This is a genomic window from Paraburkholderia sp. SIMBA_030 (genome assembly GCF_046535245.1).
Lineage (GTDB): Bacteria > Pseudomonadota > Gammaproteobacteria > Burkholderiales > Burkholderiaceae > Paraburkholderia.
On the sequence record NZ_JAWRXB010000033.1, the window covers coordinates 1 to 57,671 of the forward strand.

The window sequence follows — 57,671 nt, forward strand, 5'->3', positions numbered from 1 at the left end:
TGGTGGGCGCTGACCGGCCTGCTGGTGACGACCTTCGCGTTCCTCGGCGTGAACATGTTCCTGTCGGGGCTGCATAGCTACGGCAAGCTGTAAAAAGCGTAGCGCGGCACTTGCCGCGCCGCTCGCCCTACGCACTCACAAAGGTCTAGTCGCTGGCCGTAAGCAACCGCCGATAGCGGGAGAGTACGCGCGGAACATATTGGCGTGTTTCGGGCAAGGACGGAATGCGATAGCCGGCTCGAATGACCGCATTCTCTCCGGCGTTGTATGCAGCCAGCGCGAGTTCCATGTCGTCCTTGAAGAGATCGAGCAGAAAGCGCAGATAGCGCGCGCCCGCCAGCACGTTGTCGCGCGGATTGAACATGTTGCCACCGGAAAAGCGCCGCGCCGTGTCGGGCATCAACTGCATGAGTCCCTGCGCTCCTTTGTCCGATACCGCGTTCGGGTTGTAGCTGGATTCGACGTCGATCACCGCTCGCAGCAGTTCCGGCTGGACGCGAAACGTACGGCTTGCTTCGTCGATCACATCCGCGAAACGTGCGATATCGATGGCGGCGCTGAACGCGGCATTGGTCCGCTTCGCGCCGCGTGCTGCCGGCGGATCGCCAGCCACGATGACGGTCAATCCCACCTTGCCGGGCGCGTTGGTCAGGACGATCGAGCCGTTGCTGTCGACCGCGCCGAATATGTCCGCCTGCGCGACGCCGGCCGACGTCATGCCAAGCGCCATCGATACGGCTCGTATCGCGTTCATCGACAGGAAAGAAGGGCGCCTGCGCATGTTCGGTATCCCCCTGCGTTGCCATTGTGGTTCGCGCAAAAGGACGTCGGCAATGGGGCACTCTCCTCCTTTTCAACGCGCCGCCTGGGGGATTTCACCTTGTGTGCAGAAACGTTACATCTGTAATGGATCGTAACGGTGTCAGGATTATGCGGTGTTCGCAAGCCGCTTCAAAGAAAGAAAATAATTCCGATGTAAACGGTGGTCAATAGCAGGCGCTGTTAATTATTTGCCGATTTAGGCGAGAAGCGTACTCCTTCGTATTATTACCAATGTTAGATTCGGTCCGAAAATTATCATTTTTGAAACGTTTTGTGCCGGAATTGCCATTCCATTTTACTTTTGGCAGTGCACAACAACGCTGGATGCGGGCCGCAGGCAGGTGGCGCGAACCTTGCGAAATAAGGGTGTGCGGGCGATTAGGCAGTATTATCACATGAATATGTAAGGTTAAAGAAATAAATATACAAGGAATTAGAAAGAAATAATTGAAAGAAGAATATTGGTCTGTCAAATGGCAGCCTTCCGGTTGAGCACTCAACCGGCCATGTCGCACGAGGAGTGGGGATCGTGAATATCAAATATCGCGTACTGGTTGTCGAAGATCACGATCTGCTGCGCAACGGATTGTGTTCCATGCTTTCGGCGCAAGGCGATTACGACGTGGTCGGCGAGGCGAGGGACGGCAAGGAAGCCTGCCATCTCGCGATGACGCTCAACCCCGATCTGATCCTGATGGATCTGTCGATGCGCGGCATGAACGGCATTGACGCCAGCGCGGCGATCAAGCGCCGCTCGCCGCTCGTGCATATCGTCGCGCTCACCGTCCACCAGAACGAAGAGTACGTGCGAGAAGCGCTTCGTGCGGGCGTCGACGGCTACGTGCTGAAAGACGTTTCGTTCGATGAACTGATCGTTGCGATGCGCGCGGTGATGCAGGGGAAAAAGCATCTGAGCGCCGACGTCTACGGCTACATGGTCGACTCGTTCATTACCGGGCACGAAGCAGTGGCGCCGAAGAAGGCCTGGGACGTCCTGACGGCGCGCGAGCGCAGCGTGCTGAAGCTGATTGCCGAAGGGCGCACCAACCGGCAGGTCGGCCAGTATCTGAACCTCAGCCCGAAGACGATCGAGAAGTATCGCGCCAGCGTCATGCACAAGCTCGCTATCGAGAATTTGACGGAGCTCGTGCTGATCGCCATCAGCATGGGCCTGCTGACCTCTCTCGCGACAAAATGCGCCGAGCGCGGCACTGACGATACGCTAGTGCACCTGCCGGCGCCGCACGCCGACCCATCGACTGAAGCGGGCGGTAACGTGGAATTGCCGGTGTCCCGGGTGAGCGGATCGGCGGCAGGGTGAGGCGCGGCGGGTCAGAGTGTCCAGCTCGCCGACACGAGTGTTCCGTTGTTGTCTGAGGAGCGAACCGAGAGAAAACCGCCCTGCGATTCGACCCGGTGTTGCATCCCGGTCAGGCCAAGACCGGTCGAACTCACTTCTTCCGAAGAGAGCGGACGCGTGTCGTAGCCGGTTCCGTTGTCCTGAATCGTCAGCAACAGGCCAGTGTCGTTCTGCTGCAGCGCGAGCCGGATTGCGCTCGCGGCCGCATGCTTGACGGCATTGTTCAGCGCCTCCTGCGCGACTCTGAAGATGTCCGCTTTCAGATGCTCCGGCACATCCCGGTCGTCGACCTCGCAGTGAAAGTTCACCACGAGGTTTTCCGCGCCGCGCTCCACGCCCCGGCACAGCGCGCTCAGTGCCGCTGGCAGCCCCAGACGTTCGAGTGCGAGCGGGCGCAGCTCGCCGCATATCTGCCGCATCTCGCCGATGGTCTCGCGTATCTGCAACACGGTGGCGTCCAGCTTCTGCGCGGCGTCTTCGGCTTGTCCCCGACGCAGACGCATGCGGGCGTCCTCGACCATCAGCTTGATCAGCGTCAGCGCCTGGCCCAGGCCGTCGTGCAGGTCGGCGGCGAGGCGTTGACGCTCACGTTGCTGACCGATCATCAGATACTTCAGTCGATTGCGTGCCCCTGCCCCGGATGACGGGTCATCGTCCGTCAGCGGCACATCAGGCGCAAGTGGTTCCTCGAAGAGCGTCAGGCGCGCGCGGTCCTCGTCCTGATTCCCTGCGATCAACTGTTGATGCAGCACGAGCCGGGCCGGGCGGCCGGTGCGGCCGGCCAGCATCGTACTGAACGAATGAAACTCGCGAACGGGATCCGCGCACAGGTGAGCGGCGAGCGAAGCGCGATCGCTCTCGGGCGCCATATCCAGCAGCCGGCGGCCGGCCAGCTCGCCGCTGGTATAACCCAGCAGCGCAGCCGCGCTGCGGTTTGCGCACAGGAACAATCCATCCGGCGACAGGATCGCGAGCGCTGCGCCGCGCGCGTCGGTGACGCTGCCCGCTTGCGGTTCACGGAGCCGGGCAGCGATCCCCAGCTTGCGCATCGCCTCGACGAGGTCGCGCAACTTCAGCTGTTGTCCCTCGGGTTGGCCTGCATGCATGGGGGCTCCCAGCGAGTGAGCTTAACGAGACCTTAAGCTGCTAACGGATTGTAGGCCCCGGCATGCCTATCTGCCAACGGGGCATATCCGGACGCTAAAGGGGGGGCATCCCCGCGCGGCAGGTAGCGGGCTTTTCCTCTGGTAGGCATACCCTACTGCGCTTTGGGGGGCTTTATCCAATGACGCGCGGGAACGGATTCATGAGACTGAACAGACAGGGCGGAGCGCGTGCGGCGACGCATTGGGCGACGCGCCTCGTTCCTCGTTCCTCGTTCCGTATCTGGAGACCGCGATGAAGATCAACCGCACATGGATGATAGGCGCATTCGTGCTGGCCGGCACCGGGCTGACCAGCCTCGGCGCAATGGCGGCAGGCGCCGAAGACATGGCCGATAGTGCAGCAGTGGCGGCGCAACCTCACGACACCATGATGGACATGAAGCCGGTACCGGCCAAAGAGGCCGCCGGCGACGCCGCGATGCACATGCACATGCACCACCACGACATGACGGCGGGCACGACGCACTCGACGGTCGAATACACGCTGCCTGCGGTCACCTTGATTCGTGACGACGGCAAGGCGGTTTCGCTGGTCGATGAGTTGAACGACGGCCGCCCGGTCATCCTGACGTTCATCTACACGACGTGCACGACGATTTGCCCGATGGTCAGCCAGACTTTCGAGGAATTGCAGGGCAAGCTGGGTGTCGATCGTGACAAGGTCCATCTGGTGTCGATCTCGATCGACCCCGAACAGGACACGCCGGTACGCCTGAGAGCGTACGCCGCACGGTTCGATGCGGGCCCCGAATGGCAGCACTACACCGGCACGGTCGAGGCGAGCATCGCCGCCCAACGCGCCTTCAACGTCTATCGTGGCGACAAGATGAATCACACGCCGGTGGCCTTTTTCCGCGCCGCGCCCGGCAAGCCATGGCTGCGCATCGACGGACTTGCGACGCCTGCTGAACTGTTGAACGCCTACCACGAAGTCATCGCCTCGAACTAGTCGCGCGGGTTCCGGCCGGGAGCGAACAAGGTGGACAAGAAGTATCGGGTACTGATTGCGGAAGACCAGCATCTTCTGCGCGGCGGCCTCTGCACGATGGTGTCCTCCCTGCCCGATTACACGATCGCCGGCGAGGCGACCGATGGGCTCGAGGCCTGCTGTCTCGCCGGTACGCTGCGGCCCGATCTGATACTGATGGATCTCTCGATGCCGTGCATGAACGGCATCGAGGCCATCGCCGTGATCAAACGGCAAACGCCGCAGATACGCATCATTGCGCTCACGATTCATTGCAGCGACGAGCACGTGCGCGCGTCGCTGGCGGCGGGCGCCGACGGTTACGTAATCAAGGATGCCTCGTTCGAAGAACTCGTCAGCGAAATGCGTCTTGTGATGCAGGGCAAGCGCAACCCGGCTTTCGACGCTCACCGGCAACGCAGCGCGTCGCCCGAGTTGCTGCCGGGCGTTCCGCAACCCACTCAGATCTGGAACACGTTGACCGGTCGGGAACGTACGGTGTTGCGGCTCGTCGCGGAAGGCCACACCAATCGCCAGGTCGGCGAGTATCTGAAACTCAGCCCGAAAACCGTCGAGAAACACCGTGCGAGCCTGATGCGCAAGCTTGGCGTCAAGAATGTCACCGGTCTCGTACGCATCGCGCTCGACATGGGCGTGCTCGCGCTGCCGAACCACACGGACGACCTCAACGGCTTCCTCTGAGCGACGCCGGAACTGGAGGGTCTTTCCCCATCCCTTTGGACGGGTCTCCCTACTTCTTGCCGATATCGACCTGCACAAGAATGAATGAAACGGCTTCGGCGGCATCGGAGCAGTGAGTCGGGAGAAGGGGGAGAAACGTGCACAACCAATTGTTCTGGATCGGACCCACTGTGCGCGTGAGCGCGAGTTGCCGCGCAAGCGCTCGACAGGCGCGGCGACGCAACGGCGGTTTCACGCTGCTCGAACTGCTCGTGGTGATGGTCATCATCGGTTTGCTCGCCGGTCTCGTCGCCCCGCGCTATTTCGATCAGGTCAGCAAGTCGAACGTCAAGATCGCGCGAGCCCAGATCGACTCGTTGGGCAAGGCGCTCGATCAATACCGGCTCGATATGGGCGCGTATCCGACGACCGAGGAAGGTCTCCAGGCGCTCGTGGTCAAACCGCAGGACGCCACGCACTGGAGCGGCCCGTATCTTCAGAAGGCGGTGCCGCCGGATCCGTGGGATCGCCCGTATCAGTATCGCTCGCCGGGTGAGCACGGCGATTACGACCTGTACTCGCTCGGTAAGAGTGGTCAGGGCGGCGGCACCGGCGAGAACGCGACCATCGCGTCCTGGTAGTGTGCCTGGGCGCGCCCGGTAGTGTGCTGTCAGCAAGGAGAATCGTCGTGAAGTACCTGCTGCGCGTCTTCGATACCAGCGGCTCAGTGCAGACGCTTCGCGTCGATTGCGATTCTTCCGCCGCTGCAACCGCGCTCGCGCGTTCGCGGGGCCTGCGTGTGGTGTCGGTACGTGCCGATGCGCGAGGCGCGCGCCGCCGCGCAGGCTGGTCCGCGATGCCCGGCTCGCGCTTCAACGTCGAACTGTTCGCGCGCGAGCTTGCCGCGTTGCTCGAGGCCGGCGTCGGCGTCGTCGACGCATTGCGTACGCTCGGCGGTAACGAACGCCGCGAAGCGTCGGCCGTGGTGTATCGCGACCTGCTGCGGCAACTCGAAGAAGGGCAGTCGCTGTCCGCGGCGCTCGAACACGCGAGCCATGTATTTCCTCCGGTGCTGGTGGCGTGTGTGAAAGCCAGCGAACAAACCGGCGGCCTTGCCGATAGCCTGACCCGCTACTCGCGCAATAGCGCATTGCTTCACGAACTGCGCGGCCGGGTGGTGTCGGCCGCGATTTACCCATCTGTGCTGCTGCTGGTGGGCGCAGCCGTCGTGCTGTTCCTGCTGGGTTTCGTCGTGCCGCGCTTTGCCACCCTGCTCGAACATAGCGGACGTGAGCTGCCCTTGCTATCGCAACTGCTGATGGCCTGGGGCGGCATGGTGCATGCCCATGGGACAGAGCTCGTCGCCGGCCTCGCCGTGCTGACGGTGACGACCGTTCTCGCGCTGCGCCGGCCGGCGGCGCGCAACTGGATCGCCGATCGCATGCTCGCGCTGCCTGGCATCGGTCAGCACTTCCGCGTGTTTCGTCAATCGCAGTTCTTCCGCACGACCGCCATGCTGGTCGACGGCGGGATTCCCGCCGTGCGCGCCTTCGATCTCGCCCGCGGGCTGGTTAGCCGGGCTGACCAGGTTGCCGTCGCCGCCGCCATGCAGCAGGTGCGCAACGGCACAAAGATGTCCGACGCGTTCCAGCAAACCGGCCTCGCCAACGCGATTACCTATCGTCTGTTGACCGTCGCGGAGAAGACCGGCGGACTGGGCCCCGTCCTCGACAGGATCGCCGCGTTTCAGGAGGCGCAGGTGTCGCGCACGATCGATCTGATTTCGCGTTTGATCGAACCCGCGATGATGATTTTCATCGGCGTGGTGATCGGCGGCATTGTCGTGCTGATGTACATGCCGATCTTCGAAATTGCGTCGAGCATCCAGTAGGCCGGCCTTGGGGAATACGCATGGACACGATCAGCGCGACACCGGAAAGCCCCAGCGTTGAGTTGCGCGACGCGCTGCGCGCGCTCGGCGAGCGGCACGGCTCCGGCATCCGCGCGCTGGAGGAATTGATGACGCAGGCGGCGCTTGGCGCCGACGAGATGGTCATTCAGCTAGCTGGGCAGTTCCGCATGAAATCGATCGGCATGCAGGAGTTGAACCGGCTCGAAGCGGATTTCGATGTGGTGCCGTTCGTCGAGGCGACCACCCGCTTGTGCGTGTGTTTTCGCCAACCGGATGAAGACGGCGCGCTGCTGTTCGTGATCGCCGATCCGCTCGATATCCGCACGCGCGGCAGTGTCGAACACCGCATGCGCTCGCGGCCGACCGTGCCCTATAGCTGGGCGCTCGCCAGCGTCGGCGATCTTACCGCGTGGCTCGCCGTGCGCGAGAAAGACGTACGGGCAATGGATTCGCTCGCCTTCGACGATCAGGTTCAGCATGCCGCCGACCCGTCCTCGCTCGCGTTGACCTTGCAAGGCATCAGCAGCGACGACAGCGCGGTGGTGCGCCTGCTCAACTCCACCATCTATGACGCGCTGAAGATGATGGCGAGCGACATCCACCTCGAATGCCGCGCAAACGGACTGGTGATCAAGTGCCGGGTGGACGGCGTGCTGACCGTGGTCGGCCGTGCCGAAGGCCGCGACGTCGCGGACCAGGTGTTGTCGCGCGTGAAGGTCATTTCCGAACTCGACATCGCGGAGCGGCGCGTGCCGCAGGACGGCCGCTTCAAGGCGGTGTACGCGGGCCGCGAGATCGACTTCCGCGTGTCGATCATGCCGAATCAGTTCGGCGAAGACGCGGTGCTGCGGATCCTCGACCGCTATCAGCTTTCGCAGGCCACAGGCGGGCTGACGCTCGAGGCCCTCGGTTTTCAACACGACGATACGCGCTTCATGCGCTCGATCGCGTCCATGCCCTACGGGATGCTGCTGGTGACGGGGCCGACGGGCAGCGGCAAAACCACGACGTTGTACGCCATTCTCACCGAGATCAACGACGGCCTCGAAAAAATCGTCACGATCGAAGACCCGGTTGAATATCAGCTCGGCGACATCCTGCAGATTCCGGTCAACGAAGCGAAAGGCCTCACATTCGCGCGCGGACTGCGCTCGATTTTGCGGCACGACCCCGACAAGATCATGGTCGGCGAAATCCGCGATCCCGAGACTGCACAGATTGCCGTGCAGGCGGCGTTGACCGGCCATCAGGTGTTCACGACGGTGCACGCGAACAACGTGTTCGACGTGATCGGCCGCTTCACGAACATGGACGTCGATCCGTACAGCTTCGTGTCCGCCTTGAACGGCGTGATCGCACAGCGCCTGTTGCGGCAGTGCTGCGCGGACTGCGTGGTGGACGACACGGTCGACGCGGACACGCTGGTCCGTTCGGGCATCGATCCGGATACCGCGGGCAGCTACCGCTTTCGCCGCGGCGCCGGCTGCGCGGCGTGCCGCGGCAGCGGATATCGCGGCCGGCGCGCGATTGCGGAGGCGCTGCGGATGAACGACGAATTGCGGCAACTGCTGTCGGAGCGCGCGCCACTCGGGCACATCAAGGCAGCGGCGTTCCGGTATGGCATGCAGACGCTTCGCACGGCCGCCGTCGCGCTCGTCATGCGGGGCGAAACGACACTTGAGGAGATCAACCGTGTCACCATGGTTGAATAGTCCGCTAGCCATCGGCGGTTCGGTTGCCATCGGCGTCGGTACACGCGAGCTGGTCGTGGGCGCGACGACGCCTCGCTGGATGCGTTTGCAGCGCAAACCTTCCGCGCCTGCTGAACCAACAAGCATTGCCATAGCGGACGAGCAGTGTTTCACCGTAGCGGGCGTACTCGACTCGCTGAAGATCGCGTTGACCGCCGACCCTGCGCCAGACGGACAGAAGCGCGCGCCAAAGCGCAGCGCACGCATCGTGCTGGACGATTTCTGGGCGAGCCACGCGATCTTGCGCGGCGACTTTCGCACGCTGCGCGAACGGGAAATCGAAGAGGTCGTGCTGGCTCATTTCGCCGATCTGTACGGGATCGATGCCGGGTCGGTGCAGGTGCGTTTCTCGGTTCAACGTGGCGGCCGTGCGGTCTTTGCCAGTGCACTATCCCGCACGCTGGATGACGGCATCCATGACGCGGGCGCCGCGGCACGCGTCGACATCCGATGCATCAAGCTGGGCCTTCCGGAAATGCTCAATCGCGTCGAAGCCGCGGCAGGCGCCGGCGCGGCGATGCTGTTGTTCGTCGCGGATACGCTGCTGCAGGCGGTGCTGGTCGAAGAAAACCGTTGGGTCGCCTATGACGCGCAGCGCCTCTTTCCCGGCGACGCAAGCGATCCGGAACGAATCGCAGCGCGAGCCGAGCAGGCGTTCGAACGCCTCGCGAGCCGAACCAGCGGCAAGCGCGAAGACTGCCGGATCCATCTGTACGGGATCGAGATCGACCCGGCGCCGTTCGAAGGGCGCTTCTTTGCGACGCTGCGGCCCGCGCAACCGGCAATGGATACGTCGGTCGCGCATCGGCTAATGGAGGCCGCGCGATGATACCTCGCCTTCACATCGATTTCGGGCGGCACCGCGCGCTCACCGCACCTGCCGGCATCGTGCTGTTGTGCGTCGCCAGCTTGCTGCTGCTCGTGAGCGGCGAACGCCTCCGGCATGCATACGGCGAAAACGACCGCGTGGAATCGGAACAGGAAGCGCAACGCCATCGGCTGTTCGCCAAATCGCATCCGGCCACGGTACAGCAGACGCCGGCCGCCAGACTGGCGCAGAGCCAGAGTCTCGCGGTCCTGCGCGAATTGACGGTGCCGTGGCAAGACCTGCTGTCGATCGTCGAGGACTATCCGGATCACGACGTCGCACTCATCGGCATCGATCAGAGCCCTGCGCAAAGCCAGATCCGCATCACCGCGGAAGCGAAGAACTTCGACGCGATGATCGCGTATCTCAGATATCTGCAAGCCAGCGTGCTGCTGCGTGAAGCAGTGCTCAACGATCACGTCATCGAGACCAACGTGCCCGGCACGCCGGTGCGCTTCCAGATCACCGCCATCTGGGGAAAATCATGAGCCGCGATCAGTTGCAGGACAGGCTGCTCACCCTGCGCTTCGAACTGCAGCGCGCTCTTGGGCTGCCCGGCCTGCTTGGCGCGCTGTTGCTGGGCGCGGCCGTGGTCGTCGCGGCTGCGATTCCGCGCGTGGAATCGCAGCCGCGTGAACTGAGCGATCCGGCATCGCTCGCGCGGACTGCCAAGGCCCGTCATGCAACCGCCGGACGGTCCGCAGCTGTAGAACCTGTCGCGCTCGATACGTTGCCCGAACTGTTTCCGGGGTTCGCACAGAGCGCCGACGATATCGCGACGATCCTCGCCCAGGCCCGTGACAGCAACCTGACGCTCGGTTCGGCCGAGTATCTCGTGACGAACGATACGAGCGCGCATTTCGTGCGCTATCAGATGCTCTTGCCCGTCAAGGATCAGTACGGTTCGATCCGGCGTTTTCTGGCATCCGTGCTCAACAACGTACCGAACGCGGCGTTGCGCGAAATCCATGTCGAGCGTCCCGCCGTGAACGGCAACGTGCTCGATGCGCGCGTGCGCTTCGAACTCATCTATCGGGCGGCACGGCCATGAAACCCGATCTCGTCAGGCGTGTGTTGCTCACCTTCTGCGGAATCGTTGCCGCTGGATTGAGCTTTCGCGAGCTGGCGCCCGCGATGCAGACGCCGGCGGCGGTCGCCGCTGCCAGTGGCGCACATCGCGATGACGTGCGTGCCCGGTCGGTCGCCATGCATCGTGAAGGCGCGGCGCATGTAGCAAATACGGCCAGCGCGGCAAGTGCCGCCAAGGTTGCCACGGCTGCCAAGGCGGCGCCGACGCCGCGCGATAGGCTCACTGCGCTGCGTGCGCGGCTGTCTCTGGAATCGGTGAACAATCCGTTTGTGGTGTCGTCCTGGTTGCCGCCGCCACCGCCGCCCGTGGAAGCGCCGCCCGTTCCGGAGCCCGTAGCGCCGCCCACCGCGCCACCCTTGCCCTTTACCTACCTCGGCGAGCTGGATGCAAAAGCGGCGAAACCGCAGGTGTTCCTCAGTAGCGGCGACCGCTTGTTGATCGTTTCGCCGGGAGAGGTCGTCGATGGACAGTATCGCGTCGAGTCGATTTCGGAAAACGACGTGGTGCTGACCTATCTGCCGCTGAACGAGAGGCAGGTGCTCTCCACTCAAGCGAAGGAAAATAAATGAAAGCCGTATACAACCGGGGTGGACGCCGCATCGGAGACGGCGGCTCGTCGATACACCTGTCGCCGCAGCGACGGTTTCGCGACGATCGTCCCGCTTTCAGCTGGGCGACAAGGCAGCGCTCGGCGCTGGCGATCGCCGTCGCACTCGCCTTCAGCGGCTGCATGCTCAACCCGCCGACCCTGCAGAGCGAGCCGAACAACGCCGAGCTGCAAATCAACTATCTGCGCGATCGCAATCACCAGGCTGATGCGCTGCTCGATGAAGCGGACCAGTTGCGCAAGAACTATCAGTTCGATCTGGCCGTCCAGAAGCTCTACGCGGCGAGTCAGATCGATCCGACCAGCGAACGCGGACGCAAGATCGGCGCAGCGCTCGATCAGGACCGCCGCGATCTGGCGACCCTGCAGGAAGCGGACCGGATGATGCAGCGCGGTTCGTACGCGCTGGCGTCGGAACGCATACACCGCGTGCTCGCCCAGAACCCGACCAACGCGATGGCGCAGCAGATGCTCAAGGAAATCGAGGACAAGCGCAGGCAGCAACGCTCGGCGAAGGAAGAGAATATCGCCGCGTCTTCGATCATGCGCACGCCGATTACGCTGCAGTTTCGCGATGCGAATGTGCGGATGGTCTTCGAGGCGTTGTCGCGCACCTCGGGCCTGAATGTCATCTTCGATCGCGATGTCCGCGCCGACCTGAAGACGACGATTTTCGTCACGAACGCGTCGCTGCAGGATACGGTCGACATGATCCTGATGCAGAACCAGCTCGACAAGAAGCAGCTCAACGCGAATACGCTCTTCATCTACCCGGCCACCCCCGCCAAGCAGCTCGAATATCAGGAGCTGAAAGTGCGCACGTTCCAGTTGTCGAACGTCGACGCCAAGCAGATACAGGGGCTGTTGAAGAGCCTGCTGAAGATCAAGGAAGTCGTCATCGACGAGCGTGCGAACACCGTGACGATTCGCGGCACGCCGGACACGGTGCGGGTTGCCGAGGAGATGATCGCGGCGCAGGACCTGCCGGAGCCGGAAGTCATGCTCGAAGTGCAGGTACTGGAAGTGACCCACGAACGCTTGACCGACCTCGGCATCGCGTGGCCGAATTCGTTCTCGGTGGCGACGCCGTCCACGGCGGACACGTGGGGCGCGTTGCACCATCTGCCGATCAACGAATTGAATGTCAGCGGCCTGTCGGCGACGGCCAACTTCAAGCTCACCGATACCGACGCGAACCTGCTGGCAAGCCCGCGCATCCGCGCGCGTAACAAGGAAAAGGCGCGGATCCTGATTGGCGACAAAGTCCCGGTGATTTCGAGTTCGAGCACACCGAGCACGAGTGGGCCGTCGTACGCGCAGATGATTCAGTACCTCGACGTCGGCATCAAGCTGGAGGTGGAGCCGCAGGTCTATCGTGACGGCGATGTCGGCATCAAGCTCAACCTTGAAGTCAGCAACATCACCAAGACGATTTCCAGCAGCAATTCGCAGACGGGTCTGACGTCGCTCGCTTATCAGATCGGCACGCGCAGCGCATCGACGAGTCTGCGGCTAAGAGACGGCGAGACCCAGATTCTCGGCGGCCTGATTGGGGATCAGGACCGCACGACGGCCGACAAGGTGCCGGGTCTCGGGCAACTGCCCGTGCTCGGACGCCTGTTCTCGGACCACAACGGCGATCACCTGAAGACGGAAATCGTGCTGCAGATCACGCCGCACATCGTGCGTCCGCAGCTTTCCGCCGACGCGGATACGCAGGAGTTGTGGTCAGGCACCGACGTCAACGTGCACGCCGACCAGTTGCGGCTCGATCCGGTGAGCGCCGAAGGGACGCAAAAGCTGCCGGCTCCGGCGGTGCGCACACCGGGCAACGTCGGCGGCGGCACGACAGGCGCGCCACGCGAACCGCATGCCGGTTCCGGTACGACGGCGCCGCCGAACAGTGCGTTTGGACAGTTGCCTCCCGCACCGCGCACGACGCCGCCGCCGCCGCCATACGGCGGCCGCTTCTCGCCGCAGCCGAGCGCGCCCGCCGCGCCTACCGCGCCTACCGCGCCGCCGGCCGCGGTGCCGGTGCCTGGGGCGGAGCAGGGCGGCACCGAGGCCGCGCCGGCCGGCGAAGCGAATGCGGCGCCGGCGGCGGCTCAAGCTCAAGCGCCCGCTCCGGCGCCCGCGCCAGCAACGTCGCCGCCGTCCGCATTTCCGCCGTCGACCGTCGTGATGCCGCCGGGCGATATACCGAACGACAACCCGCTTCGGCCGATTCAGAACGGGTACTGAGCCATGAATGTCCAGCTCGATGCGGTCCGCTTGCGCGTCCGGGGACGCGCCGATCAGCGTGGTTTCACGCTGATCGAGCTGGTGATCACGCTGGCGCTCGTGGGCATTCTCGCGCTCGCGATCATGCCGTTCTCGGAGCTGATCGTGCAGCGTCAGAAGGAACAGCAACTGAGCGCTGCGCTGCGCGAGATTCGCACCGCACTGGACGCCTACAAGGATGCGAGCGATACGGGCCTGATCGAAAGGGAGGCCGATGCCTCCGGCTATCCGCCATCGCTCACCGTGATGGTGACCGGTGTGAAGAACGCAAAAGACCCCAAAGGCGGCCTGCTGATGTTTCTACGCCGCGTGCCGCGCGATCCGTTTTTTACGGGCGAAGCGGATGTCGCGGCGGAAGACACGTGGAACGTGCGCGCCTTCGGCGAGCCGCCGAACCCGGCCGAGGGCGGTGAAGAATCTGCCGACAATTCCCGGGCCGGCAAGGATGTTTTCGATGTGTCGTCGAAAACCGATCGTGTCGGCATCAACGGCATTCCGTACAAACAGTGGTGACGTGCATCATGAAATCCGTTCACGCGCGCAAAGTTAGCGGCTTCACGCTGATCGAACTGGTGGTCGTGATGGCGATCATCGGACTGCTGCTGACGATCGCCTTGCCCCGTTATATGCACAGTATCGACCGCGGCAAGGAACAGGTGCGTCAGCAGAACCTCGCGGTGATGCGCGACGCCATCGACAAGTACTATGGCGATAACGGCCAGTATCCGGACACGCTCGACGAACTGGTGACGAAGCGCTATCTGCGTGCGATTCCGGCCGACCCTGTCAACGGCGATGATAAATGGGCGGTGATTGCGTCGCCGGACGAAAGCAAGACGGGCGTATACGACATCGCGCCGGCGAGCAGCCCGCAAGGATCGGCCAAAGATCAGGCCGGAGCCGCGCAATGAACGAGGTGGCTCGCCCGATGCATCCACGTGGGCGTACGGCGCGGCGTGCCGGACAACGGCAAAGGCAGCGGCTGCCGTTGCGCACCGTCATCACGCGCGAGGACGGACTGGTTCTGCTGGCGCTTCTGATTGCGTTGATGCTGATGTCGATCGCGCTGGCGGGCGCGCTCGATGTGTGGTCGTTGGAACGCCGGCGCGAACAGGAGAGACAGCTGCTGTTCGTCGGCGACCAGTACCGGCTGGCGATTCTTCGATACTACCGCGCAGGACGGGTGCTCCCCGCCTCGATCGACGATTTGCTCGACGACTCGCGCTTCCCGACGCCGCTGCATCATCTGCGCCGCGCCTATCCGGATCCGGTCACGGGGAAGAACGACTGGGTTTTGATGCGACAGGGCGATCGCTTCTTCGGCATCTATAGCAGTTCTACCGATGCACCGATCAAGCAGGCGGGATTTTCGTTGCGTTATCAGGATTTCGAAAACCAGAAGGCGTATGGCGGCTGGCGGTTTTTCTATTTGCCGCCCGTGGTGCGCAACTATACGAACAACGGCGCCCTGACCGCGCCCCCAAAGCCGGAGACCACCTTCAACCCGATGAACAGCACGTTGCCCAGTTTCAACGGGCGCAGTGTAGGCGGCTTGCGGTGAGTGGGTCTATGCGATATCGCAACTGCGCACTCGCCCGGATCAGCTTTCCGATAATGCGGGAACCGGCGCGTGCGCCGCAGCACTTGACGGCGCGCCACCGCCGCCACCCCCCATCGCGTGCCGGTCGCTTCTCGGACTCGCCCCGAACCGCGCGCGATAAGTCCGCGAGAAATGCGATGGCGACTCGAATCCGCAGGCGACGCAAATCGACGTGATCGACATATCGGTCTGTTGCAGCAACTCGCGCGCGCGGCCAAGCCGCAACTGGAGATAGAAATGCGTCGGCGTGTCCTTGAGCGACGCGCAGAACAGCCGCTCCAGTTGCCGCCGTGTCACACCGATTTCCTGCGCGAGTCGATCCGGCGCAAGCGGCTCTTCCATATGCTGTTCCATCACGCTGATCACCTGAATCAGCTTGCGGTTGTGCACGCCGTAGCGCGCGGCAATCTCCATGCGCTGATGATCCGAGCGTTGCCGGATCCGGCTCACGACAAACTGCTCCGACACCGCCGAGGCTAGCGCCGCGCCGTGCTTGCGGCCGATCAGATCGAGCATCATGTCGATCGACGCGGTGCCGCCCGCGCAGGTGATGCGCCGCGCGCCGATTTCGAATAGCTCCTGGCTCGCGTCCAACGCCGGGTAACGCTCGCTGAATGCCGACAGGGCCTCCCAATGCACGGTGAGAGTGTCCGAGCCGCCAAACAGGCCGGCTTCCGCGAGAATGAAGCTGCCGGTATCGATTCCGCCTAGCGTCGCGCCTGCGCGGTCGAGGCGCTTGAGGCAATCGCCCAGCGCGCGCGTATAGCAGGCGAGCGGCTCGAACCCCGCCACGACGAAGAGCGTCTGCGCCGTCTCGACATCGCCGATCGCGGCTTCCGCGTTCATCGAAATGCCGTTGCTGGCCGCCACCGGCGCGCCGTCGAGGCTCAGAATGTGCCAGCGGTAGAGATCGCCGCGAAAGCGGTTCGCGACCCGCAAAGGCTCGACCGCCGACATGAAGCCGAGCGCCGAAAAGCCCGGCAGCAGCAGAAACGAAATATCTTCGGGCATCGTGAGGGAACTCGACAGAGGACAAACGCAGGCCGGACGTGGGGTTGCCGGACGGCGGGTATGAGGCGCAGGGCGTCCGGACGCGAGGGCTTCCGGGTGCAGGGCCTCCCGACGCCGGGACCTCCGGTGAGCGTAACAAGCCGCGCGCGGGCCGGCAAGGCACGCCAAAATTCAGCGCGGCGGCCATGCTGCGCTGCATCGCGCGTAGTGCTGGTTTTCCCTCATGGTCGCACGCGGGCAAGAACGGGTCGCTGGCGGACGCTTCGGCGGAAATATGGGGCATTACCTTTACTTCACTGCTGGATTCATTCGGCACGTCGAGCTGTATCACGCAAGTCTGGTGGGCCGCCTGTCCGCGGCCCGATTCGAAACACGCTGCAAAAACGTGTCCAAAGGGGGAACGTCATGAAGTTACGCGTCAAAGTCCTGCTTGCCCGTCTTGTCCGCCTTGCTTGCGTGGCCGCCGCCGTCACGGCAGTGCCGGCGCTCGCGCAAGATCCGGCCGCCTGCCGGGCCGTGCATTTTGCCGATATCGGCTGGACCGACATCACGTCGACGACGGCGCTCGCGTCGACTGTTTTCGAAGGGCTCGGCTATCAGCCAGTCACCACCGTCGCTTCGGTGCCGATCTCGTTCGCGGGCCTGAAGAGCAAACAACTCGATGTGTCGCTCGGCTACTGGTGGCCCGTGCAGGAAAAGGCCATCGCGCCGTTCGTCGACTCGAAATCCATTCAGGTGCTGCAACCGCCGAACCTGACCGGTGCCAAAGCGACCTTCGCCGTGCCGACCTATGAATACGACGCGGGGCTCAAGACGTTCGCCGACATCGCCAAGCACCGCGCGGAACTCGACGGCAAGATCTATGGCATCGAGCCGGGCAGCAGCGCGAATGCGGCGATTCAGAAAATGATCGCGAACAATCAGTTCGGCCTCGGCGGTTTCAAGCTGATCGAATCGAGTGAAGCCGGCATGCTGGTGTCGGTGGATCGCGCGATCCGCGAGAAGAAATGGGTGGTGTTTCTCGGCTGGGAACCGCATCCGATGAACATTCAGATCGACATGAAATATCTGACCGGCAGTGACGGCGTGTTTGGCCCGAACGACGGCGAAGCACGCGTTTATACGCTGACGTCCCCCGACTATCTGACGCGTTGCCCGAACGCGGGCAAGCTCGTGAGCAATCTGCGTTTTACGACGCAACTGGAAAACGTCGTGATGCAGTCGGTGATGAATAAGGAGAAGCCCACCGAGGCCGCCAAAGCGTATCTGAAGAAAAACCCGCAAGTGCTCGATGCATGGCTTGCCGGTGTGAAGACCTATGACGGCAAGGACGGCCTGCCCGCGGTGAAGGCGTATCTCGGTCTTTGAGCGGTGAAAGGCCACTGAGAAAGAAGGCCGCTGAGAAGGCCACTGAGCCGCTGAGGCGCGCCACCTTCGGCACGCGCATTTTTAAATTCACAGGATTTAGCACGCATGAACCATGAAGTCATCGTGACCTGCGCGGTTACCGGCGCAGGCGATACGGTCGGCAAGCACCCGGCCATCCCCGTCACGCCGAAGCAGATCGCAGGAGCCGCGATCGAAGCGGCCAAGGCCGGCGCCACGGTCGCCCATTGCCACGTACGCGACCCGAAAACCGGGCGCGGCAGCCGCGATCCGAACCTGTACCGCGAAGTGGTCGACCGGATCCGCTCGTCGGGCACAGACGTGATCATCAATCTCACCGCCGGCATGGGCGGCGACCTGGAGATCGGTCCCGGCGAAGAGCCGATGCGCTTCGGCGCCAACACGGATCTGGTGGGCGGCTTGACGCGGCTGGCACATGTCGAGGAACTGCTGCCGGAAATCTGCACGCTCGATTGCGGCACGCTCAATTTCGGCGATGGCGACTACATCTATGTATCCACACCCGCGCAATTGCGCGCCGGTGCGAAGCGGATTCAGGAACTCGGCGTGAAGCCGGAGCTGGAAATCTTCGACACCGGACACCTGTGGTTCGCCAAACAGCTTCTCAAGGAAGGGCTGCTCGATGCGCCGCCGCTGTTTCAGATTTGCCTGGGCATTCCGTGGGGCGCGCCCGCCGACACGACGACGATGAAGGCGATGGCCGACAACCTGCCGCCCGGCGCACAGTGGGCGGGCTTCGGTATCGGCCGCATGCAGATGCCGATGGTCGCGCAGGCGATGCTGCTCGGCGGCCACGTGCGCGTTGGCCTCGAAGACAACATCTGGCTCGACAAAGGCGTGCATGCGACGAACGGCACGCTGGTGCAGCGTGCGGTCGAGATCATCGAGCGGCTCGGCGCACGTGCGCTGACACCCGCGGAAGGGCGCAGGAAACTCGGCTTGCCCGCACGTGGCGAGCGGCAGCTGGAACGCCGGGCGGCCGAACAGTACGCCTGAATCGACGCAATTCCGAACGTGTTTAGCATTTGAAAACCTATCTGAAAACCCATTTGAAAACCCATAAGGCAAAGGATCGTCAGCAATGGCAGTAATCGTCGATATCAAAACATTCGCAGCGATCGGCGCGGGCGTGATTGGCAGCGGCTGGGTGGCGCGCGCGCTCGCGCATGGTCTGGACGTGCTCGCGTGGGACCCGGCGCCCGGCGCGGAGAAGCAATTGCGCGAGAACGTCGCGAATGCGTGGCCGGCGCTTGAACGGGTGGGACTTGCAAAGGGCGCTTCGCAAGCGCGCCTGCGGTTCGTCAGCACGATCGAAGCGTGTGTCGCCCAGGCGGATTTCATTCAGGAGAGCGCGCCGGAGCGCGAAGAATTGAAGCTCGCGTTGCACGAGCAGATCAGCCGCGCGGCGAAGCCCGATGCCATCATTGCATCGTCGACCTCCGGGTTGTTGCCGAGCGATTTCTACGCACGCGCTGTCAATCCGCAGCGCTGCATCGTCGGGCATCCGTTTAATCCGGTGTATCTGCTGCCGCTTGTCGAAGTGCTCGGCGGCGAGCACACCGCGCCGGAAACGATCGACGCCGCGCTGCACATCTATCGTTCGCTGTCGATGCGGCCACTGCGGGTGCGCAAGGAAGTGCCCGGCTTTATCGCCGACCGTCTGCTCGAAGCGTTGTGGCGCGAGGCCTTGCATCTGGTCAACGAAGGCGTCGCGAGCACCGGTGAAATCGACGATGCGATCCGCTTCGGCGCGGGTATCCGCTGGTCGTTCATGGGCACGTTCCTGACGTACACGCTGGCAGGTGGCGATGCCGGCATGCGCCACTTCATGCAGCAATTCGGCCCGGCATTGGCGTTGCCATGGACTAAACTGGTGGCGCCCACGCTCACCGACGAACTGATCGATCGCGTCGTGGACGGCACCGCCGAACAGGTGGGGCCGCGCTCGATCAAGCAACTCGAGCGTTATCGCGACGACTGCATCACGAGCGTGCTGACGGCGATCAGCGAGGCTAAAGCGCGCCACGGTTTGCATCCGGACGAGTAACGAGTAACGCGTCACGCGTCGCGCGTGGCGAAAGAAGCGCACCCTGCATCGGCCGAACCTCGTCGCGTGCCGATGCAGCCTACACGGATGAAGGAAACCATTGCACATGCCGAACAGCCTCACGTTGCCCAGTTACCGCGATACAGTGCGCGCCGAATGGGTCGACTACAACGGCCACCTGCGCGACGCGTTCTACCTGCTGGTCTTCAGCTTCGCCACGGACTTGCTGATCGACCAGATCGGCTTGCCCGACGCCGTGCGCAAAGCGCGCAGCCGCTCGATCTACACGCTTGAAGCCCATATCAACTATCTGCACGAGATCAAGGCGGGCGCGCAGGTCCGCGTCGACATGCGAGTGCTCGCGCACGATGCGAAGCGCTTGCACCTGTACCTCGAAATGTTCGCCGACGACGGCGCCGAACCCGTAGCCGCCGGCGAGCAGATGCTGCTGCACGTGGATACGAGCGGACCGCGTGCGGCGCCATTCGACCCGGACGTCGAAGCGCGCGTGCGCGCGTTGGCCGACGCGCACGCCGCGCTGCCCCCGGCGCGCTTCGCTGGCCGCGCGATCGGCTTGCCGGTCAAAGCGCCGAAGGGCGAAAGCAAGCATGTTTGAGCCGGCTATCGCCGCGTTTATCGAACGGACTGCTTCGATCTATCCGGCGCATACCGCGCTATTGCCGCCACATGGACAGCGCGCGATTTACGACCGCTACGCGGCAGCGTTCACGCCGCCGTTGCCGCCGGATGTGAGCACCCAAGACGCCGTGTTCAAAGCGCGTGCGGGGCATCCGGTCAAGCTGCGTCTCTATCGGAAGATGAGGAACACGGGGACCACGGCAAGCACCCACAGCAGTGGCACCGTTTTGTACTTCCACGGCGGCGGCTTCGTCGTTGGATCGTTGGACAGCCATCAGCTCGTCACCGCGCGTCTCGCAGCGGATACAGGTCTCGACGTGATCGCGGTCGATTACCGTCTCGCCCCCGAGCACCGCGCGCCTGCCGCGCACGACGATTGTCTGGAAGTCACGCTCGCCGCACTTGAACACCGTTTGCCTTTCGCGTCGATACAGAGTCAGGATGGCCCGCTGCAACTCGCGGGCGATAGCGCCGGCGGCAATCTCGCCGCCAGCGTCGCGATGCGCTTGCGCGACCGTGGTATTGAAGGCATAGAAGGGCTTGCACTGATCTATCCGATGCTCGGCATCGAGCCGCAACTGCCCGCGCGTGAGAGCGAAGCGCACGCGCCGATGCTCACGCTCGCCGACGTCCACGCGTTTCGCGATCTCTACTGGGGCAAGCTAACGGACGTCACATGCGCCGTGCCGCGGCCGGCATGGACCATCCCGCTCGAGGCAACCCGCTTCGACGGTCTGCCGCCGACGCTCGCAATCGGCGTCGAACACGATCCGTTGCGCGACGATGCGCGCGTCTTCGCCGAACGCATCGGCGCGGCAGGCGGCCAGGCCGAGTGGCGGATCGGCACCGGACTCGTGCACGGCTGCTGGCGCGCGCTCGGATCGAGCCCCGGTGTGCAATCGATGCACGCCGCGGTGTGCCGCTTCCTGGCGGCGCATTCGGGCGCGTAGCCGCGTAAGGCGTCGCGCCGGCCGGTACGCTCGCCGCATCGAAGCCGCACAGAAAATCGATGGTGTTACCGGCCTTGTCGACGGCGCGATACAGGTATTTCCATTGGTCCTTGACCTTAATGTAGGTCTCGTCGACGCGCCAGCTCCTGCCGACGGAGCGTTTGTGACGGTGCGTTCAACTCCGTGCTGACGTCGCTGCAGGTGGCCGAGCGGAGCATCGCCGAAGCGCGCACGGCCGCTGAAAGAACGCGCCAGGATGCCCAGCAGGACGCCGACCGGATCGTGCAGAACGCACAAGCGAGCGCGGTCGAACGCGTGTCGAGCGCACAGTCCAAAACCTCGACGATCCAGCAACTGGAAGCGCCATTGCGAACCAATAGCGACCCGGGCTTGCTGGCGCGTGTCTATCGGGACCGCGTTCAGGGCATCCTGTCGAAAGCGGCAGGCGTGACGACCGTCGATCCTCGCAATACCTCGAATCTGATTCTGCCGGGGAACGCCAGATGAGCGCGAATATCGAGCAAACAATCCCGGCGGATGACGCGTGGCAGGCCGGCGCGGCAGGCCAGTTGCCGCCGGGGCCGGCAATTGCATTGTCGGCATCCGAGCAGCGGACAGTGTCGCGGCAAATCGCGCTTGCGTTGCTGGCCGGCGGTCTTCTGGTGTTATCGCTGGCGTGGGGGCATTTCGCCGCGGGTGGCGAGGCGCTCGCGCAAGTGCTGGCGGGACTCGCGTCGCTCGTCGTCGCGGGCCCGGTGTTCGCCAGCGCGTGGCGCAGCCTGAAGACGCCCAGCCTGCACGGCGTGACCGATCGGCTGATCGCGCTCGCGATGCTGGCGGCGTGGGCGGTGGGAGACATGGCGACGGCCGCCTTGTTGCCGATCGTGATGACGTTCGGGCACGCGCTCGAAGAGCGCAGCGTGCTTGGCTCGCAAGAGGCGATCCGGGCGCTCGGCAGGTTGACGTCGGGCAAGGTGCGGCGCGTCGGCGCGGACGGTGCAATCGAAGAGGTGCCGTATGAAGCGGTGCGCGCGGGCGATCTGATCGAAGTCGTGGCCGGTGCGCGGATTCCTGCCGACGGCGTCGTCCAGCATGGCCAGTCCAGTGTCGATAACGGGCCCATCACCGGCGAGTCCGTGCCGCTCGACGTGGAGGCGGGGACCGCGGTATTCGGCGGCGCGATGAATCTCGACGGGCCGCTGCGCATCGAGGTCACGCACGCGGGCAAGCAGTCGACGCTCGGCAAGATCATCGAACTCATGCAGCGCGCCGAGCAGGCGAAGCCACCGATTACGCAGATGCTCGAACGCTACATGGGCGGTTATCTTTGCCTCGTGCTGCTGATTGCGGCGATCGTGTGGTTCGCCTCGTCGAATGCGTCGGCGATGCTGGCCGTGATTGTCGCGGCGTGCCCGTGCGCGCTGGTGCTCGCGGCGCCGTCGACGGCCATCGCCGGCATTGCCGTGGGCGCACGGCACGGCATCCTGTTCAGGAGTGCCGCGTTTCTGGACAAGTTTGCCCAGATCGATTCGCTGGTGATCGACAAGACCGGCACGCTGACCTACGGCGAATTGCGTGTTGAAACCGTGTTCCTGGAGCCGGGCGTCGATCAGGCGCAGGTGCTCGAACTTGCGGCCCGGCTCGGCGGCAGCAGCGCGCATCCGGTGAGCCGCGCGCTGCTGCGTTACGTGACCGATTTCGAACCGGCTGGGTTCGAGCACGCGCCGTTCGAACATACGCGCGAGTTACGGGGGCTCGGCATTGTGGGGGGGACGCCGGAAGGCGTGGCGGTGCTCGGCCGCTACGGCTTGCTCGCGGAACATGTGCAGGCGTTGCCGGAGCCGCCTCGCGCGATCGAAGGACCCTGTGTCGGTCTTGCACTGAACGGCAGGTTCCTCGCATGGTTTGGTTTTGCGGATGCGCTGCGCGCCGAGGCGCGCGGCGCGTTGTCGGCATTGCGCGACCTGGGACTGACGCGCCAGACGCTTCTGACTGGCGATCGCGAGCCGGTTGCGCGCGAGCTCGCGGCAGAAACCGGCATCGAACTGGTGGTGGCGCAAGCGTTACCGCACGACAAGCTGGACTACGTCGTGCACGAAATGGCAGCCGGCTAGCATCCGTTGGTGGTCGGCGACGGCTTGAACGATGTGCTCGCCATCAAGGCCGGCCCCACCAGTATCGCCATGGGCGAGCGGGGCATCGACATTGCGGTCGCGTCCGCGGATGTCGTGCTGCTCGGTGACGATCTGCGGCGTATCCCCACCTGTGTCCGGCTCGGGCGGCGCTGCCTGCATACCGCGACGATCAACGCGGCGATCGGCCTGAGCTGGACTGTCGGGGTGATCGCGCTTGCCGCGACGGGTGTGCTGAGCGCGGTTTGGGTCGCGCTGTTGCATAACCTCGGCACGTTCATTGTGATCGCCAACGCGGGGCGGCTGCTGCGCATGGACGACGATGCTCGTGTGATCGAGCGTGCGTGAGGTTGATGCTTGAAACCGGCGCCGCGTGCTGAACGCGGCCTATGACTATCACTGGGCCATTAAGGAAATCGCGCCGGTCGATGTCGACGGCGAACGAAGCGTCGCCTGCTAACACCCACGCAATCTTTGAAAATCTTTCGAAGATCACGAACCTGTAACGGAGCGGGCCAGCCCGCACGTTGAGCGCGCCGACCCGCCCGAGCCGCCCTGTCTCTTGTACGACACGGCTTACAACGCCGGAACGTAGATCACGCGGATGCCTCGACAGGGTGTGCGTGGGACTTCACTCTCGAAACGCTGAAACCACCGGTAATCCTGCACGTTGTCAAAAGACGACGGCGCACGATGAATAGTGCGCTTAAATCGATTTGCGACTGGCGCATGCGTTGCCGGTCCGACTAGCAGTGAATGGCAGAAACCCGCAAAGGGTTCGACTATCGTCGCGCCTCTCATTCTGTACAACTTGTTCAGCAGTATCAGCATTCGGAGAATTGCCCATGAAGAAATCGCTTTTCACACTCGCAGCACTCGGTTCGTTCGCCGGCGCCGCCCATGCACAAAACAGCGTGACGCTTTACGGACTGATCGATGCGGGGATTACCTACACCAGTAATCAAGGCGGTCACAGCAACTTTCAGGAAACGAGTGGTGGCGTCAACGGCAGCCGCTGGGGGCTGCGCGGGTCGGAGGATCTGGGCAGCGGGTTGAAGGCGATCTTCACACTGGAAAGCGGCTTCAACATAACGAATGGCAGCACCGGTCAGGGCGGCCGAGAGTTTGGCCGCCAGGCGTTCGTCGGTTTGTCGAGCGACCAGTACGGGGCAGTGACTCTCGGCCGTCAGTATGATTCCGTCGTCGACTATCTCGGACCGCTGTCGTTGACCGGCACGTCGTCGGGTGGCACGCACGCGGCGCATCCGTATGACAACGACAATCTGGATAACTCGTTCCGCATCAGCAATTCGGTTAAGTACCAGAGCGTTAACTACGGAGGACTAAAGTTAAGCGGGTTGTATGGTTTCTCGAATCAGTCGGACGGCTTTGCGAATAACCGCGCGTACAGTTTCGGTGCATCGTACAACTACGGACCGTTGGATGTCGCCGCCGGCTATCTGCAACTCAACAACAGCGGGTCTTCGACTAACACCGGCGGCGCGGTGAGCGACGATTCGACGTTTACCGCCCAGTCCCAGCGAACCTGGGGCGTCGGTGCGAATTACGCGTTCGGGCCGGCGGCGGTGGGGCTGGTGTTCACGCAGACACACCTGGATAGCCTGACCGGTATCGGCGCTTCGGCATCCGGCACGTCGAGCGGGCTTTCGTTGGGCGGTACGGGTGCGCGCTTCAACAACTACGAGTTGAACGCGCGCTACGACCTGACGCCGGCCGTGACCCTTTCCGGCGCGTACACGTACACGGACAGCCGGATCGACGGCGTGAGCCCGAAGTGGAATCAGTTCAGCCTGCAGGCGGCATACGCATTGTCGAAGAAAACCGACGTTTATCTTGAAGGCGTATACCAGCACGTCGGCAACACGGGCGGCAGCGACATTCACGCAGTGATCAACGGGCTGAGCGCCTCGAATACGAATCAGCAGACGGCCGTTACGGTGGGCATGCGGGTTCGCTTCTGATCGGCACGTCTGGAAACGCCCCCGCCCGCATCCGTTGCCAAACAACTGCCGGATGGACTATCTTCGTTGCATGGCGCGCAGTCCGTTCCAAAGAGCGATTCCATTAGGGAGAACACTATGCCGGAGATGCGATGGCCCATCCGCGGCACCCTGCCGCCATTGGTTCTGGCCGCCGCGCTCGTTCTGGTTGCCGGCGCGGCGCATGCGGGGGCGCCTACGGCCTATGTGACGAGCGAGACAGGCGGCGTCGGCGTGATCGATCTGGACCAGATGAGCCTCGCGAAGACTTTTCCGGTCGGCACTGATGGCCCGCGCGGTCTGAGCCTGAACGCCGATGGCACTTTGCTCTTTGTGGCCAACAAGAACACCGGCGATCTGGCGGTGATCGATACGGACAAGGGCAATGTCGTGCGGCGGGTGAAGATCGGCAAGAACCCGGAGTATGTGCGTGTGCACAACGGCTACGTGTACGTGACGTACGAGCCGGGCGACGAAGGCGGTCCGCCGGCCAGGCAGGGTGCGAGCGACGATGCGGACAAGCTCCCCGCGGAAATCGCAATTGTGGATCTAAAGACATTGCGCCTGGTTCGCTCCGTGAAAAGCGGTCACGAAACCGAAGGCGTCGAATTCTCGCGTGACGGCAACACGATGCTCGTGACCAATGAAGGCGACGATACGGTGTCGGTCTATCACGCCGGCACGGGCGTGCCGATCAGGACCGTGCAGCTTGCCGCCGGCGGCCGTCCGCGCGGCATAAAGGCGTCGCCCGACGGCAGGTACTACGTCGTCACGCTGGAATCGTTGAGCCAGTTCGTGGTGCTGGACGCGCACGATCTGCGGGTCGTCAAGACCGTCGATACGAAGCTCGGGCCGTATGGCGTCGGGTTCGGGCCGCAGGGCCGGCTGCTCTTCGTGGCGGCGGCGCGGGACAAGACACTCCAGGTCTTCGACGCACACAGCTACGAGCATGTCGCCGACGTCCCGGTCGGGCAGCGTTGCTGGCACTTCAGCTTCACGCCGGCCGGCACGGAATTGCTGCTCGCGTGCGGGCGCTCCAATTCGGTCTATGTGCTGGACGCGCAGACCTACCAGCCGATCAAGGAGATCGGCGCATTGCCGCTCGCGTGGGGTATCGTCGTGTATCCGCGCAGCAACGGCTCGATCGAGTCGCGATAGTTGGGGCGCCGGGCGTCATCGAAATGCGCGTGGACTGCCGCAGCTATCCGGCTGACCAGGCTCTTGTGCTGCGGGGGCAGCATGTTGTGCGGTCGCGAGCTTGCGGGAGTTCGCATCGCTGCGAAACAGAATGGGCTGTACCCGCGTTCCTCCGGCCGCCGCTGCGGCGCGCACCATCTGCACGATCTGCTCGTGCGCCGGCGACTTGTCGCAGACCGGGTCAGCGTTGGCGGCGTCGCCGGTCAACAGATAGGCCTGACAGCGGCAGCCGCCGAGGTCTTTGGCCTTTTCATCGCAACTGCGGCACGGCTCCTTCATCCAGTCGAAACCGCGAAAGCGGTTGAATGCTGCGCTTTCGTACCAGATCTCGCGCAACGGCATCTTCGTCACGTTCGGGAACGTGAGACCCGGCAGACCGCGCGCGGCATGGCATGGCAGCGCGGCGCCGTCCGGCGCGACGCCGAGGAATACCGCGCCCCAGCCGTTCATGCAGCGCTTCGGCCGGTTCTCGAAGTAGTCAGGCACGACGAAAAAGATCTTGCAGCGCGCGCCGTGCGTACGTCGATAGCGCGCCACCACCTCTTCGGCCGCTTCAAGTTGTTCGCGTGTCGGCAGCAGTTGGGCGCGGTTCGTTTGTGCCCAACCGTAGTATTGGGTATTGGCCAGCTCCAGATACTCGGCGCCCATCGCGAGCGCCATTTCAATGATCTTGTCGACGTGCGGCAGGTTGTAGCGGTGCAGCACACAGTTGAGCACCATCGGATAGCCATGCTGCTTGATCGATGCCGCCACGCGCAGCTTCAGGTCGAACGTGTGCGTGCTGCTCAGGAAGTCGTTGAGTTCCTGCGTCGAATCCTGGAACGACAACTGGATATGATCAAGGCCAGCCGCCTTCAGATCGCCGAGCCGCTTGTCGGTCAGCCCGACCCCCGACGTAATCAGGTTGGTGTAAAAACCGAGCTTGCGCGCTTCGCCGACCAGCACTTCGAGGTCGTCGCGCAACAGCGGCTCGCCGCCGGAGAATCCGAGTTGCGCGGCGCCTAGCGCGCGCGCCTCGCGCAGCACGTCGATCCATTGCACGGTATCGAGTTCGAGGCTGTGCTCGGTGTAGTCGGTCGGGTTGGAGCAGAACGCGCAGTGCAACGGGCAACGGTAGGTGAGCTCAGCAAGCAGCCAGAGCGGCGGGGCGACGCCGTGCGTGGCCTCGGCCTGCTGTTCCCGTGCAACGGCGGGCGAGAGATTGGTCATTGCTTTACTCCAGCCAGCCGCGCGCGCGCGCTTCGGCTACAAAGGCGCGCACTTCGGCGGCGATGCCCGTCGCGTTGAACGCCTGTTCCAGATCGACGATCAGCGTATCCAGATCGCGCGTGCCGTCGCAGCGTTTGAGGATTTCCGCTGCGCTCTGGTTGAGCTTCACCATGCCCTCGGGGTAGAGCAACACATGAGCATTCTGCGCCGGTTCCCATTGCATGCGAAACAGTGTCGCGATTTTCGGGCGCTGAGGGGACGGCGCTGCGTCGGCGGCGCGCAAGGTGTCTTTCATTGCGGGAAGGCCTTTTCGATCGAATCCAGCATGGTCCACAGAATGTCGAGCTTGAACTGCAGGATCGCGAGAGCCCGTTCCTGCTGGTCGCGCCGTGTGAAATGATCGAGCGTGACAGCAAGGCCGTGCAGGACGTCGCGCTGCGCGAGCGAGATCCGCGCGCGGAAATAGGCGAGGCCAGCCGCATCGATCCATGGATAATGCTCCGGCCAGGTCGCGAGGCGGTCGCGGTGAATCTGCGGGGCGAACATTTCGGTGAGCGACGAGCACACCGCGTCCTGCCACGGCGCGCGACGGGCGAAATTCACGTAGGCATCGACGGCGAAGCGCACGCCCGGCGTTACATGCCTGAGCGACCACAGGTCGTCGCGCGTGAGCCCCACGGCGTCGGCGAGGCGCGTCCACGCCTCGATGCCGCCTTCGTGATCGCCGTAGCCGTCATGGTCGAGGATGCGCTGCACCCAGTGGCGGCGCGTCTCACGGTCCGGACAGTTGGAGAGGATCGCCGCGTCCTTCAGAGGAAGGTTGATCTGATAGTAGAAGCGGTTCGCTACCCAGCCGCGAATCTGTTCGCGCGAGCAGCCGCCGCTATTCATTTTCACGTTGAACGGATGATGGATATGGTAGGCCGTGCTCCTGGCGCGCAACTGCGCTTCGAAGTCGTCGCGGCTCCAGGCGGGCTGCATCACGCAGGTCTCGCGGACAGGCGCCGTGCCGAAGGTGTCCTGTGCGTTCATCTGGTCTCCTCGTTCCGTTTCGCGTTCCGTGATTGAACAGCCGCTGCTCACAATTCGAACGTCATGCCGTCGCTGGCGACTTCGATCCCGTGTTCGGACAGCACGCTGCGCTCGGGACCGTCCTCGACGAGGATCGGATTCGTATTGTTGATGTGGATCAGCACCTTGCGCACGGTCCGGGTGCCCAGCGAGTCGAGCACTTCGATCATGCCGCCCGGCCCGGATTGCGGCAGATGGCCCATATCCGCCGCGCTTTTCTTCGACAGCCCCAGGCGGATCATTTCGTGCCCGGTCCACAGCGTGCCGTCGACCAGCAGCAGATCCGCGCTGCGCATCGCCGCGAGCACATGCGGCTCGATCGCGCCCAGGCCAGGCGCATAGAACACGCGTTTGCCGGACTGCTGGCTGGTGATGACGAGGCCAATGTTGTCGCCGCGCTCGGGCGCTTCGCGGTGCGGCGAGTAGGGCGGGGCCTTGCTCAATAGCGGCAGCACTCCGATCTGCACGCCGGGCAGCGCGGCGTGCGTGATCGGCGTGCCGTCAAGCGCGATGCTACGGTGGTCGACTCCGCAGTAGTGCGACAGGATCGGTCCGACCGGGAAGCTGGTGCGCAAGTCCTGCCAGACCGCGTCCGTGGTGTAGAGCGGCAACGGCGTATCGCGCTCGCGCAGCATCAGAAGGCCGGTGACATGGTCGATCTGCGCGTCCATCACGAGGACGGCGGCAATGCCGCTGTCACGGATACGCCGGGCGGGCTGCAGTTCGGGAGTGGCGGCAATCTGCGCGAGCAGGTCGGGCGACGCGTTGACGAGAAGCCAGTCTTCGCCATTCGCGCTGACCGCGATCGACGACTGCGTGCGGCGTGTCGCCTTCAGCGTGCCGCGCCGCACGCCGTCGCAATTGGGGCAATTGCAGTTCCATTGTGGGAAGCCGCCGCCTGCCGATGAGCCGAGTACCTTGATCTTCATGTTGCCCTGCGCGCGTGGTCGCCCGGCGCTGCCGCGACGGCGGTTCGGTCGTTGAGCGACGAAACCGGCAGTGTTCGCAGCGCCGGTCAGGCAGGCAAACCGGATTGGCGAAAAGTATTCGCAAAGCCGCCATTCGCGGCTCAAGCGGGCTTAACGCGTGGCGATATACATCGTGATTTCAAAACCGAAACGCATATCGGTGTAGCTAGGCGTTGTCCATTGCATGTTCGTACCTCCATTTTTTGGCCTGGACACAATGACATTGCCGCAGTCCGGGTCGCGGCGCCGGCCCCGTTTCGCGCTCTACGCAAGCTGCATGCCTGAAACGGATTGAAGCACCCGTTGGCGCTTCGGCAGGCATGACAGCAGCGCGAAGCCGACACGCCCGATGATGCGCCTAATCGGGCAGCCGGTAAAGAATTGTGCACGCCGCGATCAGAGCAATAAATGCCCGTTCGCCGCTATACCGTCTGGAAAAAAGGGATCGCTTGGCCTACGCTTAAAGAGGCCGGCTTTATGGTGAAAAAGCGTAAAGCGGTGCCATCTCCCTCAGCCGACCCGCCCTAACCAGGCAATCGACGATTTGAATCCAAACACGTTCAGATCAAAGCGCATCCGATAGGGTTGTGCCACCCCGTATTCGACGCCGCCCGTGAAGCGGGCGATGTCGCATCCGCATGACGAATACCCTAGGCAATTAAAAACCAGGAGACACTCATGCATCCATTCCCCAGTACCTTAACGATTTGCGCCTGCCAGTTTGCGCTGATGCTCGGTGTGTCCGCCGCATTCGGTGCGGACGAGGCGCAAAACGCCGCAACGAGCACGTCGGCGCCGATGCCGGACGTGCTCCGGCCGGTCACGCAGCAGCAACTCGACGCGGCTGGCGGCAGCACAGCCGACTGGCTTCATTCGAACGGGTCTTACTCACAGACGCGCTATTACCCCGGTGCGCAGATCAACAAGACCAACGTGGCAAGACTGAAGCCGGTTTTTATCTTCCAGACTGCCGTCAACGAGTCGATGGAAACGGCACCGATCGTTTCGCACGGCATCATGTTCATTACGACGTCGTTCAATCACCTGTATGCGGTGGACGCGGCGACCGGCAAGGAGTACTGGCATTACAAGCATAAGATGGGACCGATTACGACGTTCTGCTGTGGGCCTAACAACCGCGGCGTGGCGATCTCGGGCGACCGGCTCTTCATGGCAACTTTGGATTCCAAGCTGGTCGCGCTGGATGCGAAGACCGGCAAGGTCCTGTGGGCGATCCAGATTGCCGATCCGGAACTCGGCTACTCGGAGACGATGGCACCCGCCGTCGTCGAAGACAAGGTGCTGATTGGCACCAATGGCGGCGAGTATGGCATTCGCGGGTTTGTTAAGGCATACGACGCGGCGTCTGGAAACCTGTTGTGGACCTTCTATACGATTCCGGACACTGGACAGGAGGGTGTCTGGGCGACCAAAGACGCGACCGGCCGCGACATGAAGCGCGATATCAATGCCGAAAAGCAGCAGCTTGCGGCCAAGGGCGGCGACTTCTACAAGACGCTCGGCGGCGGTGTGTGGATGACGCCTGCGATCGACCGGGAGTCGCGCACGGTGATTTTCGCGGTCGGCAACCCGTCCCCGGACCTGTATGGAGCGATCCGCCCCGGAGACAATCTCTATACGGATTCGCTCGTCGCGATCGACCTGGATACCGGCAAATTCAAATGGCACTACCAGTACATCGCTCATGACGTCTGGGATCTCGACGCGGCGAGTCCGCCGATCCTTGTCAATGTCCGCGACACCAATGGCAAGATGATCCCGGGTGTGCTCGAGGGCGGAAAGACTGGACACGTGTACGTCCACGATCGGCGCACCGGCAAGTTGATCCGTTTCTCGGAAGCGATGATTCCGCAAGAGAACATGTGGACGCTGCCCACCGCCGCCGGCGCGCGGATGTTGCCGGGTGCCAATGGCGGGGTCGAATGGTCCCCGATGGCGTTCGACCCGAAGACGCGCCTCGCATATGCAGCGAACCTGCACCAGCCGATGACCTATCAGGTTGAAGACACCGCGTATCCAGGCGGCAGCAAGCTGTGGCTCGGCGGCGCGTTCAAGACGATCCCGTCCGAGGCGCAGTGGGGCAAGCTGGTTGCGGTCAATGTCGACACAGGCAAGGTTGCGTGGTCCTACAAGACCGAGCAGCCGCTGATCGGCGGCGTGCTCGCGACCGCCGGCGATCTCGTCTTCAACGGCGAGGGCAACGGCCTGTTCCGGGCGTTCGACGCTTCCACCGGCAAGATGCTGTGGGAATTTCAGTGCGGCGCCGGAGTGAACGCGCCAGCGGTGTCGTACATGGTCCACGGCAAGCAGTACGTTGCGGTTGCCGCCGGCGGCAATACGCAGATCGACTTCAAGCGCGGCAATACGGTCGTCGTATTCGCGTTGCCATGAGGGAGCCCGTGGCGAATGCCGGCAAAGATGCGCGCGCGTGTCTGGGCGCGCGTTGGATCTGGACGATCTCGTTGTTATGTTGCGTGAGCGCCGGGGGGCTTCCCACCGGCGCGCATGCGGACGTTGCTGCGGGACAGGCGAAGGCGCAGGTATGTGTGGCCTGCCATGGCCCGATGGGCAATTCCACCAACCCGGACTATCCGATTCTGGCCGGACAGACCGCTCGCTACCTCTACCTGGAACTGCAGGACTTCAAGGCGGGACGCCGCAGCGATCCGCGCATGTCGCCGATCGTCACCGGTCTGTCTCGTGACGATATGCGGGATCTGGCTGACTACTTCGCCGCGCAGCGCCCCGAACCGGTGCCGTACAAGGCCGATCCCATCAAAGTCGAAGCAGGGCGCCGCAAGGCGGAGGCGGTGTTGTGCACGATGTGCCATCTCGGTGGGTTCTCCGGGCAGAACGAGATTCCGCGTGTCGCGGGACAGTACGACCAATACATCGTCAAGCAATTGCAGGACTTCCGGGCGCGCCGGCGAACGAACGATGCGGGCAACATGACGAGTGTCAGTAAAGGGCTGTCCGACGAGGACATCGAAAACCTTGCCGCTTACGTCGCCAATCTGCAGTAGCGCAGCGGCGATGTTGCAGTGCCGCACGCAATGGGCGTGAGCCGCTAAGGCGGGAGCGGGAGCGAGAGCCATGAGACAAACAGCAGGATGGATAGCGCGGGTTGTGCTGCTGGTGAGCGCATACGGCGCCGGCTTACCGGCGGACGCGATGGCCGCCGACGCGTCGCTGAACCAGCAATTGCTGGTCGCTGCCAGGAGCGGCGACGAAGCGGCAGTCCGGGCCGCACTGGAAGCCGGCGCGGCAGTGGATTCGCGCAACCGGATCGGCGACACTGCGTTGATCACCGCGTGCAAGAAAGGCCTTGCCGGGATGGCACAGACTTTGATCGGGCATGGCGCGAACGTCCGCCAGGCCGACGTGTCGGGCGTGACACCGCTGATGGCCGCGGCTTATGGCGGATACGACGAACTCGTCGCGTTGCTGCTCGCGCACAGCGCCGATCCGACAGCTGCCGATCGGGTCGGCAAAACCGCGATGGAGTACGCGGCGGGGCAGGGACACACGGCCGTGGTGCAGCGCTTGCTAGATGCCGGCATCGACGTCAACCGCATCTACAAGAACAACCTGACCGCGCTGATGTGGGCCGCAGGCTACGATCATCCTGACACGATCAAGCTGCTGCTTGCGCGCGGCGCCGATCCGGCGCTGCGCGACAACCGCGGGATGACCGCCCAGGACATCGCTGCGCAGACCGGCTCGGCTCACGCGGCCGTGCTGTTGTCCGCGCACTAGCGAACCGGTTCGGCATCCTCATCGAGTGCGGCCGACGCGGAATCCGGCGTGCCAACTGAGGGTTTATCCGCTGTCGCCTCTAACGGAACATTCAGAAATCGCTATCTATACTGTTAGTTGATGTGCAACACCACGTCCGAGGGCCGCCACCATGGTCAATTTGACAAGGCGCCAGTTCCTGACGCTTACCGCCACATCGCTGGCCGGATCGAGTATCGCCCTGATGGGGTTCTCGCCGGAACCAGCGCTCGCGGAGGTTCGGCAGTACAAGCTGGCGCGTACCACTGAAACCCGCAACACCTGCCCGTATTGTTCAGTGGGTTGCGGCGTCCTGATGTACGGGCTGGGCGACGGCGCGAAAAACGCCACGGCCAGCATTATTCATATCGAAGGCGACCCGGATCACCCGGTCAATCGCGGCACGTTGTGCCCGAAGGGCGCGAGCCTGATCGACTTCATTCATAGTCCGAGCCGGCTGAAGTATCCGGAATATCGCGCGGCTGGGTCGAATGAATGGAAGCGGATTTCGTGGGACGACGCGCTCGATCGCATCGCCAAACTGATGAAGGAAGACCGCGACGCCAACTTCGTCGAAACCACCGAAGACGGCAAGAAGGTCAACCGCTGGCTGACGACCGGTATGCTGGCCGCGTCGGCGAGCAGCAACGAGGTCGGTTACCTGACACACAAGGTGGCCCGCAGCATGGGGCTACTGGGATTCGACAACCAGGCGCGTGTCTGACACGGCCCGACGGTGGCAGGTCTTGCCCCGACGTTTGGCCGTGGAGCGATGACGAACCATTGGGTCGACATCAAGAACGCGGACGTGATTCTGGTGATGGGCGGCAATGCGGCCGAGGCGCACCCGTGCGGTTTCAAGTGGGTCACGGAAGCGAAGGCGCATCGCAAGGCGCGTCTGATCGTGGTCGATCCGCGCTTTACGCGGACCGCGTCGGTTGCCGACTACTACGCGCCGATTCGCACCGGGACGGACATCGTGTTCCTGGGCGGGGTGATCAACTATCTGCTCACCAACGACAAGATCCAGCACGAGTACGTGAAGAACTACACGGACATGCCGTTCATCGTGCGCGAGGACTTCGCATTCCGCGATGGACTCTATTCGGGCTACGATGCCGCCAGGCACGGCTACCCCGACAAGTCGACGTGGGATTATGAGCGTGGCGACGATGGCTTCGTAAAGGTGGACGCGACACTGCAACATCCACGTTGCGTGTACAACCTGATGAAGCAGCACTACGCGCGCTATACGCCCGAGATGGTCGAAAAGACCTGTGGTACACCTAAGAATAAATTCCTGAAGGTGTGCGAGATGCTCGCGACCACGGCCGCGCCGGACCGCGCCGGCACGATCATGTATGCACTTGGCTGGACGCAGCATTCGGTCGGATCGCAGATGATCCGTACGGGTGCGATGGTGCAACTCCTGCTTGGCAACATCGGCATCGCCGGCGGCGGGATGAACGCGCTGCGCGGACACTCGAACATCCAGGGGTTGACGGACCTCGGACTGTTGTCGAACCTGCTGCCGGGGTACATGACGCTGCCGTCGCAAGCTGAACAGGACTACGAGGCATATATAACGAAGCGCGCGTCGCAGCCATTGCGGCCGAACCAGTTGAGCTACTGGAAGAACTTTCGAAGTTTCTTCGTTAGTCTGATGAAAGCGTGGTGGGGCGACACGGCGACGGCTGGGAACAACTGGTGTTTCGACTATCTGCCGAAACTCGACAAGTCATACGATATGTTGCAGGTGTATGAGCTGATGAACCAGGGCAAGATGACCGGCTACATCGCGCAGGGCTTCAATCCACTTGCTGCGGCGCCGAACAAGGCGAAGATGACCGCCGCTTTTTCGAAGCTGAAGTGGCTCGTGATCATGGATCCGCTCGCCACCGAGACATCGGAGTTCTGGAAAAACTATGGCGAGTTCAACAACGTCGATGCGTCGAAGATCCAGACCGAAGTATTCCGGCTGCCTACCAGTTGCTTTGCCGAAGAACGCGGCTCGCTCGTCAATTCGGGGCGCGTGCTGCAGTGGCATTGGCAGGGCGCTTTGCCGCCCGGCGAAGCGAAGAGCGATCTGGACATCATGTCGGGGCTGTTCCTGCGCGTGCGCAAGATGTACCTGGGGCAGGGCGGCAAGTTTCCGGACCCGATCGTCAATCTGAACTGGCCGTATGCGAACTCCGCTAGCCCCACGCCGGAAGAACTGGCGATGGAATATAGCGGCAAGGCGCTGGCCGACGTGGCCGACCCGAAGGACCCGGCCAAGGTGCTCGTGAAACGAGGCGATCAGCTAGCGGGCTTTGCGCAACTCAAGGATGACGGCAGCACCTCGAGCGGCTGCTGGATCTTCTGCGGTGCGTGGACGCAGGCGGGCAACCAGATGGCGCGGCGCGACAACGCCGACCCGACGGGCATCGGGCAGACGCTCGGCTGGGCATGGGCGTGGCCGGCAAACCGGCGCATTCTGTACAACCGGGCGTCATGCGACCTAAGCGGCAAGCCGCTCGATCCGACGCGCAAGCTGATCGCGTGGAACGGCAAGAGCTGGGGCGGAGCTGACACACCGGACTACAAGGTGGACGAACCACCGGAATCCGGCATGGGTCCGTTCATCATGAACCCGGAAGGGGTCGCGCGTTTCTTTGCGCGCGATGGGATGGCCGAAGGCCCGTTCCCTGAACATTACGAGCCGTTCGAGACGCCGCTCGGCTACAACCCGCTCCATCCGAACCACGAGCAAGTCACGAGCAACCCGGCGGCCCGCGTGTTTCCGGGCGACCGTGCGGCGTTCGGCAAGGCAGCGCAATTCCCGCATGTCGCGACGAGCTACCGGCTCACCGAACACTTCCATTACTGGACGAAGCACGCGCGGCTCAACGCGATCATTCAGCCGGAGCAATTCGTCGAGATCGGAGAGGATCTCGCGAAGGAAGTCGGCGTGGCGGCCGGGGACCGGGTGAAGGTGTCGTCGAATCGCGGGCATATGGTTGCGGTGGCGGTGGTGACCAAACGCATCCAACCTCTGATGATTGACGGCAAGAAGGTGCAGACCGTCGGTATTCCCTTGCATTGGGGCTTCACGGGTCTCGCGAAACCGGGCTATCTGATCAATACGCTTACGCCAGTGGTCGGCGACGGCAATACGCAGACGCCGGAATTCAAGTCCTTCCTCGTGAAAGTCGAGAAAGCCTGACCACGTGAGAGGAGAACACGATGGCACTGCAATCGCTCGATATCAAGCGCGTGTCGGCCACTACGGTGCAGCCGCCATCAGCGCGCGAGCCGGCTACGGGCAGCGTCGCGAAGCTGATCGACGTCACCAAGTGCATCGGCTGCAAGGCGTGTCAGACCGCGTGCATGGAGTGGAACGACCTGCGCGACGAAATCGGCACGAATGTCGGCGTCTACGATAACCCGCCCGACCTGACCGAGCACTCGTGGACGGTGATGCGATTCGCCGAATACGAGAACCCGGATGGCAACCTCGAATGGCTGATCCGCAAGGACGGTTGCATGCATTGCGAAGATCCCGGCTGCCTGAAGGCGTGTCCTTCACCCGGCGCGATCGTCCAGTACACGAACGGCATCGTCGATTTTCATGAGGAAAACTGCATCGGCTGTGGCTATTGCATCACCGGCTGTCCATTTAACATTCCGCGCATCTCGAAGCGGGATCATCGCGTGTATAAATGCACGCTGTGCTCGGATCGCGTCGCGGTGGGCCAGGAGCCAGCGTGCGTGAAGACGTGCCCAACCGGCGCGATCGTGTTCGGCACCAAGGACGACATGAAGCAGCACGCGGCGGAGCGCATCGAGGACCTGAAGGAGCGCGGCTTCGAGCATGCGGGCTTGTACGATCCACCGGGCGTCGGCGGCACGCATGTGATGTACGTGCTGCACCATGCGGACAAACCGTCGCTGTACCACGGGCTGCCGGACAACCCGAGCATCAGCCCATTGGTCGGTTTGTGGAAGGGCGTGGCGAAGCCGCTTGCATTGGGTGCGATGGCGCTGGCGGCGCTTGCAGGGTTTTTCCACTATTCGCGCGTCGGTCCGAACGAAGTCACGCAAGAAGAGGAGGCCGCCGCCCGCGACGAGGCGCGCCGGCTGAAGGAGGGTTCCGATGAAAGTTGACCAGAAGGCGGCAGACGCGAAACGGATTGTGCGCTATACCGCTAACGAGCGCACCAACCACTGGATTACCGCGATCAGTTTCGTGCTGCTCGCGTTGTCCGGACTCGCGCTGTTTCATCCGTCGATGTTCTGGCTCACCGCGCTTTTCGGCGGCGGACAGTGGACGCGCATTCTGCATCCGTTCGTCGGCGTGGTGATGTTCGTGTCGTTCCTGATTCTTGCGCTGCGCTTCTGGCATCACAACCTGCTCGACAGGGACGACCGCCAGTGGCTCAGGCAGATCGACGATGTGCTTGCGAATCGCGAGGACAAGCTGCCCGAGGTCGGCCGCTACAACGCCGGACAGAAGTTGCTCTTCTTTCTGATGGCCGCATGCCTGATCCTGCTGCTGCTAAGCGGCATTGTGATCTGGCGACGCTATTTCTCGGACTACTATCCGGTCTCGGTGATACGGCTGGCGGCGTTGATTCATGCGGTAACGGCGTTCGTGCTGATCGTGGGGATCATCGTGCATGTCTATGCGGCGCTGTGGATCAAAGGCTCGATCGGCGCAATGACGCGCGGCACCGTGACGCTCGGCTGGGCGAGGAAGCACCATCCACGCTGGTTCCGTGAGAGCATCAAATAGGCCTGACGCCAAACGTGTTTGTCCGGATGATGCGCGTAGGCAGCAACTGCCGCGATCGACGCAGGTAGTCGAGCAGGTTACTGTGCTGACTCGCCGGGCGAGAGGTTCATGACCCATTTGCAGTCGAGCAATTGCCGCCATTCGGTTGCCGTTTCCAGCGGGTGCCCCCGCCGGCATGCCACGCTCGTTTCGAGCGTCTGCAGCGGTTCGAAATCGAACTCGCCGCTGACCTCGTCTTCGGCGGGCGCCGCGACCGCGAAATCGATCGACCCATCGCACAGTGCGTGGAGCACGTGGGGCATCAGGCCGTCCTCGAAGGTGAACTCCGCGAGGGGCATGCTTTTGCGAAAGCGTTCGATGACGTCGGGCAGCACCCCCAGGAACACCATCGGCGTGACCGCCGCCGATACGTGGCCACGCTTGCCGCCGGACCGTCCGCTGATGCTGATCGGCCACGATGTCCACTCGGGTTACGTGAACAGCGCCGCACTGCGTGCGCCGTGCGCGTGCCGGCCAGCCGAACGCGCCGGTGTTTCTCCCGGAGCAGCGCGTCAACCTCGACGTGATGATGCAGGCGTACACCGATCATTCCGCATTCAGCCTGCGTTTCGACGATCGGGCCGGGCACATCGCACCCGGCCGCCCCGCGTCGCTCGCGGTGCTGTCAGATTACCTGCGCGCGGTGACATCGCATCGGCTGGCGGAGGTGGCGGTGGAACTGACGCTGTTCGAAGGGGAGGCCGTGTATGGCGGTCTCGATTGAAGGCAGCGTCATTGAGACCGGATGTGTTTCCTGCCGTCACGGTGCCACTGGTCTTCTGGAACGCGGGCCGCAGAGCGGATAGGTCGTCAAGGGCGAGATCCAAACGCACATGTTGCGTTTGGCATGCGCGTGGCCCGTGGAGCAAATGCGCTCCCCAAAAAGGAGATTACTGGCCAAATACCTTCTGAACCACGATCTGATTCTTGACCGATGTCACGCCTGGCACCGCTTTAGCCACCGCGGCCGCTGTGTCGATCTGGGACGCTGCCGGCACGGTTCCGTAAAGAGTGACCGCACCGCCTTTCGCTCGCACGCTGATGTTTGAGGCGTTGACGCTCTTGTCTTTGGCAATCGCCGTGCGAACCTGTTTGGCGAGCTCGCGATTCGCTCGTTTAGCGGCTTTGGCATCGACTCCAACCGATGCCGCTTTGGCGGATCCGGTCGAAGCAACGCCTGTCTGGCCGGACTGCGCCCACGCGCCGATAGTCACCAGGGCGAACATTCCGGCAACTGCCAACCCGAGTACAGTTGTTTTTTTCATCGATTTTCTCCAGTTTATTTGATTAAAAGACATCCCCGTGGGATTGTTCATTCACTCTATGACTGCTGGCCGGGCACCCACGCTGCGCGTTATGTCCTCCCGGTGCGGCAAGTCAAGTCCGCCATGGGCTGGGCGACATGCCTGACTGAGCGTGGGAAGGCACGTATGGCTCCCTGTTGAGCGTGGGCATCAGGTGTTCGGAAGCTGACACTCGATTTCGGCAACAACCCCGCTATCAGCCGCTCGCACCGGGAAAGTCGTCAGGCACAAGCTACCGGCCCCGTGCGTACAGCCTGTCGTCAGATCGAAGCGCAAACCGTGTGCTGGGCAACGCAATAGGTGGCCATCAAGTTGGCCGCTTGCCAGCGACGCGCCGTTGTGGGGGCAACAATTGTCGATCGCGTAAACGGCACCGTCGATATTGAAGACGACGATGCTGCGACCGTCGACGAAAACAATCTTGCGCTTCCCGGGGGACAACTCATCGGCAGGATCGATCGGGATAAGGTGTGACAGTTCGTTCTCCTTCAATCTCGTTGTGCCCACACGCCATGAAGCGAATGTTTTGACTGGCCAGGTTCGCTCCTCAGCTGAGTTCGTCGATGAATTCCACAGCGCGCGGCCACTCACCGTACCCCGAGGCGGGGTTCAGATGACCGACAGCGCCGACGTCGACCAAACGGCTGCCCCAGGCGCTCGCCAGTTGTGTGACCACATCGATCCGCGCGAGGGGATCGTTCGTGCTGGCCGCCACGATGCTCGGAAACGGTAGTCGGGTTCGTGGCGTGGGCAGCCAGCCGTTCTGACGCAACGCATCCAGCGTCGGATAGCCGTCCGGCAGCGGCGTTTCGAAATCCGGCGGCGCCGCGAGCAGCGCGCCCTTGATTTCACGCTGGTGATGCTGCGCCCAGTGCACGGTGATCATCACCCCGGCACTGTGCGACACCAGCACCACGGGACCGGTGATGCTGGCGAGTGCCTGGTCGAGCGCGTCGATCCTCGCCGCGCAACTCAGCTTGTCTTGTTCCAACGGCGGCACCACGCGTGCATTTGGCAGCTTGCGTGAAAGAATCGTTTGCCAGTGATCTTCGACGTGATCCCGGAGACCGGGAACGATCAAGATGGTAGGTGGCAAAGAGGCGGTCATCGGCTGGGTTCCGTGAAAAATATCAATTAGGTATGGCCGAGCCGCGCGCTTCGTTCAGGCGGCGCAGGTCCTTCGCGTAGGACCGCTTGCCCGCGAAGAATGCGACCGCGCCGACAAGGGGGATAACGGGAATGATCTGCAAGGTGCCGAGCAGGCCGATTCTGTCCGCGATCATCCCGGTCAGGACGGCGGCCGGTGCCAGACCCAGCAGGTTATTGGCCAGCGTCAGCGTCGCAAAAGCGGAGGCATGGATGGATGAAGGCGTAAGGTTTGCGACCATCGCACCGGAAGGTCCGGATGCGCCTGCGCTGACAAACATGCCGACGCCGATCAACACAAGTTGCAACGGGCCCGCATGTAACCTGAAGGCGATTCCCAGCACTGCGAACGACACCAGGCAATAGACAATCGCAGTGAGCCACTTTCTGACCGGGAACGCTTTGCTGATCCGGTCAGTCAGCATGCCGCAAGCGACCATTCCGACACCCGTTAGCAGAACGAATCCAGACGCGGCGACCGCGGCGCTGCCGGGCGCCATCGCGTAATAGCGGTTCAGGAAACTGGGCATCCAGGCAAACAGGGCGGCGGGAACGAACAGGTGCAATCCACTGCCGACGTATGCGCAAACCACGGATCTGGAAGCAAAGAGTCCCTGCATCAGCAACCGGAAGCTCAGGCGTACGCCAGGTCTGCACGGCGCCTCGACGCTGACTTCCGCCCGCAGCCGCGCCAGCCGCTTTTCCGTGACGACGATGCGATAGACGATGACGAGCAGAAGGCCGAAGGTTGCGATCAAGCCGAAAGACCAGCGCCACCCGAGGTGGGCTGCGATGCTGCCGCCTAATGCCATGCCGAGGACGGAGCCGAACGCGCCGCCCGCCATGAATGCGCCAGTCAGTGTCGAGCGCAGGTGAGACGGGAATATGCTCAGGACCAGCGCCACACCCACGCTTCCATAGGCGGCTTCGCCCAGGCCGACGAACGCACGCGCCACGAGCATTTCACCGTAGTTCGTCGAAATGGCGCAGCCGAGCGTGGCAAGACTCCAGAGCCCCGCCATCAGCGCGATGCTGTTCGTGCGCCCCCAGCGGTCGGCGAGCACCGACAGGGGGAACGTCAGGATTCCAACCATCAGCGCAACGACGCTGCTGAGCGAGCCCAATTGCGTATCCGACAAATCCCATGCCGCCTTGAGCAAAGGAAAGACCGCATTCAGAACCTGCCGTGACATGTAGTCCGACAGCAACAGCCCGAGTGTCAGCGCAAACACGGTCCACGCATACGTGCGAGAGATCGCCGGGGCAGCGTGAATGTTGCCGGGTTCGAGCTTGATATCGTGAAAGTACAAGATTGTCTCCTCCAATGCTCGCCGACGTGGTTCTCTCGTGCCCATCTCTGCGCACCGGACCTTTTTTAGGGCTGGGCATCGCGCGACGCCCAGCCTTCGCCATTGAACAGTCAATGTTGGTGCGGGTGCCGGAAGGCCACACCTCGCATGATGTTGCGCCTTCAGGCAACCTGCAGCGGCGCTTTTTTCGCGGCACTACGGCGGTTTGGCGTCATGCCGTTGGCGTTCAGCGTCTCGTCGATATCCTTGTATTGCACGCCGATCCGGTAAATCTCGCGCGCTTCCTTGCCCGATGCGATCTCCCGGCCCAACTCGCGCGCGACACGCACGGTCTGTTCGATCTGCTGTACCGACGTCACGCGCTTGCCGTGCTGGTCGATGATCGTGTCCTCGATGCCGCACCTCGGATGCATGCCCATGGCGAGCGCCATGGTGTTGAACGGCAACACGTTCTTCAACAGGGACTCGGCGGTCAGCGTGCAGCCATTCGGCGCGCGGTGAATGAAATTGAAGAAGTTGAACGGGTTGGGGCCGTCGAAGCCGCCGCCGATGCCGATCCAGGTCAGATTCAGCGGCCCCTTGTACACACCTCGCCGGACCAGGCGCTCCAGCGTTTCCAGTGCATGAATGCCGGTCAGCTGGAAATGCGGCTGAATGTTCGCGGCCTGCAGGCGCCTGAGGTGCTCTTCCACCCACGCCGGGCCCGCGGGCACGGTCATTTCGCTATAGGCCGCCTTCAAGGCTTCGCTAGCCAGCGAGGTGCCCTCCAGATACTCCGGATACAGCAGCTCCATGATGTTCATCTGCGTGGTATTGATCGCGACGGTCACCTGGTCGGGCTTCGGTTCGAGTTCGGCCAGCATGTGACGCGTGTCGTCGGAAAGCCACTTGGCGGCCTGGCCGTCGTCTTCCGGTGCGAACGAGATCGAGCCGCCCACCTGGATGATCATGTCGGGCACGCTGGCGCGCACACCCGCGATCAGTTCGTTGAACTTCGAGAGCCGCTTCGACCCCTTGCCGTCGAGTTCGCGCACATGCAGGTGCAGTACCGTCGCGCCGGCTTCGTAACAGTCGACGGCTTTCTGGATCTGCTCTTCCATGGTGACCGGAATGTCTTCGGGGAAGTCGGCCGGCATCCATTCGGGCCCATACGGCGCGACCGTGATGACTACTTTTTCCATGTTTTCGGGGTGCAACGAGTCGTCGAGAAATTGCATTTTTTCCTCTGTTTCAGTGGGGTTGACGCGAGACGGCGCGGCCGTCGGGGTGAGCGATCAGAAGGGCACGTCGCCGATGATTCCTGCGCGGTCCATCTTGCGGTGGCAAGGCGGGTAATCCATCACCGCATAGTGCTGCGTGCTGCGGTTGTCCCAGATCGCGATGCTGTTTTTCTGCCAGCGCCAGCGCACCTGGTGCTCGGGAATCTGCGCCTGGCTGATCAGGTAATTGAGCAGCAGGCTGGCCCCGGGATTGGCGTCCTGGCCGAAGCGAACGCGCTCCGGCGTGTGATAGTTCGTGAAGTGCGTCGTGAACCCATTGACGAACAGCACTTTCTCGCCGGTCTCAGGGTGGGTGCGGACCACCGGATGTTCGGCGTCTGGATATTGCGCTTTCAGCGCCAGCCGCTTTTCGATCGGCATGGCCGCGCCGAAGCTTGCCTCGATGCTGTGGCGCGCGCGCAAATCGGCGATCTGCGTCTTCACGTGCGGCGGCAGGTTTTCATACGCCAACACCATGTTCGCCCACATCGTGTCGCCGCCGACGGGCGGGCATTCCACGCAGCGCAAGACGCACCCGAACGGTGGCGCGACGCGCCACGTCGCGTCGGAATGCCACGCGTTTTCATAGCGGTCATTGGGCTGGTCGGGCGTCTTGTAGATGCGCACGAGCCCCGGATTGTCAGGGTCGCTGCCCGCAACCGGATGATCCTCGAGTTCGCCGAAGCGCTGCGCGAAGGCAACGTGTTCGCCCCGGGTGATGTCCTGATCGCGCAGGAACACGACGCGGTGCTTCAGCAGCGCCGCGCGGATTGCCGCGAACAGTCCATCGTCGTGAATCGCGTCGGCGAGACGAACGCCGACCAGTTCCGCGCCGATACTGCAGGTAAGGGGTTCGATCCGCATGGTTCTTTCCTCAGACGAACAGGACAGACGAGCCGGTCGTCCGGCGCGATTCCAGGTCGCGATGGGCCTGGGCGGCATCCTGCAACGCGTAGCGCTGATTGATCTCGATCTTGATGCGGCCAGCGGCGACGTGGCCGAACAGTTCGCCGGCCAGCGCGTCTTTTTCGGCCGGATCGGCAATGTAGTCGGCAAGCGCCGGGCGGGTCAGATAGAGCGACCCCTTCATCGCAAGCAGTTGCGGGTTGAACGGCGGAATCGGTCCGGAGGCGGTGCCGACACAGACCATCAGGCCGCGCCGCCGTAGCGAATCGAGCGAAGCGTCGAAGGTGTCCTTGCCGACGCTGTCGAACACGACATTGACGCCGGCGCCTTCGGTCAGTTCGCGCACGCGTTTCGCGACGTCCTCGCGGCTGTAGTCGATCGTGTGGTCGCAGCCATGCGCGCGGGCGACCGCTGCCTTGTTTTCGTTCGAGACGGTGCCGATCACGGTCAGGCCCAGCAGTTTCGCCCACTGCGACACGATCAGTCCGACGCCGCCGGCCGCGGCGTGCAGCAGGATGCTGTCGCCGGGCTGGAAGGCGTGGATGCGGCGCAGCAGATAGGCGGACGTGAGGCCGCGCATCGTCATCGCGGCGGCGGTCTCGCACGAGATGCCGTCGGGCAGCCGGATCAGCGGCGCCGCCGCGATCAGCCGCTCGCTGCTGTAAGCGCCGAGCGTGTTGAGAAAGCCGGTGTAGGTGACGCGCTCGCCCACGGCGACGTTAGTCACGTCCGGACCGATTGCCTCGACGACGCCCGCTGCTTCGACACCCATGCCGGCAGGCAGCGGCATCGGGTACAGGCCGCTGCGGAAGTAGGTGTCGGCGAAATTGAGCCCGACTGCTTCATGGCGCAGGCGGACCTGGCCGGGGCCCGGATCGCCCACGACTACCTCTTCCCAGCGCAACACTTCGGGGCCGCCGGTTTCGTACATTCGTATTGCATGTGCCATTCATGTCTCCAGTCTTTTGTGAGGGCTTTCAGTCCCGCTTTCTTTACACCGTCGAGCTACGCGGCGATTCATCGACGCACCGGGCGCCAAACGCCTGCGCCAGCGCGTTCCAGTCCGTGTCGCTCAAATAGCGCCGCGCGGCGGGCAACACAACGCCTTCCTTGCGGCCCATATTCTCCCAGGTGAATTGCGCGCACGCGTGCAGACGCGCTTCGAGCGGCACGCCGGTCGCTGCGGATTCGTCATCGCGTGCAATTAGCTGGGCCAATTCGTCGAACATCTGGATGGCACGTTGATGCTGCCGTTCCAGTTCGTCAAGTTCCGCATCGACTGCGGATGTGCGTGCGCGCAGTCGCGCAAAAAGGGCTTCTGTCATCGCGCGATGCTTCGGCCTCTGCAGTTCGCTCAGGCGGCTCGCGATCCCGTGCAGCGATGCGGCCTCGCGATGCCGGTCCGACCCGCGGGCCATCCGCGCGGCGCGTAGCGCGGCATGCAGGTGTGCGGCGATCGTGCGTTGCCCGGCTAGCAGAATGCCGATCGCCTGCACGACTGCCGGGCGGGAATCGATCGCGCAGGTCAGCACCGCGATGCCGCCGCCGTCGACCGTCGCCGTGCCGTGCTCCGGTGTCCCGCTCGACGGCGTCAACCGCCGCGGGGCGACGCAGATCAGATCGCAGCCGTGCGCACGCGCGACCTCGGCAAGCGGAGGCGGTGCCGCATCCACGCCGGGTACGGCCAGCGAGCACGGTACGCCCTGCGCGCGCGCCGCTGCTTCGGCCCGAGCGAGCAGTTCCCATGTCTCCTCGTCGTCGGCCGGCTGCGCGCGTCCGTCAGCTCCTGCTGCCGGGCCCGATGCCGTGAGTCCGGCCGGCAGCGGGCAGAATGTGATGCGCGCGCCGATCGATTGGGCGAATTCGACCGCCTGGCCGAGCGCTTCGATAGACGCATCGGCGCCGTCGACTGGAACGAGAAGGTGACGGTACATGAGATGGATTGCTCACCGATAGGCTTTGTAGGCCGGGCGTATCGGCGTGTGAAATTGGAACCTTTCCCATGCCGCATGCCCGTTGAACCATAGCGTAGTGCGTCGGCGCGTCGTGCGCCCCTCCCGGCAAGGGAGGGGCTTGACGCACGCAAACAATCCCCCCCATCCTGTAACCGTACTGTCGGCAAAAGCATCCCGCACCTGCCGCCCCGGAACGTCGTCCAACCGCGCCAGATGTCCTCCACTTCCTTCGGCAATGAACCCGCTACGACAGAAATCGTCCTGAAGACGATCGCGCCGCGCGCACCGCTCCATCTGCTGACGCGTTCGCGCCTGAGCGCGGTGGGACCGTCGTTCAACGACCAGCCGATCGTGCTCGTGCAAGCGCCTGCCGGCTATGGCAAGACCTCGCTGCTCACGCAGTGGCGGCGCGAGCATCTGGCAGCCGGCGCCGCCGTGGCATGGCTGCTTGCCGACGAGCGCGACGACGCCGAACACATTCTGCCTGGCCTCGTCCACGCGATGCGCACCGCGTGCGCGCGGCCTGGCTTCGGCCGCCTTTTGCTCGACGGCGCGACTGCGGTGGCGGGCAACCTGGACGGCGCGACTGCGTGGCTTGCCGAAGTGGCGCGGCTGTCGCTCGACGTCGTGCTATTCATCGACGACGCCGACCGGATGCCGGCCGACGGCGCCGAGGTGCTCGCGTACGTGCTGCACAATGCGCCGCCGAACCTGCGGGTCATCGTCGCCGCGCGCGGCGGCCTCGAAGTGGCATTCGGCGATCTGCTCGCCTATGGACAGGCGATGCTGGTGGGTCCCGAGGCGCTGCGCTTTCGCCTCGACGAGACAATCGCGCTGATCGGCAACCGCTTCGGCCCGCGCATCGACGCGGATGCCTGCGCGCGGCTCTTCGAAGCCACCGACGGCTGGCCGCTCGGCCTGCAACTCGCGCTTGCCGCGATGGCGCACGCGGCGGACCCGCGTCAGACCGTCGAATCGCTGGCGACCGGTCCGGGCAGGGCGCGCGATCAGCTCGTGGGCGCGTTGCTCGCCAAACTATCGCCCGAAGACGAGGCGTTTCTGACGCGCATCAGCGTCGTCGACATGCTGCATCCCGACCTGTGCGCGGCGCTGACCGGCGACGCCGGCGCGCCTGAGCGGCTGCTGAGTCTCGTGCGGCAAACCCCGGTGTTCATCACGTCCGAGGACGGCCCGTGGTGCCGCTTGCACATGCTCGTGCGCGACGTGCTGCGCGAGCGGTTGCAGGCACTTGACGCCGACGCGCAGACCACGCTTCATACGCGAGCGATGACGTGGCTCGCGGCTCAAGGGATGTTGCAGGAGGCCGCACATCATGCGCTCGCGGCGGGACAGCACCAGACGGCCTATGAGTTGGCGGACCGTTGGCTGCACGATGCAGTCAAGCAGGGACATCTGGGCACCGTGCTCGACTGGCTCGACCGGCTGCCGGAATCGGAACTGGAGCGGCGGCCGCGTCTGCGGCTCGCCGCGGCCTGGGCGCTCGCACTTGGGCAGCGGCACGAGGAAGCCCGCTGCCAGGTCGAGCGCGTTCTCGCGGCGCCGGGCGTCGATACGGAGTTGCGCTACGAGTGCGCGCTGATCCTGAGCGCGGCCGCTTATTACGCAGATGAACCTGACCGTTTTGTCGAGCTGTTCGAGCCGTGGGCGGACCATCCGCCAGACGGCGCATCATGGCTTGCGCAGATCCACGCCAACCGTCTGTCGGCGCGCTCGGTCCTGTTTGGCGAACCGGCTCAGGCGCGACGATTTCAGCAGCGCGTGCCGCGCGGCGAAGTGGGCAAGGGGCACGGCTACGTGGCGCGCTGGGGCGATCACATCGTTGGCTTGAGCTATTTGCGGGAAGGCCAGTTGCGTCTCGCCGAAGAGGTCGTGATGCCGGCGCTGACGAGCGCCGAAGCCGATCTGGGCCGGCGGCATCCGCTTACCTGCATGTTCGCGGCGATCTGCGCGGCGCTCAGCTACGAGGCCGATCGGGTCGACAAGGCGGCCGCGCTGCTGGCGAACCGGCTGGACGTGCTGGAGCGCGGCGGCACGCCCGAGACCGTGATGCTGGCCTATTGCACCGCCGCGCGCATCGCCGGCGTGCGCGGCAGCGAGCATCGCGCGCTCGACCTGCTCGAAGCGCTGCACGCGATGGGCCTCGCGCGACGGCTGCCACGCCTGTGCATCGCGAGTATCGCCGAGCAGGTGCGTATTCACGCGAGCCGTTATCGCGCGCAGACATGCGACGCGCTGGTGCGTAGCATCGACGGGATCATGGCTGACCCAGCAACACCGCAAGGGCCTTTGTGGCAAAGCTCGGTCGCTCTGCTGCAGGTGCTCGCGCGTGCGCGCGCCGATCTGGCGGCCCGGCGCGACGACAGCGCGTTGCGCACGCTCGCCGACGCGGCGGAACTCGCGCAGGCGCAAAGGCTCGGTGTGCCACGGATCGAGTTGATGGCGCTGCGCGCGTTCGCGCTCGAACAGACGGGTGCGAACGGCCGGCCCCTGCTGCGCGAGGCGATGAACCTCGCGCAGACCTACGATCTGACGCGTACGCTGGCTGACGCGCATCCGGCACTGGCGGATTGGGCGAGACGGGTGAGCGCCGAGCAGGCCGATTCCGCCGACGCCGCTCACGCGATCGCCGTGCCGCGCATTGCACGGCCGCCTGCCTTGCGCGGCACCGGCAGTCCACGCGCGGTGCCGAGCGTCGTGCTGACGCCGAAGGAGCGCGAAATCCTCGAACTGCTCGCGCGCAACCTGTCGAATAAGGAAATCGCCGTGGCCGCGACGGTCGGCGAGGGCACGGTGAAGTGGCACCTGAAGAACCTGTTCGGCAAGCTCGACGCCAGCTCGCGCAAGCATGCGGTGCGTCGCGCGCTCGTACTCGGCCTGCTCGAAGAGGGCTGACGGGCCTTCAGGCGGCAGGTGCCGCGCACCGGTGCCGGTGCACGCCTGCCGTGCCGGCCATCACTGAGTGTTTTCCATACCCCTCCCGCTGCGGGAGGGGTTCGCACGCGGGGCCTTGCGTATTCTTGCCTGCACTAACCGGCACGATGCCGCCACGATTCCCGGTGCAGGAGAGCATTTCCGTGCAACAGTTCGATCCGTCCGACCCGCTCATCACACCCACGCCGTCGGCCTATGGCTATCCGCTGCTCGTCAGGCAGTTGCTGGTGAATGCACTTGCCGTATCGGCGGAACAGGAGATCGTCTATCGCGGCGAGCGGCGCCACACGTTCGCCGGGCTGAACCGGCGCATCGGCCGCCTTGCCAATGCGCTCGCTTCGCTCGGTGTGCGGCATGGGTCGACCGTGGCGATCATGGATTGGGACAGCCATCGCTATCTCGAAGGATATTTCGCTATCCCGATGATGGGTGCCACGATGTTCACGGTCAACGTGCGCACGTCCGCGCAGCAGATCGCGTACGCGCTGAACGATGCGAATGCGCAAGTGCTGATCGTGCACACGGATTTTCTGCCGCTCGTCGAGCAGATTCGCAGTGAACTTCGCGGTGTGCGCGAAGTGATCGTCGCCGCCGACGGCGACGCGCACGACGTGCCGTCGATCCCGTTCGCCGGAGAATACGAACAGCTGCTCGCGGCCGCCGCCGAGCACTTCCCGTTTGAGGACTTCGACGAGAATACTCGCGCGGCGCTCTTCTACACCACCGGTACAACGGGCGATCCGAAGGGCGTGTTCTACAGCCACCGGCAGATCGTGCTGCATGCGCTGGCGACGGCAGCCACGTTGTGCTCGCCTCGCGAGGGGCAGCGGCTGCACCGTGAAGACGTCTACATGCCGATCACGCCGATGTTCCACGTGCTCGCGTGGGGGATGCCCTATATCGCCGTGCTGCTCGGCCTGAAGATCGTGCTGCCCGGCCGCTATCAGCCCGACACGCTGCTGAAGCTGAAAGCGAACGAGAAGGTGACGTTTTCGCACTGCGTGCCCACCTTGCTGCAGATGCTGCTCGACGCCTCTTTGCGCGACGGACAGAACCTCTCCGGCTGGAAGATGATCATCGGCGGCTCGGCGCTGTCGCCAACGCTGTGCCGGGCGGCACTGGCGCGCGGCATCGATGTGTTTTCCGGCTATGGGATGTCCGAGACCGGGCCGGTGGTCGCCCTTTCGCAGAGCGCGCCGGGCGCGGCGCCGGCCAGCATCGACGAAGACGTTCGCCGGCGCTGCATGGCCGGACGGCCGGTGCCGATGGTCGAGCTGCGCGTGGTCGACGCCGACATGCACGATGTTGCGCGCGACGGCTGCAGCCAGGGGGAGATCGTATTGCGCGCGCCGTTCCTCACGCAGGGATATCACGGCAAGCCGCACGCTTCGGAAGCGCTGTGGGCGAGCGGCTATCTGCACACGCAGGATGTTGCCGTGCTCACGCACGATGGCTACGTACAGATCGTCGATCGCATGAAGGACGTCATCAAGACCGGCGGCGAATGGGTGTCGTCGATCGAGGTCGAGGGGCTGATCAATGCGATTGCGGGTGTGCGCGAAAGCGCGGTGGTCGGCGTGAGGGACGACAGGTGGGGCGAGCGTCCCCAGGCTTTCATCGTGTGCGAGCCGGATGCGTCGTTGACCGGCAGCGAGGTCCGCTCGCATCTGCTCGCGCTCGCGGAGGCGAACCGGATCAGCCGCTATGCGGTGCCCGACGCCGCGCGCATCGCGTTTGTCGAGGAGATCCCAAAGACGAGCGTCGGCAAAATCGACAAGAAGGTGCTGCGCCAACGATTCGACTGATTGCAATGCTGGACCCCGCCGTTCTCGCGCGGCGGTAACGATAAAACAATGGAGACACAATGAAGATGAAACTGACCGCAGCCGCCACGCTGCTCATATGGACAGGCGTCGCACATGCCCAATCGTCGGTGACGCTCTATGGCATCGTCGATTCGGGCATCCTGTACCAAAGCAGTTCAGCGGCGACGTTCTCGGCGAAAGCGCCGAACACCGGCAAGGTGTTCCGCTTCAAGGACGGCGGCATCTACTCGAGTATCTGGGGCATCCGGGGCAGCGAGGATATCGGCGGCGGCTACAAGGTCAACTTCAGACTGCAGGGCTCGTTCGACACCGGGACGGGCAAATCCGGCCTTTCCGACACACCCGGCGCCGCCGCGGCGTTCAATCAGTTCACGACGATTGGTGTTTCGGGGCCGGTCGGCACCTTCACCGCGGGCCGCCAGATCGTGCCGATGATCTATGCCATGGCCGATACCGACGTGCGCTCGGCCCAGTATTTCGGCAGCATTCTGACCGCGTGGCTCGGCCTGAACCAGGCGGCCGGCTGGCCGGGCACCAGCACGAATGCGCCGATCGGCGCGCTCTATGACAGTAACGCGCTGGTGTACCAGTCGCCGGTTTTCGGCGGCGTATCGCTTGGACTGGAATACTCACCCGGCGGCGTAGCCGGTCAATGGCAGGGTGGCACGCGCGAGTCGGCGGTCCTCAAATACGCGAACTACGGACTCAATCTGGCTGCTGTCTACTACAACGGGCATGACACCAACCCCGCGCCGGGCGCGCCGCTCACGGGCGTCGACAACAACCGCTTTGTCTATCTCGGCGCGCTCTATTCAATCGCCGGTTTTTCGTTTTCCGCTTCCTATGCGAACGGCAGGAATCCTGCCCATTCGAACCAGGTCAACCTGGACATGTATTCTGCGGGACTCGGCTATCGCTTCTCGCCTGCGTTCAAGGTGACCTCCGGTGTTTACTACCTGAAGGACAAGAACCATTCGTCGAACAAGTCGACCGAGATCGCGATCGGCGCCGAATACAACGTCTCGAAGCGCACGCTGGCTTACGCGCAGGTCGGCCACGTCAACAACCAGGGCGGCATGAACCAGACGATCGTCTACGGGCAGCCGGTTGCGCCGGGCATTTCGACCACGGCGGTCATGGTCGGTCTGCGCCACAACTTCTGAGTGGACCGGTAGACCGGCCGGCGTCGTCCGGCTGATGGTTAGAAGCCGCGCGGGGTCACGAGATCGGCGGCGCGAAGATGCCCGCGTGGCTCGAACGGAATTTTCAGCCACGCAAACAGGCTCATGTCGTGATAGCCGGGCGAGGCGCGGTAGCCCACGCCCGCGCCGGCGATCACATGTGGCGAAACGAGTCCGGCAACGGTCGTGGTGTCCTCGCCGAACGCCCCCGACGCGCGGCCGGTGTAGAGCTCGCGTGTCGCATAGCCGGCACGGCCACCGGTCTTGAAGAGGAACCGGCCGCCCTCGTCCGACTGGGCGTAGAAGACGAGTCCCGCCTCACGGTTCGATTTGGGACTCCAGTAGCCCGCGTAGGGACCGTCATACCGATTGGCGTCGTAACGGTATGAGCCGATGCGTATCTCCGGTCCGGCATTGAGCCAGCTCCAGCCTTTGGCGCGGAAGTCTCGCGTGAACGAGAGGCTCGCGGCGTAGAACGGGTTGACCGCCGTTCCGCTCGCGGTGACAGCGCCGCCGGAGAGCGTTTCACCCACATGGAATGCGCTGCTGCCGATCGCCTCGCGCGCGGCGATTTCGAGCGAGGACGATGTGGCCGGCCCCGGTCCCGAGGGCACCCCCTCGAAGGCACGAAGCGAATCGTAGATGCCGTCGCGGCTGGCGGTGATTCGGACGAATTCGTCCTCGCGCTCGGCGATTTGCTGATACTGGATTTTGCCGAACACCTGCGTCGGGCCTTCACCCGGCGCTTCGACTGTTGCGCCCGCGGTCAGCACCCCTTGTCCGAGCTCGCTCCTGAGCGTGCCGCCCAGCAGCTTGCCCCACGCGTGTTGCTGTCCGTTGTCGAGCCGTAGGGCCGCGCCCTCGATTCGCACGGACAACGACGGCGTCGGCAACAACGTGACCGACAGCTGCGGTACGGTCCAGACGGTCAGCTTGTCCTGCCCCGCCGTGCCGGATTTCCGGTCGACGGTAAACAGCGATTGCAGCGCCGGTTCCTGTCCCTCGGAAGGATGTCCCGTCAGGGCACGCGCCTGATCGTACAGGCCACGGCGTTCATCGTGCTCCGCCAGCGTCTGGCGGGCGAGCGGAGGGGTGCCCGGGGCGTTGTTGCCCACGAGCGTACCAAGCATCCGGTAGTCGCGGTTTGCGGCGGAAGCAAACGCGAGGCCCTGCAAATATTCTTCGTTGCCGGGCGCTTCCTGATGGAGCTTCGCAAAGATTTGCTCGGCTTGCTGCGGGCGCTGGGTGTTGAGCAAGGCCCATCCGGCAAGCGCACGTGTCGCCGGATCGGTCGCGCCGCCCGTCTCATCGACGAGCTTGAGCGCGGCGTCGACCTGCGCCGGGTCGCCCGAGTCCTTGGAGCGGGCAAGCGCGATGGCGGCGTGTAGACGCTTGCCGTCCGGCGTTGCCAGCTCGCGCGATTCGACTTCCGCTTCCGCGAGCCGTTGCTGGTGCATGAGCGACAGCGTGAGCCCAAGCCGTGCCGATGCCGGATCTTTAGCGCTCTGCGAGGCTTCGCGAAATAGATGCTCTGCGGCCTTGTCGTCATAGGCGCGGTCTTCGAGCCAGCCCGACACTTCCAGCGCCGAGGCGTCGAGCTGCACGGACGAATCGGCGCGCAGCGCTCGCGAGTAGGCCAGTGCGCCGGCGTAGTCGCCTGCCGTATTGTCCGAGTACATGCGTTGCAGCCGCAGGTCGGTGCGGACCGTGCGTAACGACGGTTTGTCGAACACGGGATCCGCGAGCAGGCGATCCAGCTCAGCCGCGGGCAGCGCTTTCGCGGCCTTCCAGGCCGTACCTGCGAGTTCGCCGGGATCCGCGCAGGCGCGAAGCAGTTCTAAATAGAGCGTATAGGCTTGCGGTGCGCGGCCGGCGTCGGCGAATGCTTGCGCGTGGTTCCATTTCGTTGGCAGGTTCGTACAGGCGGACGCCTCGGTTCGCGGCGCTTTTCCCGGATGCGCAGTGGCGCGGGTCTTCGGTACGGGCGGCGGTCCGGGCTTGACGGGGCTCTGCGGAACGGGCGGCTGAGCCAACTTGACTGAACCTTGCGCAGCCGGCGAATTGCCCCATACGTCCGGCCCGGACGCCGGCGTTGCGGATTCTGGGCTCGCGTTCGGCGAGGCGCCAAGCTGTGCCGCCCCTGCGAAGCCTTGCCATGAGAAGAGAATGCCGACAACTGCTGCGATGAGCGTGCGATTCATGTTTATTGCTTCGGAGGCGTAGCAGAAGAGGGCGAATGGTCACCGGCGTCAAGCCGTTTCGCCACCTGTGCCTTCAACGCGACGTTCAGGAAGAAGGGTAAAAGGACGAGCAGTGCGACCAACACGGACCAGAACACCCTGAGGTCGTCAAGCTGCAGCCGGAGCGTGGCGACGGGCGAGCGCTTCCCGAGCGTAAGCGGTACAGCCGACTGTGCGGTCGTGTCGAAAAGCGTCGGCCCCTTGGTAAAGAGCGACCACGTGGCCGGCTGCCGCAACATGTCGATGGCGCCGGCCACCGACGCCGTGCCGTTGCCGAGCACGGCGATGAACCGTTGCACGCCGACACTGCCCGGGAGCGACACCGCTTGTCCCGGTTGCAAGGCCGGATAGACCGGCAACTGGCGACGCAAGTGCGCGGAGAGCGCAGCGTCCCGACCGAAAAAGAGATCGGCGTTCGCGCTGTCACTGGAGAACGTGAAGGTAAAGTCCGCGGGCACGCCTGTTGCCCGGACCTGGATCGCAGCGAAATTCAGGGCGGCGCGCACGAGCGCCGGGTCCTTCTGCCCCAACGAAACAGCGCGACGCGTTGGCGGCGCGTGAATGGCCGTCGCTTCATCGAGCGCGATGGCGCTGCGGGCCGGGAACACCATCGCCGTGTCCGCGAACGCTTGCGCGGCATGCACGCAATCGGCATCGGTGATGCCCGAGAGCACGACAATAACGGACTTGCCCTCGTTGGCGGCATAGAGGCCGAGAAACGGGCCCGTGATGGCGCGCGCCACCGGCGCGGGCAACAGGTCCGCGAGCGCTTTGCGTGTGCCGACGAGCAGTACATCGCCGGCGAGCGCCGCCTCGGGAGCAATCATCCACGAAGCCGGGTCGCGGTCCGGCGCGCCGGTCGCGCTTTCGCCCTGATAGGCGGCGGTCACATCGACCTGCCGCATGCGCGCTGCGACGCCTTGCACCGCGAGTGCCGCCGCCCGCAGTTGCTCCGGCGATGTCGAATCGCCTCCCAACTCGACGGTCACGGTGCGCGGCATCCATGCCCTCCGGTCGAATGCGACCGGAAGCTGCGCCAAGGTCGGCGCCGTGTCGGGACGCAGGCCGGCGAAGTCCAGCGACACGGAAGAGCGCGCGTCGTCGATGGGCGCAAGATTGGCGAGCGCGGTCTCCGCGCTGATCGCCGCCGAGCGCGGCATGAGTGCCAGCTGGATGCTGTTGGTGCCGGGCACGAAGGCATTCGGCGAGAGCGCAAGGATCTGCTCGGCCGCGTTCGCGTCGGCCTCCGCCACCTGCGCGCCATTCACCCAGACCACGTATCTGGCCCCGGCCGGCAGCGCAGCCGCTGCCGCAAGACGAAGATGCACCCCGCTCAGTGCTTCGCGAGGGGAGAGTTCGACGACGAGCGCATGAGCGGCAGCGGCTGCGTCGCCGGTTGGGCGGAGCGCGGAAAACGGCCGTGTCACCGTCTGCGCGGTTGCGGACAGCGTGGCCAGGCTCAGCAGGCACGCGGCAAGAGTGCGAACGCGCCACCTAGCCATGAAAGCCTTTGCGGCCGACGTGACGCGCATGGGCGTGGGCGCCTCTGAGCGAGATGGCGAGCATGCCCAACAGGGACTTGACGAAGTTTGCCGATGCCTCTCGCCGCTTCCACTGGCGCATCCAACGGTCGCTGTCGCCATAAGCAAGGACGACGGCAGCCCGCTCTTCTTCCGGCGACCGGGGGGCGTAGAGCGCGGCATATTCGTGTTCCGACGCATGGACGGGCGCAATGACGTGCGCGGCCAGCAGATGGTGCTGGAACCTGACTTCGAACCGATCCAGCACCATGCCGTCGGGAACGCGGACCCGCAAGCCCAGTTCATTGGCATCGAGGAGTTGTACCTCCTGTTCGCCGAACTGGCCGACGACGGTGATCGGCTCGTCGATATCGATGCGCGGCCTCGCGCGGCGCTGCGCCTTCTCGAACAGCGCACCGAGGGCGCCGAAGCTCAGAAAAAGATTGAAGGTGATCCACAGCACGGCCGCTGTCAGGACGGGTCGCGCCGCGGGTTCGTGAACCATCCGGACGATGCCCCAAACGAGGCCAATCGCACAACAGACAAACATTCCGTAGAACGGCAGACGGAATTCGCTGATGAAGTCTGTCGCGCTCAACTCTCCCTTTGGCGTGACGCTGAACGTCGGCGCGTTGGGGCGCACGAGGGCCGATACGAGGGCGGGCAGCATGTAAAACGCCTGAAGCGTTTCATAGAGTTCGGAGGAAAAGATCCGCCGGAAGCGTCCGTTCAGCCGCTCAGCCGTCAAAAGCACGACGAACAGATAGGGAAGTGTGTAGCCGACGAGGTTGTCCGTCCCGCCCGGGTACAACGGCAGCTTGAACACGATGCCGAGAATCGGCATCAGGAAAGTGACGAGGCGGGCGAACGGAAAGAACCAGAAAAGGCCGACCGAAGAATAGCAGAAGCGCTGAGCAGGCGTCAGCCCCCGAACCAGCCACGGATTCTGCTTCATGAGAATCTGCATCATGCCGACGCCCCAGCGGATGCGCTGAACCAGAAAGCCCGAAATCGTTTCAGGCTGCAGACCCGCGACCATCGGCCGGCCGAAATACACCGAACGCCAGCCTCGCTGATGCAGCTTGACGGAAGTCGAAGCGTCTTCGGTAATGGAGTCCGTCGAGAATCCGCCGACTTCCAGAATGGCGGCGCGCCGGACGACAGCGCCGGAGCCGCAGAAAAACGACGTATTCCAGGTGTCCAACCCCGGCTGAACGACACGGTAGAACAGGTCGTTCTCAGCCGGCATCTGGTTGAACAAACCGAGGTTTTTCTCGAGCGGGTCCGGGTTGGTAAAGAAATGCGGTGTCTGCACCAATGCGGCCTTCGAGTCATGCATGAAAAAGCCGACGGTGGAACGCAGGAAGTCTCGCGTCGGCACGTGATCCGCGTCCAGGATGGCGATCAGTTCGCCTGACGTGCCTTGCATCGCTGCGTTCAGATTGCCGCTCTTGGCGTGCTCGTTCGATTCGCGAGTCAGATAGATGGCGCCATGCCTTGCGCATAGCGCCTTCAACCGCTCGGCGCGTTCGGCGAGCGCCTGCCGTTGCTCGGGGTTTTTCGCGCTTCTGGATCGGGGAAAACCATCGTCGAGCACGTAGACGCGGAAGCGGCTTTTCGGATAGTCGAGTTCGACTGCGCCGCACACCGTTGGGGCAACGACCGAGAACGGCTCCGAGTAGGTCGGAATGAAGACGTCGACCATCGGAAGCGCGTCAGGATCGGAGGG

The 57,671-nt window shown here is 63.8% G+C and carries 54 protein-coding genes and 2 pseudogenes (1 of these 56 running past the window's edge); 34 read left to right on the top strand and 22 right to left on the bottom strand.

The window, feature by feature from the left end:
• Positions 1-145: 145 nt before the first annotated feature.
• Complete coding sequence (locus SB772_RS36845; RefSeq protein ID WP_410838042.1) at positions 146-781, bottom strand: lytic transglycosylase domain-containing protein; 636 nt, start codon at positions 779-781, stop codon at positions 146-148.
• Between the two features lie 570 nt (positions 782-1,351).
• Here SB772_RS36845 and SB772_RS36850 point away from each other — a divergent pair.
• Complete coding sequence (locus SB772_RS36850) at positions 1,352-2,143, top strand: response regulator (protein WP_410838043.1); 792 nt, start codon at positions 1,352-1,354, stop codon at positions 2,141-2,143.
• An 11-nt stretch (positions 2,144-2,154) separates the two neighbouring features.
• Here SB772_RS36850 and SB772_RS36855 read toward each other — a convergent pair whose 3' ends face one another.
• Positions 2,155-3,288, bottom strand: a complete 1,134-nt coding sequence (locus SB772_RS36855; RefSeq protein WP_410838044.1) for a histidine kinase — start codon at positions 3,286-3,288, stop codon at positions 2,155-2,157.
• 427 nt (positions 3,289-3,715) lie between these two features.
• Here SB772_RS36855 and SB772_RS36860 point away from each other — a divergent pair, with 427 nt between their 5' ends.
• The 13 genes from SB772_RS36860 (at position 3,716) to SB772_RS36920 (ending at position 15,065) form a co-directional block, all read left to right on the top strand.
• Positions 3,716-4,297, top strand: a complete 582-nt coding sequence (locus SB772_RS36860) for an SCO family protein (protein ID WP_410838113.1) — start codon at positions 3,716-3,718, stop codon at positions 4,295-4,297.
• A gap of 30 nt (positions 4,298-4,327) precedes the next feature.
• The gene (locus tag SB772_RS36865; RefSeq protein ID WP_410838045.1) at positions 4,328-5,017 is read left to right on the top strand and encodes a response regulator; all 690 of its coding nucleotides are present in this window, start codon (positions 4,328-4,330) and stop codon (positions 5,015-5,017) included.
• A 170-nt stretch (positions 5,018-5,187) separates the two neighbouring features.
• Positions 5,188-5,637 carry a type II secretion system major pseudopilin GspG gene (gene gspG / locus SB772_RS36870; RefSeq protein WP_410838114.1) on the top strand — a complete coding sequence of 150 codons (450 nt, stop codon included), beginning with the start codon at positions 5,188-5,190 and terminating at the stop codon, positions 5,635-5,637.
• A gap of 47 nt (positions 5,638-5,684) precedes the next feature.
• Positions 5,685-6,887, top strand: coding sequence for a type II secretion system F family protein (locus SB772_RS36875; RefSeq protein ID WP_410838046.1), 1,203 nt, complete (start codon positions 5,685-5,687; stop codon positions 6,885-6,887).
• 20 nt (positions 6,888-6,907) lie between these two features.
• Positions 6,908-8,620, top strand: coding sequence for a GspE/PulE family protein (locus tag SB772_RS36880; protein ID WP_410838047.1), 1,713 nt, complete (start codon positions 6,908-6,910; stop codon positions 8,618-8,620).
• Positions 8,601-9,488: a hypothetical protein gene (locus SB772_RS36885; protein ID WP_410838048.1), complete on the top strand. Its 888-nt coding sequence runs from the start codon at positions 8,601-8,603 to the stop codon at positions 9,486-9,488. Before SB772_RS36880 ends, SB772_RS36885 begins: the two co-directional genes overlap by 20 nt.
• Positions 9,485-10,015, top strand: coding sequence for a PilN domain-containing protein (locus SB772_RS36890; protein ID WP_410838049.1), 531 nt, complete (start codon positions 9,485-9,487; stop codon positions 10,013-10,015). Before SB772_RS36885 ends, SB772_RS36890 begins: the two co-directional genes overlap by 4 nt.
• The gene (locus SB772_RS36895; protein ID WP_410838050.1) at positions 10,012-10,578 is read left to right on the top strand and encodes a hypothetical protein; all 567 of its coding nucleotides are present in this window, start codon (positions 10,012-10,014) and stop codon (positions 10,576-10,578) included. The genes SB772_RS36890 and SB772_RS36895 overlap by 4 nt, the downstream gene beginning before the upstream one ends.
• A gap of 83 nt (positions 10,579-10,661) precedes the next feature.
• Complete coding sequence (locus SB772_RS36900; RefSeq protein ID WP_410838051.1) at positions 10,662-11,186, top strand: hypothetical protein; 525 nt, start codon at positions 10,662-10,664, stop codon at positions 11,184-11,186.
• Between the two features lie 161 nt (positions 11,187-11,347).
• Positions 11,348-13,465, top strand: a complete 2,118-nt coding sequence (locus SB772_RS36905) for a secretin N-terminal domain-containing protein (RefSeq protein ID WP_410838115.1) — start codon at positions 11,348-11,350, stop codon at positions 13,463-13,465.
• A 3-nt stretch (positions 13,466-13,468) separates the two neighbouring features.
• Positions 13,469-14,017, top strand: a complete 549-nt coding sequence (locus tag SB772_RS36910) for a type II secretion system protein (RefSeq protein WP_410838052.1) — start codon at positions 13,469-13,471, stop codon at positions 14,015-14,017.
• Between the two features lie 8 nt (positions 14,018-14,025).
• Complete coding sequence (locus SB772_RS36915; RefSeq protein ID WP_410838053.1) at positions 14,026-14,415, top strand: type IV pilin protein; 390 nt, start codon at positions 14,026-14,028, stop codon at positions 14,413-14,415.
• Positions 14,412-15,065: a type II secretion system protein gene (locus SB772_RS36920; protein WP_410838054.1), complete on the top strand. Its 654-nt coding sequence runs from the start codon at positions 14,412-14,414 to the stop codon at positions 15,063-15,065. Before SB772_RS36915 ends, SB772_RS36920 begins: the two co-directional genes overlap by 4 nt.
• 39 nt (positions 15,066-15,104) lie before the next feature.
• Here the strand turns inward: SB772_RS36920 and SB772_RS36925 are convergent, their stop codons facing one another.
• Positions 15,105-16,115 carry a GlxA family transcriptional regulator gene (locus SB772_RS36925; protein WP_410838055.1) on the bottom strand — a complete coding sequence of 337 codons (1,011 nt, stop codon included), beginning with the start codon at positions 16,113-16,115 and terminating at the stop codon, positions 15,105-15,107.
• 405 nt (positions 16,116-16,520) lie between these two features.
• Between SB772_RS36925 and SB772_RS36930 the strand changes: the two genes are divergently transcribed.
• From SB772_RS36930 to SB772_RS36950, 5 genes are all read left to right on the top strand, one after another.
• Positions 16,521-17,483: a choline ABC transporter substrate-binding protein gene (locus SB772_RS36930; protein ID WP_410838056.1), complete on the top strand. Its 963-nt coding sequence runs from the start codon at positions 16,521-16,523 to the stop codon at positions 17,481-17,483.
• A gap of 105 nt (positions 17,484-17,588) precedes the next feature.
• Entirely contained in the window at positions 17,589-18,518 is a 930-nt protein-coding gene (locus SB772_RS36935; RefSeq protein ID WP_410838057.1) for a 3-keto-5-aminohexanoate cleavage protein, read from the top strand.
• Between the two features lie 85 nt (positions 18,519-18,603).
• Positions 18,604-19,569, top strand: a complete 966-nt coding sequence (locus tag SB772_RS36940) for an L-carnitine dehydrogenase (protein ID WP_410838058.1) — start codon at positions 18,604-18,606, stop codon at positions 19,567-19,569.
• A 106-nt stretch (positions 19,570-19,675) separates the two neighbouring features.
• Entirely contained in the window at positions 19,676-20,185 is a 510-nt protein-coding gene (locus SB772_RS36945; protein WP_410838059.1) for a thioesterase family protein, read from the top strand.
• Positions 20,178-21,158, top strand: coding sequence for an alpha/beta hydrolase (locus SB772_RS36950; RefSeq protein WP_410838060.1), 981 nt, complete (start codon positions 20,178-20,180; stop codon positions 21,156-21,158). The genes SB772_RS36945 and SB772_RS36950 overlap by 8 nt, the downstream gene beginning before the upstream one ends.
• A gap of 49 nt (positions 21,159-21,207) precedes the next feature.
• On the opposite strand, the pseudogene SB772_RS36955 reads toward SB772_RS36950, so the two are convergent.
• A pseudogene (locus SB772_RS36955) lies at positions 21,208-21,327 on the bottom strand (DDE-type integrase/transposase/recombinase); the annotation flags it as partial.
• Positions 21,328-21,341: 14 nt separating this feature from the next.
• Here SB772_RS36955 and SB772_RS36960 point away from each other — a divergent pair.
• The 5 genes from SB772_RS36960 (at position 21,342) to SB772_RS36980 (ending at position 26,448) form a co-directional block, all read left to right on the top strand.
• Positions 21,342-21,665 carry a hypothetical protein gene (locus SB772_RS36960; protein WP_410838061.1) on the top strand — a complete coding sequence of 108 codons (324 nt, stop codon included), beginning with the start codon at positions 21,342-21,344 and terminating at the stop codon, positions 21,663-21,665.
• Positions 21,662-23,272: a heavy metal translocating P-type ATPase gene (locus SB772_RS36965; protein WP_410838062.1), complete on the top strand. Its 1,611-nt coding sequence runs from the start codon at positions 21,662-21,664 to the stop codon at positions 23,270-23,272. The genes SB772_RS36960 and SB772_RS36965 overlap by 4 nt, the downstream gene beginning before the upstream one ends.
• A 6-nt stretch (positions 23,273-23,278) precedes the next feature.
• Entirely contained in the window at positions 23,279-23,638 is a 360-nt protein-coding gene (locus SB772_RS36970) for a hypothetical protein (RefSeq protein ID WP_410838063.1), read from the top strand.
• Positions 23,639-24,135: 497 nt separating this feature from the next.
• The gene (locus tag SB772_RS36975; protein WP_410838064.1) at positions 24,136-25,272 is read left to right on the top strand and encodes a porin; all 1,137 of its coding nucleotides are present in this window, start codon (positions 24,136-24,138) and stop codon (positions 25,270-25,272) included.
• Between the two features lie 117 nt (positions 25,273-25,389).
• Positions 25,390-26,448: a beta-propeller fold lactonase family protein gene (locus SB772_RS36980; protein WP_410838065.1), complete on the top strand. Its 1,059-nt coding sequence runs from the start codon at positions 25,390-25,392 to the stop codon at positions 26,446-26,448.
• A gap of 15 nt (positions 26,449-26,463) precedes the next feature.
• On the opposite strand, the gene pqqE is transcribed toward SB772_RS36980, so the two are convergent.
• The 5 genes from pqqE to pqqA all read right to left on the bottom strand — a co-directional run bounded on the left by pqqE (position 26,464) and on the right by pqqA (position 29,921).
• Positions 26,464-27,696 (bottom strand): pyrroloquinoline quinone biosynthesis protein PqqE, encoded by a 1,233-nt coding sequence (gene pqqE, locus SB772_RS36985; protein ID WP_410838066.1) that lies wholly within the window; start codon positions 27,694-27,696, stop codon positions 26,464-26,466.
• A gap of 4 nt (positions 27,697-27,700) precedes the next feature.
• Entirely contained in the window at positions 27,701-27,991 is a 291-nt protein-coding gene (gene pqqD, locus SB772_RS36990) for a pyrroloquinoline quinone biosynthesis peptide chaperone PqqD (RefSeq protein ID WP_410838067.1), read from the bottom strand.
• Complete coding sequence (gene pqqC, locus SB772_RS36995) at positions 27,988-28,728, bottom strand: pyrroloquinoline-quinone synthase PqqC (RefSeq protein WP_410838068.1); 741 nt, start codon at positions 28,726-28,728, stop codon at positions 27,988-27,990. Before pqqC ends, pqqD begins: the two co-directional genes overlap by 4 nt.
• A 47-nt stretch (positions 28,729-28,775) precedes the next feature.
• Positions 28,776-29,696, bottom strand: coding sequence for a pyrroloquinoline quinone biosynthesis protein PqqB (gene pqqB / locus SB772_RS37000; RefSeq protein ID WP_410838069.1), 921 nt, complete (start codon positions 29,694-29,696; stop codon positions 28,776-28,778).
• 150 nt (positions 29,697-29,846) lie between these two features.
• On the bottom strand, positions 29,847-29,921 hold the full coding sequence (gene pqqA, locus SB772_RS37005) for a pyrroloquinoline quinone precursor peptide PqqA (protein WP_013342881.1): 75 nt from the start codon (positions 29,919-29,921) through the stop codon (positions 29,847-29,849).
• A gap of 492 nt (positions 29,922-30,413) precedes the next feature.
• Between pqqA and SB772_RS37010 the strand changes: the two genes are divergently transcribed.
• From SB772_RS37010 to SB772_RS37035, 6 genes are all read left to right on the top strand, one after another.
• Positions 30,414-32,147 carry a pyrroloquinoline quinone-dependent dehydrogenase gene (locus tag SB772_RS37010; protein ID WP_410838070.1) on the top strand — a complete coding sequence of 578 codons (1,734 nt, stop codon included), beginning with the start codon at positions 30,414-30,416 and terminating at the stop codon, positions 32,145-32,147.
• Positions 32,144-32,779, top strand: coding sequence for a c-type cytochrome (locus tag SB772_RS37015; protein ID WP_410838071.1), 636 nt, complete (start codon positions 32,144-32,146; stop codon positions 32,777-32,779). Before SB772_RS37010 ends, SB772_RS37015 begins: the two co-directional genes overlap by 4 nt.
• Before the next feature lie 70 nt (positions 32,780-32,849).
• Entirely contained in the window at positions 32,850-33,512 is a 663-nt protein-coding gene (locus SB772_RS37020) for an ankyrin repeat domain-containing protein (protein WP_410838072.1), read from the top strand.
• A gap of 151 nt (positions 33,513-33,663) precedes the next feature.
• Complete coding sequence (gene fdnG / locus SB772_RS37025; RefSeq protein ID WP_410838073.1) at positions 33,664-36,735, top strand: formate dehydrogenase-N subunit alpha; 3,072 nt, start codon at positions 33,664-33,666, stop codon at positions 36,733-36,735.
• Positions 36,736-36,755: 20 nt separating this feature from the next.
• Positions 36,756-37,676, top strand: a complete 921-nt coding sequence (gene fdxH / locus SB772_RS37030) for a formate dehydrogenase subunit beta (protein WP_410838074.1) — start codon at positions 36,756-36,758, stop codon at positions 37,674-37,676.
• A complete protein-coding gene (locus SB772_RS37035) occupies positions 37,666-38,304 on the top strand; it encodes a formate dehydrogenase subunit gamma (protein ID WP_410838075.1) in 639 nt (212 codons plus the stop codon). Before fdxH ends, SB772_RS37035 begins: the two co-directional genes overlap by 11 nt.
• 77 nt (positions 38,305-38,381) lie before the next feature.
• Here the strand turns inward: SB772_RS37035 and SB772_RS37040 are convergent, their stop codons facing one another.
• A complete protein-coding gene (locus SB772_RS37040) occupies positions 38,382-38,678 on the bottom strand; it encodes a LysR substrate-binding domain-containing protein (RefSeq protein WP_410838076.1) in 297 nt (98 codons plus the stop codon).
• 119 nt (positions 38,679-38,797) lie between these two features.
• On the opposite strand from SB772_RS37040, the gene SB772_RS37045 reads away from it, so the two are divergent.
• Positions 38,798-39,067: an amidohydrolase family protein gene (locus SB772_RS37045; protein WP_410838077.1), complete on the top strand. Its 270-nt coding sequence runs from the start codon at positions 38,798-38,800 to the stop codon at positions 39,065-39,067.
• Between the two features lies 1 nt (position 39,068).
• Here the strand turns inward: SB772_RS37045 and SB772_RS37050 are convergent.
• From SB772_RS37050 to SB772_RS37090, 9 genes and pseudogenes are all read right to left on the bottom strand, one after another.
• Positions 39,069-39,182 (bottom strand): annotated as a pseudogene (locus SB772_RS37050) (hypothetical protein); the annotation flags it as partial.
• 51 nt (positions 39,183-39,233) lie between these two features.
• Complete coding sequence (locus SB772_RS37055; RefSeq protein ID WP_410838078.1) at positions 39,234-39,659, bottom strand: BON domain-containing protein; 426 nt, start codon at positions 39,657-39,659, stop codon at positions 39,234-39,236.
• Between the two features lie 138 nt (positions 39,660-39,797).
• Entirely contained in the window at positions 39,798-40,139 is a 342-nt protein-coding gene (locus SB772_RS37060; protein ID WP_410838079.1) for a Rieske (2Fe-2S) protein, read from the bottom strand.
• A gap of 55 nt (positions 40,140-40,194) precedes the next feature.
• Positions 40,195-40,755: an RBBP9/YdeN family alpha/beta hydrolase gene (locus SB772_RS37065; RefSeq protein ID WP_410838080.1), complete on the bottom strand. Its 561-nt coding sequence runs from the start codon at positions 40,753-40,755 to the stop codon at positions 40,195-40,197.
• A 22-nt stretch (positions 40,756-40,777) separates the two neighbouring features.
• Positions 40,778-42,103: an MFS transporter gene (locus tag SB772_RS37070; RefSeq protein ID WP_410838081.1), complete on the bottom strand. Its 1,326-nt coding sequence runs from the start codon at positions 42,101-42,103 to the stop codon at positions 40,778-40,780.
• Positions 42,104-42,264: 161 nt separating this feature from the next.
• Complete coding sequence (locus tag SB772_RS37075) at positions 42,265-43,320, bottom strand: 3-keto-5-aminohexanoate cleavage protein (RefSeq protein ID WP_410838082.1); 1,056 nt, start codon at positions 43,318-43,320, stop codon at positions 42,265-42,267.
• Positions 43,321-43,377: 57 nt separating this feature from the next.
• The gene (locus tag SB772_RS37080) at positions 43,378-44,226 is read right to left on the bottom strand and encodes a TauD/TfdA dioxygenase family protein (protein WP_410838083.1); all 849 of its coding nucleotides are present in this window, start codon (positions 44,224-44,226) and stop codon (positions 43,378-43,380) included.
• 10 nt (positions 44,227-44,236) lie between these two features.
• Positions 44,237-45,217, bottom strand: coding sequence for a quinone oxidoreductase family protein (locus SB772_RS37085; protein WP_410838084.1), 981 nt, complete (start codon positions 45,215-45,217; stop codon positions 44,237-44,239).
• Between the two features lie 43 nt (positions 45,218-45,260).
• Entirely contained in the window at positions 45,261-46,202 is a 942-nt protein-coding gene (locus SB772_RS37090) for a universal stress protein (protein WP_410838085.1), read from the bottom strand.
• A 234-nt stretch (positions 46,203-46,436) separates the two neighbouring features.
• Between SB772_RS37090 and SB772_RS37095 the strand changes: the two genes are divergently transcribed.
• The 3 genes from SB772_RS37095 to SB772_RS37105 all read left to right on the top strand — a co-directional run bounded on the left by SB772_RS37095 (position 46,437) and on the right by SB772_RS37105 (position 52,164).
• Positions 46,437-49,136: a LuxR C-terminal-related transcriptional regulator gene (locus SB772_RS37095; protein ID WP_410838086.1), complete on the top strand. Its 2,700-nt coding sequence runs from the start codon at positions 46,437-46,439 to the stop codon at positions 49,134-49,136.
• Positions 49,137-49,318: 182 nt separating this feature from the next.
• A complete protein-coding gene (locus tag SB772_RS37100) occupies positions 49,319-50,980 on the top strand; it encodes a fatty acid--CoA ligase (protein WP_410838087.1) in 1,662 nt (553 codons plus the stop codon).
• A 59-nt stretch (positions 50,981-51,039) separates the two neighbouring features.
• Positions 51,040-52,164, top strand: coding sequence for a porin (locus SB772_RS37105; protein WP_410838088.1), 1,125 nt, complete (start codon positions 51,040-51,042; stop codon positions 52,162-52,164).
• Between the two features lie 38 nt (positions 52,165-52,202).
• Here SB772_RS37105 and SB772_RS37110 read toward each other — a convergent pair whose 3' ends face one another.
• The 3 genes in view from SB772_RS37110 to bcsA are tightly spaced (at most 2 nt apart) and all read right to left on the bottom strand, a layout consistent with a single transcriptional unit that may run on beyond the window.
• Positions 52,203-54,383 carry a hypothetical protein gene (locus SB772_RS37110; RefSeq protein WP_410838089.1) on the bottom strand — a complete coding sequence of 727 codons (2,181 nt, stop codon included), beginning with the start codon at positions 54,381-54,383 and terminating at the stop codon, positions 52,203-52,205.
• 2 nt (positions 54,384-54,385) lie between these two features.
• A complete protein-coding gene (locus SB772_RS37115; protein ID WP_410838090.1) occupies positions 54,386-55,954 on the bottom strand; it encodes a hypothetical protein in 1,569 nt (522 codons plus the stop codon).
• On the bottom strand, positions 55,917-57,671 hold the 3' portion of the coding sequence (bcsA, locus tag SB772_RS37120; protein ID WP_410838091.1) for a UDP-forming cellulose synthase catalytic subunit. It continues 357 nt past the right edge of the window; only the last 1,755 of its 2,112 coding nucleotides appear in the window; its start codon lies off the right edge, out of view; it ends in the stop codon at positions 55,917-55,919. The genes SB772_RS37115 and bcsA overlap by 38 nt, the downstream gene beginning before the upstream one ends.

Excerpts from the sequence above, each read along its gene's own strand:
- pqqC (WP_410838068.1), bottom strand. The coding sequence starts at position 28,728 with ATGAACGCACAGGACACCTTCGGCACGGCGCCTGTCCGCGAGACCTGC.
- SB772_RS37090 (WP_410838085.1), bottom strand. The coding sequence starts at position 46,202 with ATGTACCGTCACCTTCTCGTTCCAGTCGACGGCGCCGATGCGTCTATC.
- SB772_RS37055 (WP_410838078.1), bottom strand. The coding sequence starts at position 39,659 with ATGAACAATCCCACGGGGATGTCTTTTAATCAAATAAACTGGAGAAAA.
- SB772_RS36935 (WP_410838057.1), top strand. The coding sequence starts at position 17,589 with ATGAACCATGAAGTCATCGTGACCTGCGCGGTTACCGGCGCAGGCGAT.
- SB772_RS37115 (WP_410838090.1), bottom strand. The coding sequence starts at position 55,954 with ATGCGCGTCACGTCGGCCGCAAAGGCTTTCATGGCTAGGTGGCGCGTT.
- SB772_RS36880 (WP_410838047.1), top strand. The coding sequence starts at position 6,908 with ATGGACACGATCAGCGCGACACCGGAAAGCCCCAGCGTTGAGTTGCGC.
- SB772_RS37020 (WP_410838072.1), top strand. The coding sequence starts at position 32,850 with ATGAGACAAACAGCAGGATGGATAGCGCGGGTTGTGCTGCTGGTGAGC.
- SB772_RS37015 (WP_410838071.1), top strand. The coding sequence starts at position 32,144 with ATGAGGGAGCCCGTGGCGAATGCCGGCAAAGATGCGCGCGCGTGTCTG.
- pqqD (WP_410838067.1), bottom strand. The coding sequence starts at position 27,991 with ATGAAAGACACCTTGCGCGCCGCCGACGCAGCGCCGTCCCCTCAGCGC.
- SB772_RS37085 (WP_410838084.1), bottom strand. The coding sequence starts at position 45,217 with ATGGCACATGCAATACGAATGTACGAAACCGGCGGCCCCGAAGTGTTG.
- SB772_RS36855 (WP_410838044.1), bottom strand. The coding sequence starts at position 3,288 with ATGCATGCAGGCCAACCCGAGGGACAACAGCTGAAGTTGCGCGACCTC.
- SB772_RS36905 (WP_410838115.1), top strand. The coding sequence starts at position 11,348 with ATGCTCAACCCGCCGACCCTGCAGAGCGAGCCGAACAACGCCGAGCTG.
- SB772_RS37110 (WP_410838089.1), bottom strand. The coding sequence starts at position 54,383 with ATGAATCGCACGCTCATCGCAGCAGTTGTCGGCATTCTCTTCTCATGG.
- SB772_RS36890 (WP_410838049.1), top strand. The coding sequence starts at position 9,485 with ATGATACCTCGCCTTCACATCGATTTCGGGCGGCACCGCGCGCTCACC.
- SB772_RS37075 (WP_410838082.1), bottom strand. The coding sequence starts at position 43,320 with ATGCAATTTCTCGACGACTCGTTGCACCCCGAAAACATGGAAAAAGTA.
- SB772_RS36900 (WP_410838051.1), top strand. The coding sequence starts at position 10,662 with ATGCAGACGCCGGCGGCGGTCGCCGCTGCCAGTGGCGCACATCGCGAT.
- SB772_RS36965 (WP_410838062.1), top strand. The coding sequence starts at position 21,662 with ATGAGCGCGAATATCGAGCAAACAATCCCGGCGGATGACGCGTGGCAG.
- fdxH (WP_410838074.1), top strand. The coding sequence starts at position 36,756 with ATGGCACTGCAATCGCTCGATATCAAGCGCGTGTCGGCCACTACGGTG.
- SB772_RS36950 (WP_410838060.1), top strand. The coding sequence starts at position 20,178 with ATGTTTGAGCCGGCTATCGCCGCGTTTATCGAACGGACTGCTTCGATC.
- SB772_RS36860 (WP_410838113.1), top strand. The coding sequence starts at position 3,716 with ATGATGGACATGAAGCCGGTACCGGCCAAAGAGGCCGCCGGCGACGCC.
- SB772_RS36925 (WP_410838055.1), bottom strand. The coding sequence starts at position 16,115 with ATGCCCGAAGATATTTCGTTTCTGCTGCTGCCGGGCTTTTCGGCGCTC.
- SB772_RS36920 (WP_410838054.1), top strand. The coding sequence starts at position 14,412 with ATGAACGAGGTGGCTCGCCCGATGCATCCACGTGGGCGTACGGCGCGG.
- pqqE (WP_410838066.1), bottom strand. The coding sequence starts at position 27,696 with ATGACCAATCTCTCGCCCGCCGTTGCACGGGAACAGCAGGCCGAGGCC.
- SB772_RS37065 (WP_410838080.1), bottom strand. The coding sequence starts at position 40,755 with ATGACCGCCTCTTTGCCACCTACCATCTTGATCGTTCCCGGTCTCCGG.
- SB772_RS37035 (WP_410838075.1), top strand. The coding sequence starts at position 37,666 with ATGAAAGTTGACCAGAAGGCGGCAGACGCGAAACGGATTGTGCGCTAT.
- SB772_RS36915 (WP_410838053.1), top strand. The coding sequence starts at position 14,026 with ATGAAATCCGTTCACGCGCGCAAAGTTAGCGGCTTCACGCTGATCGAA.
- SB772_RS36945 (WP_410838059.1), top strand. The coding sequence starts at position 19,676 with ATGCCGAACAGCCTCACGTTGCCCAGTTACCGCGATACAGTGCGCGCC.
- SB772_RS36940 (WP_410838058.1), top strand. The coding sequence starts at position 18,604 with ATGGCAGTAATCGTCGATATCAAAACATTCGCAGCGATCGGCGCGGGC.
- SB772_RS36895 (WP_410838050.1), top strand. The coding sequence starts at position 10,012 with ATGAGCCGCGATCAGTTGCAGGACAGGCTGCTCACCCTGCGCTTCGAA.
- SB772_RS37080 (WP_410838083.1), bottom strand. The coding sequence starts at position 44,226 with ATGCGGATCGAACCCCTTACCTGCAGTATCGGCGCGGAACTGGTCGGC.
- SB772_RS36980 (WP_410838065.1), top strand. The coding sequence starts at position 25,390 with ATGCCGGAGATGCGATGGCCCATCCGCGGCACCCTGCCGCCATTGGTT.
- SB772_RS37105 (WP_410838088.1), top strand. The coding sequence starts at position 51,040 with ATGAAGATGAAACTGACCGCAGCCGCCACGCTGCTCATATGGACAGGC.
- SB772_RS36975 (WP_410838064.1), top strand. The coding sequence starts at position 24,136 with ATGAAGAAATCGCTTTTCACACTCGCAGCACTCGGTTCGTTCGCCGGC.
- pqqB (WP_410838069.1), bottom strand. The coding sequence starts at position 29,696 with ATGAAGATCAAGGTACTCGGCTCATCGGCAGGCGGCGGCTTCCCACAA.
- SB772_RS36910 (WP_410838052.1), top strand. The coding sequence starts at position 13,469 with ATGAATGTCCAGCTCGATGCGGTCCGCTTGCGCGTCCGGGGACGCGCC.
- SB772_RS37010 (WP_410838070.1), top strand. The coding sequence starts at position 30,414 with ATGCATCCATTCCCCAGTACCTTAACGATTTGCGCCTGCCAGTTTGCG.
- SB772_RS37095 (WP_410838086.1), top strand. The coding sequence starts at position 46,437 with ATGTCCTCCACTTCCTTCGGCAATGAACCCGCTACGACAGAAATCGTC.
- SB772_RS36930 (WP_410838056.1), top strand. The coding sequence starts at position 16,521 with ATGAAGTTACGCGTCAAAGTCCTGCTTGCCCGTCTTGTCCGCCTTGCT.
- SB772_RS36845 (WP_410838042.1), bottom strand. The coding sequence starts at position 781 with ATGCGCAGGCGCCCTTCTTTCCTGTCGATGAACGCGATACGAGCCGTA.